Origin of the sequence: Belliella buryatensis, from assembly GCF_900188245.1 — a bacterium.
Taxonomy (GTDB): Bacteria; Bacteroidota; Bacteroidia; order Cytophagales; family Cyclobacteriaceae; genus Belliella; species Belliella buryatensis.
Genome location: NZ_FZOK01000005.1, coordinates 57,672 through 115,342, shown reverse-complemented (window position 1 = coordinate 115,342; position 57,671 = coordinate 57,672). Strand labels below are relative to the sequence as shown.

The following is a 57,671-nucleotide window of genomic DNA, read 5'->3' as shown; positions in this document are numbered from 1 at the left end:
ATCAATTAGGTAGTTTATTAAAGATTTGATTCTTGATGACAGATTAATAAGCTCCGACCTTAAATCTTCATATACCTTTTGATCTACTCTGCCTGCGGCTACTAATACGGCTAATTGACTTCTAACTTCACCAGCAGAACCTTTGGCATAGTGTAAGAATTTGATGAACATTTTATTATTGTTGTATTCAAATCCTTCGGCAATGTTATTTGAAATTGAAATTGCCGCTCCTATAAGTTGATCTCTTGACTTGTAATCATTCTTCAATGGAGGCAAGTCTGCAATACGATAAATTTCGACGGCAATTTTTAGTGCCTCATTCCAAATATCTAAATCTTCAAATGCTCTGACCTTTGCCATTTCATCAAACAATTAAACCCAATAAACACATATAGACCACATTATTAATAAGACATTATAGAAACGATGAACATTTCAACATGCTAACTTTATACCATTCAACTTTTTCTAAATAACCTCTGCGGCTTTGAGAGCGACTCGGAGGGCTTCGAGTTTATTGGAAACTTCCTGGAGTTCGGACTGAATCGAAGACTTGGCAACCACGCCTGCGCCTGCTTGGAACCTCAGTTGGTTATTTTCTGAGACAAAGGATCGGATCAAAATGGCATGGTTGAAATCACCATTGAATCCAAGAAATCCGATAGCTCCCCCATAAAACTTTCGGGAAGTATTCTCCAATTCATCTATAAGCTCCATAGCCCTGAACTTTGGCGCACCTGATAGTGTACCAGCAGGAAAAGTGTCTGCCACTAGCTGTAACGGATTGGAATTTTCGGGGAGTACACCTGTGACTTTGGACACCAAATGGATGACATGGGAATAATATTGAATCTCTTTGAATACTTCAACTTCGACCTTTTCAGAAGACCTACTCAGATCATTTCTAGCTAGATCCACAAGCATCACATGCTCTGAGTTTTCTTTAGGATCATCATAGAGTTTGATAGCCAATGCAGCATCAGCTTGGTCATTACCTGTTCGCTTGAAAGTACCTGCTATGGGGTAGATTGTTGCCTTGTTATTTTTGACCACTATCTGAGCTTCTGGAGAACTTCCAAAAACCTTATAAGATCCATAATCAAAATAGAAAAGATAAGGTGAAGGGTTAACTGATCGCAAAGCTCTGTAGACATTGAACTCATCTCCTTTGAACTTGGTGGTAAAGTTTCGAGAAAGTACGATTTGGAATACATCTCCTCTAAAGCAATGTTCTTGGCCTTTTTTGAGTATATCCAAAAACTCTTCATCGGTATAATTGGATTGCTCCTCACCTATCAACTTGAAGTTATATGCTGGGATATTCTTATTATTCAATAGCATCTCAAGCTGAGGAAGAATTGCTGATTTCTCCTCTCCTTCCACCTGATGCTCTAGTAGGTGCATTTCATTTTTGAAATGATCCACCACAATGATATTTTGATACACGGCATAGTGCATCATTGGAATCGAAGAAGGTTTAGTGTTTTCTAGATGGATATCTTCAAATCTAGCAACAGTGTCATATTGCATATAGCCAAATATGCCATTGGTTATAAACTTCTGCTCCAAGGAAGGCGCATCGAACTTGGCGGAAAAACCTCTTAGTTGGTCAATCAACTTATCCTTTGCACCTAATTTGTATGTTTGAACTTCATTGTCAGGTAATTGCTCCTTTACAAATTGTCCATCAAACGAGAAAAAGGCCAAAGGATTGAAACAAATATAAGAGTAACTATTCTCTTGACCGTGGTAATCAGAACTCTCCAGAAGGATAGGATTTGCATACCTATCCCTGATCTGAAGGTAGATGCTCACAGGTGTGATTGTATCTGCTAAAAGCTTTTTATATTGGGTTTTCAGTTTGACTTGATTCATCATTGATTGTTATTCGGTTATTTTTTTGGAATAAAAAAAGGCTTACTGGGGAAAACCAGCAAGCCTAAATATATCATTTCATCTTAGATATTAGACAACAGCAATTGGTTCTTCCCCGAGAAAAGAAGTCAAATGCCACCACCAATATTTTGCTTGAATACTATTCATTATCTTTTTATTGCTTCAAATATAGAGAAGCGTGATCGATTGACAAAAATGATTCTGAAAAAGTTTCAAAAATTTTCACTAAAGATACTTTTTGAATTTAAACGGCAAGATAGGCGTAGATTATTTTGTTTATGAGACGTCAATGATTAATCCAAAAATGAATTGGCTAAAACAATGATCGATTCTAAATATGCATTTATCTTTGATTCCCAAACAAGACTTTATACTGTATGCCTACTCTATTTAAATATTTCAAAAGGACTTTTGATGATTACAAAGTTCTGGTAAGAGTCAATACGGAAGATTTTACAGGAACAGAATTGATCATCCACCCTGATGGGAAAATCGAAAAAACGGAGATGGAGTTTGACGAGGAAATATTTGACGACTTAGCAGTAGACGAGTTTGAAGAAGCTGGAGCTATGGAATTCAATCTTTACCTTATTGGGAACACATAAAAAAACCGGAGGTTTTTCCTCCGGCTTATGTTATTCTTCATTTTCTGATGGCTGAGCTGGCATCCATGCTGGAGAGATTTCACGCTCCTCAATTTTAACCAATTCTTTGTTTTCAAAAGTCGCTAATATATAAAAGCGTTCTCCCCTATTCACCCTGTAAGTAATAAAAGGTCCCTCCATGTTACTCATGACAGCATCTTTGTTTTGTCTCAAAAATTTCCTCTCTGTCATACCTTGTTGAAACTCTTGTCTGGGAGTAAATACAGCACAAGAACCCAATAAAAACACTGTGAAAATAAAAACGATAGATTTTTTCATATGATTATAATTTGTTTTTGAATTTTATAGATAAAACCACTTCAGATTTTTATATTTCTATTAATGGTTATATCCCAAAAACTCTGCCACACTTTTTAATACTGAATGTGAAACACTTAAGCTGCTATTTTAGCAAATTCAAGTTTCAGCTTTTGGAATCGCTAATTTTTGACTTACCTTTGTTTTGGCGGTACGACCAGCTCCTGCTGAATCCCCCAGGTCCGGAAGGAAGCAAGGGTAGGCGGTCGTAGCGGTGCGATACCGCCTCTTTTTTTTAAACTCAGCCTTTCTTATCTTTTACATATATCAGCTTGAATCTTCCTTTTTGATTTTCTCTTTGCTCTATTTCAAATCGATCTATAGATGCAATCATTGGTGTCAATTTCTGAAAACCATAGTTTCTTGAATCAAAGTTCGGTTGTTTTTTCTGAATCAGATTCCCAATATCACCCATAAATGCCCATCCTTCTTCATCAGCTAAATCTGAAACTGTAGCAGCAATCAGGCGAATCAATTTTGGATTTATCTTGTCTACTTGAGGTCTGTTTTTTGGCTTTCCTTTATCTTCTGCTTCTTCTTCATCTTTTTGTAAAATTTCAAGGTAAATAAACTTATCACAGGCTACTATAAAAGGCTCTGGTGTCTTTTTTTCTCCCAGACCTATGACCGTCATTCCTGCTTCCCGTAGTCTTGTAGCTAGTTTGGTAAAATCACTATCGCTTGATACGATACAAAAGCCATCTACTTTACTTGAATATAGGATATCCATGGCATCAATGATCATCGCAGAGTCTGTTGCGTTCTTTCCTGTAGTATATCCATATTGCTGAATGGGATTGATGGCATTTTCTAAAAGGACATTCTTCCATTTTGAGAGTTGAGGCTTGGTCCAATCACCATAGATACGCTTAATGGTGGGATTACCATATTTAGCGATTTCTTCCATCATTTCCTTGACCTGCGCAGAAGGCACATTGTCTGCATCAATCAGGACTGCAAGTTTGTTATCTGTCTGCATGATATTATTTAGCTAATTATTTTGATTCTAAAATTATTTATATGTTATGATTCTTTGATATTAATATCAAATCAATGGTTTTATCGCTCACTATTAGTCAACATCAATAAGTATCTTATCCGCCGTGGTGGATCGAATATCAACCAATATCAGAGCGAAGTTAATTTGTTTTTTTTCTTTAGGTCATGCCAAAGTTCTGTATATCTATACTAAATATACCGAAATTTCACCGAAAGATTTATTGATTCTAAACGGTACTGCTTTATTTGCGTCTGTAATTTTATTCATCTTTTAAAAATCAACAGAACATGATCGTATCTACCACACCAACCCTTGAAGGTTATGAAATCAAAGAATATTTAGGAATCGTCACAGGAGAAACCATCATAGGAGCTAATCTTTTTAAAGACTTCTTCGCCAGCATCACTGATATCGTCGGTGGAAGATCTAGCGCTTATGAAAGGGTACTCAGAGAAGCAAAGTCCACAGCCATGACCGAAATGCAAATGCAAGCCAATGCATTTGGAGGCAATGCTGTAGTGGGTATAGACCTAGACTATGAAACCATCAGGGATGGTATGCTCATGGTCACCGCTAGCGGCACTGCTGTCAGGGTAGTGAAAAAAGAGGTCTAATTTACATGCCATTATGTACCCACTGAAGTAGGTAGCCGCAGAGTAAAGCACCATATGTCCCTACGGCATAACCCAATACAGCCATCAAAACTCCCACAGGGGCCAAGGCTGGGTTAAAAGCTGACGCAACTATTGGTGCAGATGCGGCTCCTCCTACATTGGCTTGAGAGCCTACTGCTACAAAGAAGAAAGGCGCTTTGATTAAATAAGCGACGAGCAACATAAACAATACATGGAAAAACATCCAAATAATTCCTATCAAAAAGTAAAGTGGATTATCAAAGATCGCCATCAAATCCATCTGCATACCAATGGTCGCCACCAAAATATAGAGCATCACTGATCCCAATCTCGAAGCTCCTGCTCCTTCCATTTCTCTGGCTTTGGTAAAAGACAAAACCAATCCACCAGTAGTTGCAATCACCACTATCCAAAAGAAAGTAGAATCCAAAGAGTAATCACTCAGCTGTGGATAATTTGCTCCAATAAATGGAGCTACATTGTCAGCTATCAAATGCGCCAGAGCTGTAATCCCAAACCCAACCCCAAGAATCTTCATCGTATCAGCCATACTTGGAATTTTCAGAATGCTTTCCCTATACTTTTCTACCTTATCCTGTAATTCATGTATGGCAGAACTGTCTGCCTTGAATAATTTATCAATTCTACCTGGCTTGGCAGCCCAGTAAAGCAAAACAGCCATCCAGACATTGGCTACCAAAACATCTACGGCAATCATCTGAGAAAATAAGGTCGGACTTGCGCCAAAAATCTCTAGCATTGCCGTCTGATTAGCTCCTCCACCTATCCAGCTACCCGCTATGGTAGACAACCCCCTCCATATTTCATCTGGCCCAACACCACCCAATATTTCAGGATAAATAATAGAAATAACAAAAAGTGCCATAGGGCCTCCCAATACAATCCCTAATGTGCCTGCTAGAAACATTATCAAAGCTTTGGGACCTAGTTTCAAGATTCCTTTGAAGTCTATACTTAAGGTTAATAGCACAAGAGAAGTCGGTAACAAATACCTGGAGGCCATAAAATACAAATTGGAAAACTCACCTGAAATCAAACCAAAAGAATTAAGAACTGCTGGAATGAAATAGCATAATAATATTGAGGGAATAACTCGGTAGAATTTTTTCCAAAAACTATTGCTACTGGATGAAGTAGCGAATACTAAAGCTAAAATTCCAACTAAAATTCCAAAAACTACTGCATCATTGGTCAGCAAGGGCGTATATTCTTCCATCATATTCGGGTTAAATGAAGTACATAAATACATCAAAAGCCCGAAAAATCAAACTTAGGAATTTTCCCAGAGGTACATGAATTCACCCAGCATCATGGCCGTAGCCCCCCAGACCATTTCATTTTCAATATCAAAATAAGGTGCCTTCAATTGGTATTGTTCTCTCACTGTGATCTTTCCTTCTTTTCGAATACTCACATCAGTCAGTTGATTTACAGGGCAATTGATAATTCTATCGACTTCGTAAGGATCAGGCTTGAACAAGGGCGTTTCCTCCATAAACCCTATGAATGGAGATACCAAAAAATTACTTGGTGGAATAAATAAATCCGAAAGCTTTCCAACGAGCCTAACTTTCTTTGGATCAATTCCAATTTCTTCCTCAGCCTCTCTCAAAGCAGTCATACTTAAATCCACATCTTGTTCTTCCCACTTTCCTCCGGGAAAAGCTATTTGTCCACTATGAACTCCATCATAGCTTGGTCTTTTAATAAATGGAACTAATGTTTGATTATCTTCAGGGTAAAAAAGCATCAAAACAGCACCCTTGCGCGGATTTTTCAAAGCACCTTCCGCAAAGCGGGTTTCATCCACTGGCTGAGGTGACATCATCATTTGACCAACCCTGCCAGGAAGCGGCTGAGTCAGCATTTTTTCTAGTTTTTGGATAATTTCTTGAAACTCCATTTTGATTTAGGGAACCTCTACAGTAAATCTTTTGGTCAAAAAACTCTCTCTCCCATAAGATTGTGAATGAAGTGGATTATCATATTGAGAAATCAATCCGGGCTCTGGATAAATCACCCAAGCCTTAGGAGATACTCCTTGTTCGTCCTCAAAGTGTCCAACGACCAACAATGCTTCATTGTTTAACCAAACAGCGTCTTCAAAAGCACCCGAAGGACCAATAAATAAAAGTCTCTCCCTCATGCCATCAGCCCGAAAATAGGTAACTTCCGAGTCAGGGTTGAAATATGGTCTCCCCTGCTCTGGGTAGACAATCTTGTAACTGTAGATATCTACCGTTCCTTCACCTTCTGGATGCTCCAGCAGATAAGGGTAGAAAGGATTGCCTTTCGTAATGAAATTTTCTTCAGGTCGTTCGATTCGATCTATGGAATCCCTTCGTGAAAGTTGAAAATCCTTTAGATTAAAACTACCCTCTGCTGCTTTCCAATGAGCAGACCATTGCTGGAGTTGCTGAAATCCTATCTCTAGTAATTGTTCCTCTTCAATTGGAATATGAACCTTGGATACAGCTTCATTTTCACCTTCTTTTTGATCACCTCCACAAGCATAAATTAAAATCATGACTATTGAGAAAATAGAAAAGCGGAGCAAAGGAGAAAGCATCATATCAAAATTGATTTAGGAGATACGAAAAAAGTGTAAAATCTCCAGAAATCAAAAAAGGTTCGAACATTGTCCGAACCTTTTTTATCTCTCAAACCTATTAAACCTATTGTAGATATTCAGTGTATGAATAACATGGCAGAAAGGTAGAAAATGTTTTTTTATTGTCCAAACAATCGATTGCGAAAATTTTATTTTGTGCGATTAATCGGATTGTTTTCTTATCTTTTTTACTGCTAATCACCTGAATAAAAAGTAAATCCATCTAAGAATCGATTGTTATGAATAAGCTTTTCAAACTTGTTAAATTTGAGCTTATAAATACCAAATAGATTCGTTAATTTCATTTTTTTGTAATAGAAAAATCTAGCAAATAGCGTGAAAAACATTATAGAATTTACCACAAAGAATATCCTTGAAGGTTTTGGACTTTACCTAGAAGAATTCAATGAACTAACGGCACTTGCACCTGAGTTTTTCAAAAATCGTCAATGGACAGCGATGCAAGCCAATCATAAAAAGCGACTGAGACTCTACAAAGACTTTATAGCGAAATGTAGAGTGAAAATCATCCAAGAGATTGGTGAATTTAAAAATAAAAGCACTTTTTGGCTGGAAGTGAAGCAGCACTTTTCGATGATAATCAGTAATAGAAAAGACAAGGAGCTTGCTGAGACTTTTTATAATTCCATCATCAGGAAAACTTTCGCTGACTTAGCTGTAGACGATAGTCTTATGTATGTCCATGAAGGGTACAATACCTGTGACCTTCACCCTAATAAAAACCTCTATCACACCTATCCATCTGCTTGGGGATTACAAAAAATCATCAGACAAATTATGGATGATTTTGATTTTGGAGTCAAATACTTTAACAAAGAAGAGGACATTCAACTACTTGTGAGGGCAGTAAGGGAAGTCATCCTCACCCGATACGAACCTACCAAAGACACCGTCACGCAAGTGCTCAAAAGTGTCTTCTACAGAAACAAAGCTGCCTATCTGATAGGAAGAACAAGAGTTGGAGGAAAGTGGATGCCTTTTATCATTCCATTTTTGCATAACGAAAATGGGATCTACGTAGACACTATGATATTTGATCCTAGGGTAATGGCACATATGTTCAGCTTCAGTAGGTCCTACTTTATGGTCGAAACAGATATCCCATCACAAATGGTCTCTTTTCTCAACGCCGTGATCAGTCACAAGCAGATACACGAACTCTATAATGCCATAGGATTCAATAAACATGGCAAGACCGAGTTCTATAGAGACTTCTTGATCCACCTTGAAAATAGTCAAGATCAATTCGAAATAGCAGAAGGTATCAAAGGAATGGTGATGACGGTATTTACTTTACCAAGCTATAACATTGTCTTTAAATTGATCAAGGACCATTTTGAACCACCTAAAGACATGACGCGGCAGCAAGTCAAGGATAAATATAAACTCGTATCTCTCCATGACAGAGTCGGAAGAATGGCCGACACACATGAATTTGAATACTTTTCAATTCCACTTGATCGGGTCAGCCCTACATTGATGCAGGAGTTGAAAAACACCGTCAATTCACTTTTAATATTCACAGAAAAAACACTGATCATCAAACACCTATATACAGAGAGGAAAATGATTCCTTTAAATCTTTATTTAGAAAGTTGTGATTTAGAAGATGCTAAACTTGCAGTGGAAGAGTATGGCAATAGTATTCTTCAGCTTGCACAAGCCAATATTTTCCCAGGTGATATGATGACAAAAAACTTTGGCGTAACAAGACAAAAGCGGGTTATCTTCTATGATTATGATGAAATTGAATTCCTGACAGATATGAACTTCAGATGGAAACCTCAAGCAGAAACCTACGAGCAAATCTATGCTCCCACTCCTTGGTATAATATTGCTAAGAATGATGTTTTTCCTGAGGATTTCAAAAGATTCATGATTGGAAGAGTAGATGTGAAGCCCTATTTTCTGAGTTACCACGAGGAGTTATTCAATCCGGATTATTGGTCACAAATTCAGGAAAGCATCAGAAAAGGGGAGCTCCTTCACGCTTTTCCTTACCCAAAAGAAATCAGGTTTAGACCTGAGCAACCTGCTTAGAATGGATATCCGATTGCAAAATTGAAAATCAACCTTTCTCGTCTCCATGTTCTACTTCTCACATCTAGGCTATTCCCCCAGCGCTGATCCTGTGGCAAGTATGGAATTCGCATCGGTGTAGCAAAATCAAAGCGTAGTACAAAGAATTCAATATCAAAACGAAGTCCAACGCCTGCTCCTACTGCCAATTCATTCCACCAATCAGATGTAAACTTCCCCCCAGGTAAGGCTTCATTTTCGTTCATCAACCAGACATTACCTGCATCCATAAATACCGCTCCCTTGAGTATGGAGACCAAAGGGAACCTATATTCAATATTGCCTTCAAAACGAATATCACCAGCTTGATCAAAAAATGCTGCTACCCCTGTAGACTCTGGCCTATATGTCCCTGGCCCCACAGACCTAATTCGAAATGCACGAATGCTATTGGGTCCTCCAGCAAAGAACTGCTTTACGAAAGGTAAAGATTCTGAGTTTCCATAAGGTAGTCCAACCCCTCCAAAGAACCTTGTTGCGATCGTATGATTTTCATTGATTCTAAGATAATATCTCAAATCCAAATCACCTCTTGCATATTGAGCATAATTAAGTCCCAAAAAAGTACCCTCTTCTCCTCCAGTAACCCTATTAGCTAAACTCAGTCCATTGCCTGCAATATCTAAAGTAGTCCCTACAAATAATCCATGTCTTCTAAATCTCCCTGAGAGCTTATCGTAATTGAAAGTATAATTGACACCTGCAATAAATTGCTGCTCAAAACTTCTTCTAAGAAATGGATTATTATCCAAAATCTCCTCGAATTCCGGGGAAGTCCTAGAGAGATTTACCACATTCAAACTAATAGGATTAATCTCATGGAAGACAAAACGGTTTGCATTCCAAAAATAACCATAGTTTGCTGAAAAGGTATTTAGTCTATACAAGCCACCTCTGCTTTGATATTCTGTCCCTAGGCTCATTTTGGTCTTTGGAACTGAGTAAGAAAAGCGTTCTTTTATTGGGATGAAAAAAACCACTCTTGGGTATACCAAGTCCGCCTTCAGTCCGAGCTCTACAGAATTTAAGCCAGAGAGATCTCCACCTGCAATTTGAGTCTCATAGGCAAACTTACCTGTTAGGCTAAAAGTCTCTCCACCTTTATATAGATTTCTGTTCCTGTATACCAAATTCAAAGCAGGCCCTGCAAAATTATTTGATTTAGACACACCTTGAAGTTCCGCTCTAATAGAACGCTTGGTCAAAGGAGAAAGAAAAATATTTGCATCCAAATTACCATGTGTTACACTATCTTCCGCTTCTTCGTATCTCAAATTAACAAACCTGTAAGTCCCAATAGAGCTTAACCTATTGCTTGTCAATCTGGATTTTTGCGGACTAAAGCGCTCGTCTTTCTCTAGCAAAATATACTGTTCCAAAAGCTCTGGTCTAAAAACCTCAACACCCTGAATAAAATCCTTTCCATCTATACTTACTGTATCTAGTCTTTCTTCCTCTTCCATGACAGAATAATTAGGAAAAATTCGAATATTTCTGACTTTGTAAGGAATGATGCCTGTTTGAGGCACATTAGACCTAAATCTTAGAAAAAGATCAAATTCCCGGTTATCAGAGACATTTGTATCCGCTTCAAAAATCAGGTAATTAGGATTAAAATTATAATATCCCATTGATTTGAGCTCTTCATCAATCCGTTCTTTTTCATCCTGCATTTTGGAAAGGCTAAACCTTATTCCTGATTTCAAAGGAGAGTCTTCCATCAATTTGATGATTTCACGATCCACTTCTAAAGAATCACGATCAACAGAAAGTGAACGGAGCAGGTAGGGCTCAGAAAGCTTTACCTTGTAGGATACTGAAGTGAATTTTTCACCCCTATTGACTTCTGAGGAGGTTTCTGAGTAGAAAAAACCATTGTTTTCTAATCTATTGAACATCAACTCTTCCGTGTTTTGAGGATTAACCTTACTAAAATAAACAGGCTCTTCTCCAAATCGCTTTTTGAGGAATTTATTGATAAAACCTGGTCTCTCTTTACTTCCTTTAAAATGCGTCCAAAGTCCAAAATACATGCCCAGAATTTTACTATTTGGTTCTGGCCTTATCAAACCCTCCAACTCTGACCTTATCGTTTTGATATCATTAATCCTCTCCTCTGAGTCGACCTCAAGTTTTGACCCAATATAAAGCGTCTCATTATCAGGAATAAATTTTTTGACACTGCAACCGTACATGCAGATCAGTGACAAATTGAATGCAATTAAAAATGACCTAATTTTCATTTTCCTCCTTTTTCAAGATATCAAGTTCTTTCTTTTCTTGAGAGTTTCTATCTTGGCCTTCCTGCTTCCCATTTCCGTTTTGAAGTTCATCAATTGGGTTGGTTCCATTTTCAGAAAGATCTACGCCTCTCCATAACTCATAAAATCTATTGAATTCCCTATTGAAAATTAGTCCAAATCCAGTCACAATCAGCTGACCATCAATGATGCTTTCGAATTGATTTTTTCTAAAAGCACGAACTCTATATCGCCCATTTTCAGTCAAGACGTATTCCAAACTAATATTTCCAAGTACTGCATTAGCCTGCTCGGGATTTTGAGAACTTCCCTCTACATCCATCTGGCTTCCTACTTGGACTATCAGTCTATCATCAAAAAATCGTTTACGGGCATTGACATTCAGTTGGGTTCTATCTTGGGCAGATCCACTTTGATAATCAGTAAAACTATCCAAATCAAAATCCAATTCTAAGCCAGTATTCCCAAATACACTACTCGAAAGGGCATTGAGTTGGCCTGAGAGCACTTGGCTAACACTATTTCTCGCAATTGCCGCAGTTCCTCCTCCGGACCCATCACTTCCTGTAGATGGGAAGAACCTGTTCAAAACTAGCAATGAAAATACCTGCTTGTTCAATTCATCCTCTTGTTCGTTGATTTGTGAAACTCTACTATAGACATTCCCTCCCAAGGCTCCACGCTGATCCTCTGGCATATCCAAGCGGAAAGAAATTTCAGGCTTGAGGATTTCACCACCGACGTTCAAAAACACTTGAAAAGGTAATTCTTGTTGATATTGAAGTCTAGCATCAGCACTGGTGCCACTCAGCTGGGAAGCCATCAGTTCAGCAGAAGGTGTTCTCACATTATAAATCGCTGATATATTCATATTTGCATCCATTGGATCACCATTCCAAGCAATGGTACTTCCAGGAGCTATCTCAAATCTTCTGCTGACCAAATTATACAATGACATCTCGTAATGCCCCTTGGTCAGCTCATAAGTTCCGCTCAGTGTAATTCGACCATTCGGATTGATTTCCAAATTGAGATTGGCTTCTCCCGAAACGGATAAATTATCTCCTGATCTTTCATCTACAATGATTTTAAATACTGCGTTGGGATCTACTCTTAATACCGACCTGATATCATACCCAGTAAAAGTATTGAGTATTTCATCAGTCTGTCTCGTCAATATATCATAGGGGTCTTGTCTATTCACAAAAATGACCGTCCCATCCCTTTTGACAAGATCAAGTTGAGTTTCTGGAATGATGACATTGAAATTGGTACCGTCCTTCACTCTAAGATCAGCAGTCACTCTAGGCAAATTCAAATCTCCTCTAATCGTTACATCTGCATCTATAGTTGCTGTCCCATAAAATAAATCATTGTCCTCTCTACTTGAATTGACCGCTCTAAACCCATCTGCTTTTAGCTTGAGATCAAATTTAGGGTTAGTGAAATCTTCAGTGAAGACCTTTCCATCTATGATGAATTTTTGTCCATTGTCATCCTGAAATGTGAATTGATTCAAGCTCAATCCTTCATTATCAACCTTCAAAATCTCCTTTGGAAGATAATATTTTGCATTGAGTTGAGAAACCACAAATCCTGCTTCATTAAAAACTAATTCACCATTGTAATTTGGTTCAATTGTATTTCCACTGGCATTGACTTTTCCCGAGATATATCCATCAGCATTTTTAATCTCTCCCTTTGAAAGTTCTGCTAGGAGTTTCATTTCTATGCGATTGATAGCTATGTCAAGATCAAATTCTCCTCCAGCTTCATCTGCCACAAAATCCCCCGCTAAATCTAAATCTATCCCTCCATCTTTCAATGCAAGTGTAAGTTGATATTCTCCCAAATTAGCTGCCACAGCTTCCATACTGAGATTTCCGAGACCAACATCTAAAGCCTTTAGATCCTGAACTTTCAAATTAGCCAGCATACCTATGGCTCCAAAGGGATTTTCGACCACAAGCTTACCATTCAATAAGCCACCTGCAATCAATTCGTCTGGATTGAATAAACTCGTAAAGGTCTCTAATCTAAAATCTCTAAACTCCAATGCTAAATGTTCTTCCGCAGCATCATCCAAATCATCTCTGATAAGGAATTCTTGGTTATTTCTGAAAAACCTCAAATTTTTAAAATGAAGGTAGTTTTCGGCTATCAAGACCTCGTTATCCTGAGGTATTCCCCATTCCCGTTTATTCAATAACAAATCTTCGGAATCTATATGGATACTTAATGTATCCCCCTTCAGTCCAATATCCGAGGCCACATGGACCATCCGCTGATCTCCATTGAAAGCATTGAAGTCAAAAAACAACCTAGAATCTTCCAATTCTCCTGTAAAATATGTCCTATCCATCGACAATGGCCCGGATTCGAGTTTTAAAAATCCAAAAGCAAGATTCAAATCATCACTATCTGCATTGACTCGCACACCAAGACTATCGATCTCTATTTCACCATACTTCATGTAGGGAAAGTCAAGATTTACCAAAAGCTTAGCATTGGAAACATCAAAATCTACTACCAACCTCGCTGTATCAAGCTTTTCTAGACTCGGTAGCAAGACCTGATTCAAAATAGGTGCTTGATTGAGCTTAAAATCAAGCTTCATTATTACTTCTTGATCTGAAAGGTCTTCTATCAATTCCACCTTATCAATATAGGTTTTCAAATAGGAAGTCAAGGAAGTTATCAAGTTTTCTGGTGATGTATTCGCCGACATTTCCCCATTCAATAGCAAACTCTTCAATTCGAAGTTGGTCTCCTCCTCCCTCACTTTGGCTTGAATATCAAAGCTTCCTAGAGGATAATTTCTCTGATTAAAAACAACAATCGCATCTTTCAAGCTGGTACTTAGATCAAAAGCCTCTAGATTACCATCAAATAATGCATTGAACACCAACCTTCCTCTTACCTGCTGTGGTGTAAGACCCAGCGCATAAAAATCTGCACCTTTCAGATCTAGTAATAAATCCAAATGATAATCCGCAGAATCCAAGGTCAATTTGGTGAGCAATTCGAAATCCAGATATTCAGACTCTAGGCCCATCATCAACTCTCCAGCTCCTTCCGATATCTCTCCCTCAAGTTGCAGACCTGAATAGTCATTGCCATAGATTTTCAATCGCTGAAAATCTGATGTTAACGTTGCATTCAACTTATCTAAAGAAATACCTGATCCCTCAACATTTATTGTAAAAGATAAAGTATCCATTCCTGGGTCTTTTAAAAATGTACCCAATTGAAAATCATTCACTCCAAGCACTACCCCAAAGTCTAAGTCGTCAATATCTCTATACTCCCCGCTTAAGTCTATTTCACCCAAGTCTGACACCAAATTCACTGAAACTTGAAGATCATTCAGTTTCCCTTTTGCATTGCCTTTGATATTAAATTGCTCTGGCAGCTGATAATCCGCAACCAATTCTTGATCTATGAATTTTTCAATTGTACTAGCATAACTTGATACTTCTAGCATTGGAAAATCGAAAAATAATTGATCGGTATCAATAACGTTTTTCAAATTGCCCTGCGCAACAAAATTGCTGCCACCCCAAGAGGCCCGTAGGTTTGGAATCTTCAAACTTTTCAAATCTCCTTTGATGCTAGCATTTGCTAATATTGGATAAAGCGCAAGTTTTTGAATAACTTCATCCTTTGCCAACTCAGGCTGAAAAAAATAAGCATCTCTAACATCTGCTTTTAGGCTTTTTAATCTTAAATCTAAACTTGCCGGTTCGGGCTGAGTGATGAAGTCGGCAAGAGATCTATATCCCAACTGAAAATCAATTTCCAGCTTACTTCTATTCGTTTCTAATTCAATGTTTTTTAATTTGATTTGCCTATCATCCAGTTCAAGACTTCCCAAAAGCTCCTTCAATTCAAAGCCACTAGACTCCTTAAAATTAAAAGTTTTCAAATCAAGTTTGGCTTCTTTGTTATTTAAAAGCACGTTAGAAATATTAAAATTCAACCAGTCAAATTGCAGGGCCTCAGGATTGAAGAAACCTGGAATAGCATCTATATCTTGGGTTTTGTATGAAATCTGATTGTCTTCTAAGTCTATGTAACCTATCTCAATATCCCAATCAGGCCATTCAAATGGAGTAGACGTTTTTTGATTGACGTCTCCTGATGATGCTTTTGTCCCAAAATCAGCAAAAGTTATTTTTGAATTTCTGAGGTCAAGTGATTTAAGTAAAACTTTTTGATCATGTAAATCCAGTTCTGGTAAACTCAACTCAAAAAAGTCAATAGATAGGTTAGCATACTGCCGATTTACTTGATTTTCATAATCTAATATCACCTGATCGAGCGTCAGCTTATCTATAGATAAAAGCAAGGGAATCAAACCATCTTCAGATTTTTCTTCTTCAGTTTCGATAGGTTTTAGCTGTCGATATGAAATCCGACTATCTTGAAGTTTTAACTCTCTAATATCAAACTCAAATGCAGCCAAATCAAGATGTGGAACATCTAACTTAAACTCTTTGAATCGAAAGATGGCTTCCATCCCATCTTTCGCATCCGAATAGCTTAAATCAAAATCTCGAAATCGAATTGGTGACAGCATGATTTGAAGAGGGTCTGAACTTGAAACACTACTTTCAATTTCTACCTGCTCTTGATCAGGTCTTTGGACATCTCCACCAAAAGCGTCTATCAAAAATTGATAATTAAAGTCTTCTTGGTCAACTTCTCTACTGATTTTAGCTTTCAAGCCTTCCCATTCGAGCTTATTGAGGTGAATCATACCTGTACTGATATACTTCAACAAGCCAAAGCCAAGTTCCAAATTGTCTGAATAGATTAAAGTATCACCTTGTAAATCTTCCAAATACAGTTCCTCTAGATATAGATTACCTTGAAAAGTCACATAGAGTCTTCCAATAGATATGGTTGTGTTTGTTTTATCTGTTAGATAATTTGTCGCTTTGTCAACAATAATTCCCTGTCCCCAAGGACTTCGGACAAAAAGCACCAACAAAGCAGCTATCAGGATCAATGCCAACATACTGATTCCTGTGATTTTGAAAAATTTGTAGAAAAACCGTTTGATAATTCCTAGCTGTTTTGGTGAAATTCAAATTCAAATATAAGGTTTACAAGGAGAAACTGGACAAAAATAAAGCCATTCCAAGTCAAATTACTTTTTAATTTTCTTATCATTCATTACAGTTTTAGAGGCTAATTGTTTTACTTCTCCCATTAATAGAGAAATAGGATTAAGATCAAAAATAAAGCAAGGTAAAAATCTGTCATTTTGTCGGTATTTTCTTAATTTCGCATCTTGAAATTGAAAGCTTACATGGAAAATATCATCAAAGACATCGATATCATCTCAGCGGACGAGGCGCAGGCTTGTGATTACAAGACTACTGAGGATGAAAACACCGGCAAATCCAAAAAACTTTATATAGAATCTTATGGCTGTCAGATGAATTTTTCTGACTCAGAGATAGTTGCATCCATCATGAAAGAAAATGGATTTGACACCACATCTGATTTTGAGCAAGCAGATGTGATTTTTTTGAATACTTGTTCGATTAGGGAAAAAGCTGAGCTCACAGTAAGAAAGCGACTTTCTCAATTCAATGCCATCAAAAAAAATAAGCCTGAAATGACGATTGGTGTTTTAGGGTGTATGGCCGAAAGATTGAAAGAAAAGCTACTAGAAGAAGAGCAGATTGTAGACGTAGTCGTCGGGCCAGATGCCTATAGAGACCTCCCTAACTTAGTCGCTACTGCCGAAGATGGCAACAAAGGAGTAAATACTTTCTTGTCAAGAGAAGAAACCTATGCAGATATTTCTCCAGTGAGACTCAACTCCAATGGAGTGAGTGCTTTTATCTCTATCATGCGTGGCTGTGACAATATGTGCTCTTTCTGTGTAGTACCATTTACCAGAGGAAGAGAGAGAAGTCGTGATCCACATTCTATCGTCAGAGAAGCACAAGATCTTTTTGACAAAGGATTCAAAGAGGTAACATTGCTAGGTCAAAACGTAGACTCCTACAAATGGTCTCCAGAAGAGAACAACAAAGCAAGACTCAATAAAAAAGAGGGGGAAGTAACTGAAGTTGTCAATTTTGCAAATCTCCTTGAGATGGTAGCATTGATTAGTCCACAACTCAGAGTGAGATTCTCTACTTCTCATCCAAAAGACATCACAGATGAAGTGTTGTACACCATGAAGAAGTATGATAATATCTGTAAATACATCCATCTCCCAGTTCAGAGTGGTAATTCTAGAGTTTTGGATCTAATGAATCGAACTTACGATAGAGATTGGTATTTGGAAAGAGTAGCCAAAATCAGAGAGATTCTCGGTGAGGAGTGTGGTATTTCCTCAGACATGATTGCAGGATTCTGTACTGAGACTGAGGAAGAGCATAAGGACACATTGACTATGATGGATATAGTCAAGTACGACTTTTCTTACATGTTTTATTACTCTGAAAGACCTGGAACTTTAGCTGCCAAAAAATACAAAGATGATATTCCTTTGGATGTCAAAAAACGCAGACTCAATGAAATCATCGAAAAGCAAAATAAGCTGTCAGAAGAAAGAAATAAGCTTGATGTAGGGAAAATACAACAAATCTTAATCGAAGGAGAGTCCAAAAGATCTACTGAGCAATTAAAAGGAAGAAATTCTGCCAATAAAGTAGTCATCATCGATAAAGGTAATTTTAAAAAAGGTGACTATGTTACTGTAAAAATTACTGACTGTACACCTGCTACCTTATTTGGCGAAGTCGTATCTTGAATCTAGCATCATCTATGATCACATCAGCAGAAATACAAAGTGTCAAGCAACGATTTGGAATCATAGGCAATAGCCCTTTGCTCAACCATGCCATCCAAGTGGCAATGCAGGCCTCTCCTACCGATATGACTGTATTGATCACTGGGGAAAGTGGTAGTGGAAAAGAATCTTTTTCCAAGATCATTCACTCTTTAAGTGTGAGAAAACACGGGAAATTCATTGCGATCAACTGTGGAGCCATTCCTGAGGGAACTATTGATTCTGAGCTCTTTGGTCATGAAAAAGGCTCATTTACAGGTGCTCACGAAGCTAGAAAAGGCTACTTTGAAGTAACTGATGGTGGCTCAATCTTCCTAGATGAGATAGGGGAGATGCCATTAGGTACCCAAGCTAGATTGCTGAGAGTTCTTGAAAATGGTGAATTTATCAAAGTAGGTTCCTCTAAAGTTCAGAAAACTAATGTTAGGGTCATTGCAGCCACCAATGTCAACCTAATCAAAGCTGTAGAAAAAGGCAAGTTCAGAGAAGACCTTTACTATAGATTAAATACAGTTCCAATTTTCGTCCCTCCTTTGAGGGAGCGTGGTGAAGATATTGTTTTGCTATTTAGAAAATTTACAACTGACTTTTCTGAAAAATATAAAGTAAAACCTGTGTCCTTAGATGAAGACGCTAAGGCACTTCTTATGAAATTTCCTTTCCCAGGAAATATTAGGCAGCTTAAAAATTTAGCAGAACAAATTTCGCTTTTAGAGCAGGAAAGAGAAATCGACGCTGCCACATTAGGAAGATATTTACCTACTGGCCAAACTAGATTACCTGCGGCGTACACGGGGGCTGGTTCAAGCAAAGACTCGAGCACTGATTTTTCTGAAAGAGATATCTTGTACAAGGTGCTTTTTGATATGAAAAAAGACATGCACGAACTCAAAAAGCTCGTACTAGAATCTTATCAATCAGGTGGGCTCAATGCTAATATTATCAATAAGCATCAAAATTTGTTTGAAGATTTGGAAAGTCCAGTCACTTTTGAGGAAAATAATTCTTCTTCAAATGTGCCTGCTGTCAACATGCCACTGGTCATAGATCCACATAAAAACAATGAGGAATTAGATGATTACGAGGACGAATCCATAGAAGATATCATTCATGAAGAAGACGATAATTCACTTTCTTTGGAAAAGAAAGAAAAAGAAATGATCATCAGAGCACTTCTTAAGCACAACAACAAAAGAAAATACGCAGCTAGTGACCTTGGAATCTCTGAGCGGACGTTATATAGGAAAATCAAGCAGTATGATATCGATTAGTAGGTTCCTAAGTTTTTCTCTCGTTTTCATCAGCTTAGCCCTTTTGGTTCAGGCATGCTCCGTCAGGTACAGTTTTACGGGTACTAATATTAATTATGACCTCACTAAGACCTTTTCAGTAGAAAACTTCTTCAACGATTCTGGCGGAGGACCTGCCAATATGGGGCAGCTATTCACAGAAACACTGAAAGAATTCTATCAAAGAAACACGCAGCTAGAATTAGTAAGAAGCAATGGTGACCTTCAATTCTCAGGCGCAATCTCAAGATACACCATCTCGCCTCAGGCTACTGTAACTAGCACAGATCCAAATGCTCCAGATAGAGCTGGTCAAATGCGTCTTACGATTGTAGTAGAAGTAGAATATATCAATATGGCCAATGAAGAGGAAAATCTAAAGCGTAGCTTTTCATTCTTCCAAGATTATGACCCTCGTAACACTTCTATTCTACAAGTGGAAAGTGTCTTGATTGAAGAAATCTTCGAAAACATCATTCAGGATATTTTTACTGCAACGGTAGCCAATTGGTAAAAATGATTATATTCGAAATTCATTAACTGAAAGACAGTGAACGCAGAACAATTTTTGGATATCATCAAGCACGGAGATCAACTCAGCAAAGAGCAAGTTAATCAACTTGTAAAACTGCATGAAAATTTCCCCTATTTTCAGATTCCGAATGTTTTGTTGGCAAAATATGAGCATCAAAAATCTAAAGGTCAATCCAAAGATTTCCTTGCATGGGCGGCAATCAGTAGTCCCAATAGGGCTTGGTTGAAAAAGTTACTTGAAGAAAGATTAATACTTCCAGATTCAAGACCGAACAATCCCTCTTCTGACAAAAAAACACTTTCAGAAAAAGAAGAAGTTGAGGAAGATGCAGAACTGATCCCCAAACCAAGTCCAGAAGAAAACCCAACACAGAGAGCTGGCTTATTGAAAAAACTCGGAGAGGAGCTGACTTCCAAACAGAAGGAAGAATCTGAAGAGACAGAAAAAACCAAAAAGCCAAAACGTAAAAAAAGAGCAGGTGCAGCAGATGACCTGATAGAAACGATCAAAAGAAAAGAGAAAAAAGAGATCGTAGATGTCAAAAAGAAAGAACAAATAGATATTATCAAAGCATTTAGCAAAAAGGAAATCAAACTTGCAACTATCAAAGAAATCGAAAGCGTACAAAAGCAAGAAGACCTTTCCGAAAAAAGCACACAACTCAATCCAAATATTCTCTCAGAGTCTTTTGCTAAATTACTGATTAAGCAAGGTAAGAAAGGAAAAGCCAAAGAAATTTATCAAAAATTGATGGTGAAATTTCCAAATAAAAGCACTTACTTTGCGGACTTGATAAAAGAATTAGAAGATTAAAATTTAAAATATGTTTACCGTACTTATCAGCATTATAATTGTATTGGCAGTTTTATTGGTTTTGGTCATCCTTTCACAAAACTCAAAAGGTGGTGTAGGCGCTGCTTTTGGTGGAAGTGCTTCCCAGATTATGGGTGTTACCAAAACAGGAAATATCCTTGAGAAATCAACTTGGGTATTAGCTATTGCTATCTTGGTTTTATCCTTGGTTTCTTCTGCATTTTACACTTCATCAAGTGTGGACTCTTTCAGCTCTCCAAATATTGAGAATGCAAAAAGACAAATCATTACTCCTCAGTTTGATAATAGCGAGAGCGGTGAATCCCTTCTTCCTACCACTCCTACCGAAGTAGAGGGTGTCCAGCTTCCAGTAGAAGGTGAAGGTTCTGAAGAAAATTAAATGATAAAAATTTAAATTTATAGAGCTCTCCTGAAAAGGAGAGCTTTTTTTATTCTACATTTTTCAATAAGAGCCTTTTACTGATGGGAATCATACTTTCTTGCAAAGGAATCTGATATTTGGAATGAATTCTATAAGTAGCAGGATTAGGCAGGTCTTGGTATTCCTTGATCAAATTCAACTTGATCTGCTCCACAGTATTGACCAGAGAACTTCTGACATTCTTAATAAATTGTAGCATTACACCTTTGAATCGATCTATACTGTTTTGGAAGAGGCTGATTTTATATTTATAAACTGCTATGTCCTTCACATTCTCTTGGGTAAGCATCAAATATCCTTCTTTTTGGTATAGCGGAGAAATCCCCACTGGTTCTAGCGACATTTCACTCTCAAGAAAATCATAAATACTCTTCCCTTCTTCAATATGATTTTTGAATCGAGGCAATGCATAAGCTACAATTTCCTCAAGTTGTTTCATAGTCTCATCATCAAAGAAAATGGGCTTATAATTGAATTTCATCTCCTTGAGATCAGCACTTTCCAGAAGTTTAGGAAAAGAGGATCTGAGCTGATCCTTATTCTCAGCAAATGATTTCAATTTGCTGTAATGGTGAATCAAGTCGGCTAATGGAGGATACAATTTTACTTGCTGGAAATTGACACCTACATCTTGAAGGTAAGCTAGGAGCAAATATCTCTTGTATTCAAAATCAATCCATCCTTCTGTGATCCAATTTTCAGATAGTGTTTTCATACAGTTCAGATTTGTTTAAAATTTAAGAAAAAACTGACATTCAAAAAAGAATAGATTGAAAATTTGACAGTTCATAGTTATCTAATATCCATTACTGACAGGTGATCTCGACTGAATTTAAGACTTTATGTCATACTTATTATAGCTAAAATGATTGGCATAAAAACTGAGTATTGGAGCACGTAAGAATTTTGAAATAACCTTAATTAAAACTAATAATTATGTCACAAGTCAACATCAAGCCTCTTGCAGATAGAGTTCTGGTAGAGCCTGCTGCAGCTGAAGAAAAAACCGCTTCAGGATTGTACATTCCGGATACAGCAAAAGAAAAACCTCAAAAAGGTACAGTTGTAGCCGTGGGCAGTGGTAAAAAAGATGAACCATTGACTGTCAAAGTAGGTGATACTGTATTGTATGGTAAGTATGCTGGTACTGAGCTTTCAGTAGAGGGCAAAGACTTCTTGATTATGAGAGAAGCCGACATCTTTGCTATTCTTTAATCATCTATTTCAAACAATCAAAAACCTTAAAAGAATCTAAAAAATGTCAAAGCAACTATTTTTCAACACAGATGCCAGAGACCAACTCAAAAAAGGAGTGGATGCCCTGGCTAACGCAGTGAAAGTAACCCTTGGGCCAAAGGGGAGAAATGTCATCATAGACAAAAAATTTGGAGCGCCTACGATTACTAAAGATGGTGTATCTGTAGCTAAAGAAATCGAGTTGGCTGAGCCAATCGAAAACATGGGTGCTCAGCTTGTCAAAGAAGTAGCTTCTAAAACTGCTGACAATGCAGGTGATGGTACTACTACTGCTACTGTATTGACTCAAGCGATCTTCAATGCTGGTATCAAAAATGTAGCAGCCGGTGCTAACCCAATGGATTTAAAAAGAGGAATTGACAAGGCAGTACAGTCTGTGGTCGCTTCATTGAAAGCTAGCTCCAAAGTAATCTCTACCTCTAAGGAAATCCAACAAGTAGCTACGATCTCAGCTAATAGTGATGACGAAATCGGCAAAATGATCGCTGACGCTATGGAGAAAGTGGGTAAGGATGGTGTAATCACCGTAGAAGAAGCAAAAGGTACTGAAACTGAAGTGAGAACTGTAGAAGGTATGCAGTTTGACAGAGGATACCTTTCTCCATATTTCACTACCAACACAGAGAAAATGGAAGCAGAACTGGAGAGACCTTACATCTTGATCTATGACAAGAAGATCTCTTCAATGAAAGAATTGCTTCCAGTACTCGAGCCAGTAGCCCAAGCGGGAAGACCTTTGGTAATCATCGCTGAGGATGTAGATGGTGAAGCATTGGCTACATTGGTTGTGAACAAAATCAGAGGTGCACTCAAAGTAGCTGCTGTAAAAGCTCCAGGATTCGGTGATAGAAGAAAAGCAATGCTTGAAGATATCGCAATCTTGACGGGTGGTACAGTAATCTCCGAAGAAAGAGGCTATAAACTAGAAAATGCTACTATAGACTACCTTGGTACTGCCGAGAAAGTAAATATTGATAAAGACAATACTACCATCGTAAATGGTTCTGGCGATCCTGATGCGATCAAAGCTAGAATTTCTGAGATCAAATCTCAAATCGAAAAAACAACTTCAGACTACGACAAAGAAAAACTTCAAGAAAGACTTGCTAAGCTTTCAGGAGGTGTAGCGATCCTATATATAGGTGCTGCTACGGAAGTAGAAATGAAAGAAAAGAAAGACAGAGTAGATGATGCATTACATGCCACTAGAGCTGCTGTTCAGGAAGGTATCGTCGTAGGTGGTGGTGTTGCTTTGGTAAGAGCTGCTGCCTCTTTGGATTCATTGAAAGGTGAAAATGAAGACCAAGACACTGGTATCAATATCATCAGAATGGCAATTGAAGCTCCTTTGAGAACAATTGTAGAAAATGCTGGCGGTGAAGGTTCTGTAGTAGTAAACAGAATTAAAGAAAACACTGGTCACTTCGGTTATAACGCAAGAACAGATGTCTATGAAGACTTGTTCGAAGCAGGTGTCATTGATCCAACTAAAGTAACAAGATTGGCGTTGGAAAACGCTGCTTCTATAGCTGCATTGTTGTTGACCACTGAATGTGTGGTAGCTGATGTAAAAGAAGAAGGTCCTGCAATGCCTCCAATGGGCGGTGGAGGAATGGGTGGTATGATGTAATATCATCCGTTCATGTAAATTTTATAAAAGAGGAATCACATGATTCCTCTTTTTATTTTGATTTTCAAGCAGTTTGTATCTAAAACTTAAATTATTGAAGGAAAAACACAAACATTCTATTTTTATCATAAGATTATAATTGTAATTTAGGACACGTATATCCAATGATTAAATAACTTTTATCAGCGATAAATTAATGCATCAGTTTTATTCCATTATTTTAGTAGATGATGATCCGATTAACAATTTGATCAACAAGCGATTGATTTCGAAATTGGAAGTCGCAGAACAAGTAGAAGAATTTTTAGAAGCTGAAAAAGCACTCGAACGAATAGACCAACTCAATTCTGATGAAAAAACACTCATTTTGTTAGACATCAATATGCCAGTCATGAATGGTTGGGATTTTCTTAACCATTACAGTCAGAAATTCGAAAGCAGAGGTGACAGAATTATCATGTTATCCAGCTCAATTGATTTTCAGGATAGGCAAAAAGCAAAGCAATATAACTGTGTTGAAGGCTTTATAGAAAAGCCACTCACCCCAGATAAGTTTAAAAATATTCTTTAAGAACATGAGCTCCAACTCTTCCACATCTCATAGAAGTCTCGAGCTTTATACTTTTTCAGAAAATCATTTTGAAAAACATCATCTCAAAAACCTAGACGAGCTTGAGTCTATTTTAGGAAGTGATAAGAAATATTGGTTAAATGTCCACAAGAGTAATCAAGAAGGTGTTTTTCTAGATGTTTGTGCCTATTTTGATCTTCATCCAGTAGCATTAGATGACATTGATAATACTGAGCAAAGGCCTAAATTAGAGGATTTTGATAATTTTATCCTGATTGTTTCCAAGATGCTGTATACCAAAAGCAATATTGATCAACTTGAAATAGAACAAATCAGCATCGCTTTTAATAAAAATGTGGTCATAACTTTCCAAGAAAATGAATATGACATCTTTGATCCAATCCGCACAAGACTCGAAAACCCTAATGGGAAAATGAGAAAGTATGGCACGGACTATTTTGTCTATACTTTACTCGATGCAATTCTTGATCAGTATTATGTGATTCTCGAGTTGATCAGTGACCAAACAGAAAAACTGGAAGATGACATCATCAATGATTTAAAAAAAGTACATTTAGCAGATATATACAAACAAAGAAAAAGTCTTCAGGAGATCAAAAAAATAATCTGGCCGACACGAGAATTAGTTTCCGCATGGAGAAAGTCAGACAGTCCTTTTATTACCAAGCGCTCAGCACCCTTTATCAATGATGTCTATGAAAGTGCTGTAGAAATCATTGAAAACTTAGAAATGCAAAGGGAGTCTATCACTACACTAGTGGAGATTTTTATGACCAACATCAGCCTCAAGCAAAATGAGGTCATGAAAACATTGACCATCATTGCCACGATTTTTATTCCCCTTACTTTCATAGCAGGGGTCTATGGTATGAACTTCGAATACATGCCTGAACTCAATTGGAAGTATGGATATCTCAGTAGCTGGATATTCTTTTTAGTAGTTTCTTTGATGATGATGTATTATTTCAAAAGAAAACGCTGGTTTTAATCATCTTTTTATAGAAAATAGTTTTTTGCTCTATATTCAATAATCAAATATCTAATATTGTGATGATTCACAATATTAAGATGAAACCTATCAAATTCTGCATAATCAAAATCGGTTCAAATGTCTTGACTGCAAATGATGGTAATCCTGACTTTGCTAGAATGAAACAATTGGCAGCTGAAATAGCACTTCTTAGAAGTTCAGGAGTCAAAGTCATTCTGGTCAGCTCAGGTGCGGTCGCCTTTGGACGTAAAGAAATTAATTTGCCGGAAAAAATAAATCCAGTGATCAAAAAACAAATCTGGGCGTCTACTGGACAGATTGAATTGATCAAGACTTATAAATCTATATTCCAAAAATACTCACTTCAAGTCGCTCAAATACTTGTAACAAAGGAGGATTTCAGAGATCGAAAGCATTTTCTCAATATGAAAAATTGTCTTCTTGGACTTTTGGATCAAGGTGTCATTCCTATTGTCAATGAAAATGATACAGTAGCTATTACAGAGCTAATGTTCACAGACAATGACGAACTTGCCAGTCTAACCGCTGCAATGGTTGATGCTGATACTTTGATTTTGCTTACCAATGTGAATGGAATTTACACTGGACATCCTGATGATGAAGGTTCTGAAATACTTCGAATCGTTCATCATCATGACAAAAATCTCAGCAATTTTATTACGGCCTCCAAATCTTCATTCGGTAGAGGTGGTATGCTCACCAAACTCAATATGGCATCAAAAGCTGCAAATCTGGGAATTCAGGTCTTTATAGCGAATGGAAAAACTAAAAAAATCATCAGTCAAATCCAAAATGGAACTGCTAAATGTACTTACTTTCAGCCACAAAAAGCCAAGCAGAGTTCTAAAAAGTGGTTGGCCCATGGTATTAATTACTATAAGGGAGCCGTCAAAATAAATGAAGGTGCAAGACTCGCATTGACACAACAAAAAATCAGCAGTTTACTCCCTGTAGGTATCATTGAGATATCTGGAAATTTTGACAAAGGTGACATCCTTAGGATTTCAGATGATACAGGCAGAACCATTGGGTTAGGAAGAGCTGAATATTCCTCTAAAGTGGCTGTAGAAAAAGTAGGTCTTAAAAATCAGAAGCCATTAATACATTACAATTACCTTTACATTTTTGGTAATGAATAATTTACAAACACATTTTAAAGAACTAAAGCGCTCAGCTAAAAAGCTAGCGTTATTAGACGCTACGTTGGTAAAGCATGTATTAGAAAAACTTGCTGAAAACACGCTGAAGGCCTCAAAGGAAATACTTGCAGCTAACCAAAAAGATTTACTTAAAATGGATCCTACTGATCCAAAGTATGATAGATTGCTCTTGACTAATGATCGAATTTTATCGATTACAAAGGAAATCATCCAAGTAGCCGCTCTACCCTCCCCTTTGGGAAAAATAATAGAAGAGAAAGTCCTTGACAATGGTTTACATTTAAAAAAAGTAAGTGTGCCTCTTGGCGTGCTTGGAGTAATCTACGAGGCTCGACCAAACGTGACTTTTGATGTGTTCTGTATTGCTTTGAAATCTGGGAATGGCTTAGTGCTCAAAGGAAGTTCTGATGCTTCAGAATCGAACAAAGCCATTATGAATATCATCCAGGAGACTTTAAAGGAGTTTGATTTACCAGCTGAGGCCTTTCTACTATTACCTCCAGACAGGGTATCAACAATTGCTTTACTAGAAGCTGTCGGTTATGTAGACATTATCATTCCAAGAGGCAGTCAAGGCTTGATAAATTATGTAAGAACACACTCAAAAGTACCTGTGATTGAAACTGGAGCTGGCATAGTGCACACTTATTTTGATGAAACTGCCGACTTGCACAAAGGAAAATCCATTATTACCAATGCTAAAACCAGAAGACCAAGTGTATGTAATAGTTTAGACTGTCTGATTATTCATCATAGTAGATTGAATGATTTGAGGTCCTTATTAACTGATATATTCGCGTCCAATGTTGAGGTCTTTGCAGATGATTTTTCTTATAAGGTCATCGGCGATCATCCTTTAGTTTCGAAAGCTGAAGCCCATCATTTTGGAACTGAATTTCTTTCCTTAAAAATGGCCATCAAGACAGTTTCAAATATAGAAGAGGCAATCGCTCACATTGATCTATTCAGCTCCAAGCATAGTGAGGCCATCATTAGCGAATCTTCCGAAAACATTGATTATTTCCTGCAAATGGTAGATGCAGCGGCAGTTTATGCCAATGCATCCACGGCATTTACAGATGGGAATCAATTTGGTATGGGCGCTGAGATCGGAATCAGTACCCAAAAGCTGCACGCTAGAGGGCCAATGGCCTTAGCTGAACTCACCAGTTATAAATGGATCATAAGAGGAGAAGGCCAAATCAGGTAATCAGCCTTTTTGATTCCAATGTGGATCAAAGGACAACTTACCTACTCCATACAAGTAAAGTACTTTAGAGTATCGCTGCATGGCTGGTAGCAGAATAATATTGGATACCAAAACCGTAACAGCATAAACCCAAAGATCGGGGTCATCAAAGAAATAATTGAGAATAATCAGAACATTGACAACCAAAGCAACTGAAAACGCATAGCTGATGTACATGGCTCCATAAAAAAAATCAGGTTCAGGAGTAAGTACTGCTTTGCAGTTTGGACACTGCTGATGTACATCAGACAGCTTTCGGTAACTCAACATAGATGTTGGAAAAATATTCCCTTCTCTGCATCTTGGACAATTCCCTTGAAGCATTGCTGCTCCCAAACTCTTTTGACTCATAATCCTTGAAATTTGATCAAAGATACGATATTATAATATTTGGCAAGTGATTTAAATCACATTGAATCCATAACTCAGGATAATGGGATGTTTTGAAATCAATACTTATATTTGCACCATGTTATTGAGTATCAAGAAACATTTTATCACAAAGTCAATCACTTATTTGCTGTTATTGAATTTCATCAATTTAACAGCAAATTTTTACCAAGCTTCTGTTATCGATACCAATCTACTGATCAATCAAGATCCAATTGATACGCTTGCCGAAGTGTTTTTAGAGTACTTTTTAGATATGGATGAAGAAACTATACCTGATACAGAAGTTCCTCATGAAAAAAGACAGCTTGGTGATATCAAGTTGGCATTTTTTCCAACTGAAGTTAACTTTGAAAAACAACACACCATAGAAGTTCTAAAATTAAATTGCTTCTATTTAGATTCTCTTTTAAATACTGAAGGAGAACCAACTTCTCCTCCTCCCAAATTTTTTTGATCAATATCGCTTTTTTCAATAAACTTAAGGAAATACTAAGTAGGCATTATTTACTTAGGATTTTCATTTATCATCTAATTGATCAAAATAAAGACTCATGAAAACGCCTATGCTTATTGTGGGCATAGTGGTTACATTTTTAACCACTAGCTTTAATTATGCACAAGACTCAGACACAACAAATACTAATAATAAATTAATAGAAGAGCTAAAATATATTAAACAACCAGGTCTCGCTAATGCTGCTTCCAAGATTTACCATGCCGATAGAAGATATTCCATCAGCGGGTTCACTGAAATCAATACGGTAGGTTATTTGGGAGAAAAAAATAGATCAGAAGATTTAGAGCTTTATTACAGCAACCTTTACCGACTTGGTGTATATTTCGGATACAAAATTACAGATAAGCTAATCTTTAACTCTGAAATTCAAGCTGAATTTCTCCACGATGGATTTAGAGAATATGGGACTGAATTCAATTTCGAGTGGATCGTAGATTACTTGTTCGCAAGAGAATTTAATGTTAGAGTAGGTAACTATCCAATTCCAATCGGCTATACCAACATTAATGAAGAGCCCATCGCTTTTTATTCAGTTAATAGACCTGAAGTGGAGAGAATTATCATTCCGACTCAATGGTTAGAGACAGGAATAATGTTTTATGGGAACATCCTAAAAAATCAAATTGAATACAACATTGGTCTTACTAAAGGACTAGATGCTTCTAATATGAATGAAGGTACTTGGATTCGAAGAGGTAGGTACCATCAAGTTGCGATACCAGAATCTTGGGCAAGTAATTTTAAGTTGGAATTTGTGGGAAATGAACAAACGAAACTTGGAATTTCTGGATATTATGGGAATGCAGGTAGAGGACAGAGCACGCCCACAGGAGACGCTTTCAATCCAATTATAAAAATGATTTCAGGATTTGCTGGTTATGACTTAGGGAATTTCTCTCTGTTTGCTTTGGCTATAAGAGGTAACACCACGCAGACAGATAAAATTTTTCTTTTTGATAATCAAATCATCGGTTCAGAAACATTTGGATACTATACTGAAGCTAGATGGGATTTATTTTCACTGGTCAATACCAACTCATCTTGGAAACTACCCTTATGGCTAAGATATGAAAGACTAGACACACATGCCTCAATTGTCAGCAGTTTTGAAAACCGAAATTTCAACAGACAAAACCTAGAAATAATAAGTATAGGGGCCAATCTACGCCCTCGAAAAAATCTCGTAATCAAGGGTAATTATCAGTTCAGAAAAAATCTAAGTAAAACCATGTTTGATGAAGCTGATAGAGTTGAATTTGGACTTGGGTTTATATTCTAATTTGAATTAACAAAAATTAATAATAGCACTTCTAATTTGATTTTTCTTTATGTGAGAAAAATATTCAACTTTGTAATCAGTTTTATAGAACCAATGAAAAAATTAGCCACACTATTATTAATATTTAATTTATTGTACGCTGTCTCACTCGCTCAAGAAGTAGAGGTAGAAGTCGACAGCATTAAGCAAGAGAGAATTTTGCTAGACAGTATCTTCTTAGCAGAGTTTGAAGAGGTCAAACCTAGTCAAAAACCAAAGGTACTTCACGCTGAACCGCTGTATATAGATCTCATCCGTGATCTTGGAGCCCGAAAAGGGGAAAAAGAATGGAACCTTGGCTTCGGTATGACTGATAAAAGAGGGTTTGACGAATACGAAGCTCTGGTGGAATATGAATGGGCTCCTATTGATCGTTTAGGTTTTGAGATAGAGGTGCCTGTTACTATGTATTCAGCCCGAGGGGAATTATCAACAGATCTCGAAAGGCCATCCAATCGGGTAGAATCATTAAAACTGGCAACACAATGGTCCTTCTTAGTATCCGAAAAAGCAAAAACTTCACTGGCATTAGGTTATATCCACGAATTTGAATTCGTAGATCTCAATAGAATTGGAAATGGGGATATTTTTAAAGGAAATATCTACAATCCATTTTTTATAGCTGCCAAAAGGTGGGGGAGCAATTACCATACGCTAGTCTACACAGGACCTAGGGTAGAAAAAGTGTTTAACCAAAAAGCTGAACTCACCTACGAAGTGCATACCAACTTCCACTACATGATCTCTGGAACTAGAAATTTCATAGGCGTAGAGTTCAATAAAGAATTTCACAACAACGAGTTTATTGGAGTCTTAAGGCCTCAGATGCGTGTAGGGTTGGCTGAAAACTTGATGGTAGGTATTGTCACAGGAATTCCTGTAAGTGGCGCGGATAGAAGTATGAGCTCTTTTGTTAGGATTATTTACGAACCAGGGTTCAAGACATTCCATTAAACAAAACAGCCCTTGAAAATTCAAGGGCTGTTTTGTTTTAAAATCGCTTCGGAACGATTCCTTTACCAGTCTCTAGGCATTCATCTAGCTCGTAATCTTGACCTCTACCCCATCTAAGTAATTCTTCCGTGGTGTAGAATTCTGTAGTATCCAAATCTTTTACTCTGAAATTGGCGCCAGATAATCTGGCAATGACTTCCAACTTCCTAACTTCACCCATATTCCTAAATTCATATACCCTCCCTACACGAAGGTTATCCAGTGCAATAGCCATATTTTTAATCCAATTTCAATAAGTTGATTCTTTTGACTGGACCCGGGCAATAACTCGTATGACAAGCTAAGCAGGTACTTACTACAGATTTATAATTATCTAGGAGCGCTTCTTCACTACTTTCCTCCAAAGCCCGAAGATTAGCAAGATATGCCATCCCCATAGTATTGAACTGTTCTGTTTTTACTTTAGGATCAGTAGGCTTTGCTGTTAACAGCTCTTGATGCTTTTTAAGATAAGATTTGATTTTATTTCCATCTGTGATTTCCTCTTTTATTTGCTCCAAATCTAAGAACATGTCACGCATCAAAAGTGCCAATGGAGCATCTTGATTTGGATATTGAATTGTCTCTACTGCATTTTCCTGCTTTTGGCAAGAAATTAACACAACTGAAACAAAAATAAATTGAGAGAAATACTTAAGCATTGTCCTTGATAATCACTCCTACAGCTTCAAATGCATATTCTTCTTTCGGAGCTATGATGGCATCAATCTCTTCTTGAGATTTGCCAGCATCTTCTGCATAATGCTTTAAAGTGGCTACGTCAGTGACTGATCTTGTAGCTACTCCTTCTATAATCACTGGATAACCTTGAGAATTAAGTGGTACAAAAAAGCCGTAATCTTTGAAAGTTACACGCATAGTCTCACCATTGGGAAGATCTAAAGTCATCCAGCAGCCTTTTTTTGTACAGACCTCTTTGATTTCACCTACAACCTTCCCTTCAAACTCCCCCTCTGCCAATAAGCTTTCATACATCTGGGATAAAGTAAGAATCTCCACTTCATCAACTTGAGCACCAAAATTTCCAACTATCGGAGAAGTTACTTCTTCTTCAATTTCATCTTTAGATTCATTTCCAGAATTGCAAGAGAACAAAAATGGCATCAACGCCAATACAAGAATTGATATTTTCTTCATGAGTTTAGGTTTTTTTATAAGACTCTAAAATTAAGTAGAATATATGAATCTCTCAGATTCCTTAAAAAGATATTTTTATTTACTTTTTGAGTTTATCAGCAAATACTTGCTTGAACTTCTCGACCTTTGGCTTGATTACAAATTGACAATAAGGTTGCGTACCATTGTCATTGTAATAATTCTGATGGTAATCTTCCGCAACATAAAAATTCGTGAACGGAGTTATTTCTGTAACAATAGGCCTTGGAAAAGCTCCTGATTCATCTAATTTCTTCATGTAGTAAGTAGCAACGTCTTTTTGTTCCTCTGAATGATAAAATATAGCTGAGCGATATTGAGGCCCCACATCAGCACCTTGACGGTTGAGGGTAGTAGGATCATGTGTAGCCCAGAAGATCTCTAAAATCTCTTCAAAAGATATAATTTTGGGATCATAAGCAAACTGTATCACTTCTGCATGCCCTGTGGTTCCCGATGTTACTTGTCTGTAGCTTGGCCTATCAACATGCCCACCGCTATAGCCAGACTGTACTCCTTCTACACCTTCAAGATCCAAATAGATGGCTTCAATACACCAAAAGCAACCCGATCCTAATGTAGCTAATTCCATGCCTTCGGGGGCTTCGGCTTGTGTACTGGGTAGATTTTTCATGGATTTTGAATTTTGCTGTTGTGCTATTGAGAAATTGAAAAAAGAGCAGATACTCCAAATGCTTAATAATATGATTCGATTCATATGGGCTTACTTTTTCTAAGTAACCACAAATCGATCAGCTAAGTTTGATTTTTCAGCATAATTCTAACAGGACCTTTGGGTTTTAGTAAAGGATCAACAGGAATTCCGCTCTGAGTGACAATGATTTTACCCTCTTGATACAGCCGCATCATTTCTTCATTGACTTCATCCATAAAGTAACTCCAAGCTTCGGGAAAAATCCATCTAACAACCTCTGAAGGACAAAAGGTTTTTCCTCTCTGCAATCTTCCCATCTCCAAAATCGCCAATTCTAGAATCGGTATGTCAGTAGGATATCTCAAAACATCAATTACAAATCATGATGAAAACAGGCGGAAAATTTTTAAGTGTAAATGTAGTCTTGATGTTAGGGAAATAATCTGCAAACTGATATTTAAGCATATAGGAATAACAGATCTGTATGAATTTTCCTGATTCCGCTACAGAGTTTTTACTTTTTTGATAGATCTGATTTCTAACTACCTTCGGTATCAAGCTAAATGGCAAGGAAGATAGAATCAAATCAGCTTTTTCTCCATGAAGATATCGATCTATATGTTCTGCCGAGTCATTGATGATGATGACATTTTCTTGAGGGAATAACTTTTCTAGATTCTTACAAAACTTCGCGGAGATTTCAAATACTAAAAGCTTCGCATCAGAGTCCATCCGAGCTACTATACCTTGTGTTATACTCCCATCTCCTCCACCTAATTCTACGATTACCTTGGCTCCATTAAAATTCGCATAAGAAAGCATTTTATCTACCAAAGGTTTGGAACTGAATGTCACTGCTCCAGTGGTTGAGATATTTGTGAAAAGCTCTTTTATTAATTTTAAATTGGCCATTATTTACTATTTCAAATCAAAAATCTTTTTATTCTTAACACCAGCTCACTTGGATTGAAAGGTTTAGAAATAAAATCATCAGCTCCTAAACTAAAAGCTTTATCAACCGCACTCTCTTCATCTCCAAGAGAAGACAAAATCAAAATTGGAATATTTGGAAACTCTTTTTTTGACAAGTGGGTAACCTCAAGACCTGATTTGTAAGGCAGCATGATATCTGTAATCACTAGATCAGGCTTATACATTCGTATAGCCTTTATCCCACTGTCTCCATCTTTAGCAATATAAATTTTAAATCCCTCTTGCTTGAGCTTGTATTCCGTCATCTTCAGAATCAACTCATCATCTTCAATCAATACAATTTTATATTTACTCAACTCTTCCATTTTTCTAGCTTTAAAATCTGTATTGAAGGTTCAATGTGCCTTCAAATTCACTTTGGGTGACACCAGGAGAAAATTCTTGATAATTGTACATAAACTGTAAGCCAAACAACACCTTTTTTCCGAAGGTCTTATAGTAGCCTGCGCCAGCTCGATAGGAATCGAGGGCAACTCTGTTCTCAAACTGACCAAGCGTAGTACGCTCGTCAGGGGAAGTACCATAGCCAGCAATAAAGGTGAAATAATCGAACCTCCCACCAAAGAAATAGCGAGTTGTCAATGTAAATGCAGGGTAAATACTGCTTTCTTCATTTTGAATAAAGGTCCTCAAGTTAATCCAATAAGATCCTACATATTTACCAATTCCAATGATTCCGGATCTGAAAACCCTGTCACCTTCGGGTGGAGTTACCTTAGTATACCTCAAGCCCAATTCACCTTCCCATCCATTGATGAAGTTCTTGTAATACGAATAGCCTAATCTCCAATTAGGAAATACGATAGCATCACTGTAAGCTACACCTACATAAGAATAAGACATTTTTCCAGTAAAAAAGTAAGACTCTAATTCATATTGAAAACCATTGGTAATCGATTCTCCACTACTCAATCGATCTGCATAGTTTACCCTACCGATAAGACTTCCCCACTCTCTCTCTCTGATGTACTGGGCTCCTGCTAAATGCCAAGGGCCTACCCCATCTCTATCAAAACCAGTCAAACTGTAAGTCAGCCCAACTCTATCTGAGTTGAAACGTGAATCGAGCAGATTAAATCTTTGTCTGAAAGTAGATTGATCAGGATACTGCTCCAAGAGATTTTTCAGAAAATCATACTCTACTCTCTGATCTCCTCGCTCAATCAAGATCTGATGTTCAAATCCGAGTAAAGGGCCTAAAGGTAGACCTGATGATTTGGCATCATCTATCCAAAACTTAGCCTTTTCAAAATCCTGTCTTGAAATTTCAATTGGAATGATATACCCATAAACCTCTTCATATGCTTTATTGCGTTCCAAAACATAATTGAAGTAAAAGCTCGCACTATCCAAATCTGAAGCTCGCTGATGTATCCTACCCAAAAGCACATGAAAATCTAGATAATCTGGAGCAATAGCAATTGCCTGCCAGGCTAACTTTTTGGCCTGATTAGAATTATTTTTTTCATTGAACTCTTTGTAAGCTTGAACCAATAAGCTATCAGTATCAATCTTTTGAGCGGTAGCTTCAAATGATGCTAAAATTAATAAGAGACAAAAATAGACCTTGATATTTGTTTTCATATTACTTCTTTTTCGTCTGGAATCCAGTTCTCTGCATATTTCCCCATTTTTGTTCTTTATTGGTAAAGAAATGCCAATAGCCTTTCAATGCTGCAAATACCACAAATGGATGATAAGTAAATGGCTCTATGACACCTTTTAACACCAATTTAAATAAATCCATTCTTGACCTATAGTACTTATTGAACCATTCATCAAGTAGCACAGAAATGATAGTTATTGTCAAATAAAACAAATAAACAGCCAAGATCAATTTTAAAATAACTATTGTATTTACATTTAAGAATATGATACTCAATATAATGGTAATCAATCCCAAAATCTCTAAAATAGGAACAATAAACTCGAAGAAAAAGAAATAGGGCATAGCTATAAAGCCAGTTTTACCATATTTAGGGTTGAAAAACATTTTTCTATGAATAGTCAAAGTTTGGATCAATCCACGCGCCCACCGTACTCTTTGTCTTAATAATACTGCTCTGGTAGATGGCACTTCAGTCCAGCACAATGTTTCTGGTATGTATAGAATTTTAAATTTCTCCTTTTGCTCGTGCATATATTGTCTCATACGAGATATCAAATCCATGTCCTCGCCAAGAGACTTATGCCAGTACCCTCCTACTTTGATCACTATTTCCCGATCAAACATCCCCAAGCCTCCTGATACTAAGAGCAAGGAATTGATTTGACCCCAAGCCATTCTTCCAAAAAGAAAAGCTCTGATGTATTCTAATTCTTGAAAGCTCGCCCACCAATTGTCTGGAAACTGTACATCTACTAAGAAACCATCTTTTACAGTACAAGAATTTGATGGTCTCAAGGCTGCTCCAGTTGCAATGATTCTATGGTCAGACTCCATAAAAGGTTTTGCAAGTTTCATGATGGTGTCATTTCTCAAAATACAATCTACATCCGTACAGATAAAAAGTGGATATTTTGCCGAGTTGATTCCTGCATTAGAAGCATCTGCCTTACTTTTACCATTTTCCTTATCGACAACCAATAAATGCGAGTAGACTGGGTTAGAAGATTTATAATGACCCCTGACAGGTTTAGTTTCAATTTTAGCTTCGTAAAAAAAGTCAACTTTAACCAATTCAAACTCATCAATTAATTTTTGTAATGTATCATCTGTACTCCCATCATTGATTATAACAACTTCGAATTTGGGGTAATTCAGATTCATCAAAGACCGCACATTGTGGACAATACTCAATGCTTCATTGAAGGCTGGTGCCACTATAGAAACCCCAACAACATGATTGGACTTCACTAAAATATCATCCTTAAAAAAATACTTATTGTTGTTGTAATCTTTTATAGCTAAGAAGGCCAAAAAGGCCAATACAACGTAGAGAGACAAATAAGAGGTCGAGTAAAACAAAATAAATGCCTCGTAATACTCCATCAAAATTTTAAAATAATCAAGTAGCATATCAAATATGGGGATCAAGTACATGTTTTTTTACTGCAGCCAAAACAGAATCGGTGGCATATTCCATTTGGAAATAGTCAGAATCTAATTTCTTCAATCCTTCCATAGCTGCCAATAAAATCTCAGACCTACTTTGAGATTTTACTATTTCATACAAAAAGGCTTCTGATTCTGAAGACCCAATATCAGAAAGTGCCTCTATCATACTGATTTTAATCTCTTCACTTTCATTATCATACAATTTGATAAGTATACTTTCAGCCTCAGATATATACAGTTTTTTTACTACATCCAAAGCACTTTTCCTAATGTGTTCATTTTCGCTTTCTAGTAGCTCTAATACCTTATCCTTATACTCAAGGGCATTATAATGAGATACCAATTTCAAAACAAACCCCACATGAGTCGGGATATCAAAATCTAACCATTGCTCTAGTTGAGATGGCTTTTTGATTTTTTTTCTTTGTATGATATCTATCAATTTCAATTCGTCTATAGGACTTATAAAATCAGCATAATCCTCCAAAATCTTCAAGGGATCTTCTTCTGACAAGGAAATGTAGGCTAAAAGTGCTGCAGTCCTGATTTGCATGTTTTTATGCTTAACAAACGGGTATATTGCCTTTGCACTAGGCGCGTAGCCCAATTCTCTCCAATAATATAGGGCTTTGCTAATGTAATACCACCTACCCGTTTCTAAAAGGCTTTTCATATAAGTAAACAGACCAAACTGTAAATAAGCTTTGATCAAAATTTCTTTTTGATTGCCTTTAAGATTTTTGTCTAGATCTATGATGTTCTCAATCAGAAGTTCTTTACACCACCTTTTTTTGAATGGAATTTTCTTTTTGAATTTTTCTACTTGTCGATTAAAATCCTCTTCTGATAGCGATTCTTCAAATAAAATAGATGAGAAAAATCCATAGATTTTATATTGAGTTACTTTTTCTTGATCCTCTAGGATCAGTCTTTTTCGCTTCAAACGAAAAAGAAACAATAAAACAAATGCAAATAAGCCTAAAAGAAATAACAGTAATAAATCAATGGATGAATCAAACCATAAATAATCGTTCAAGGCAAAAAGCGGTATTTTAACTCCGAAAACTGGGTGAATAAGATAAAGGTTCATAAGTCGAAATATAAACATAAAGTCTATGGTCAAACAAAACCACAGACTTTATTTTAAGATTTATATTTCAATTATAAGAATTTTTTAACCATTTCTTCACTCTGAAAGAAAGTTCATTCGGTTTGAATGGCTTAGGAATAAAATCAGAAGCTCCATTTGTAAATGCTTCCAAAACGGTACTCTCCTCTTCACCTAAAGAGCTTAAAACTATTACTGGAATGCCTGGTTTAACTCTTTTGGCATGATTAATAATTTCAAGACCATTCATGAATGGAATCATGACATCAGTAATAATTAAATCAGGAAACTGATTATCAATTGCGTCTATGCCAGCCAACCCATCTTCGACACTGGTTACTTGATAGCCATCCTTCTTCAATCTAAACTGAACCAAACTAGATATTAGCTTATCATCTTCAATAATCAATACATTTTTCATGGTGTTTTTCTATAGGTGATATCGAAATATACGAGGTTTTTGGCTTAAAAAAATCACAATCAATACTCCTAAATAATGCAATTTTTATTGGAAAAATTATACAGGTATGAATATGATTTACAAGTTCAGATATTTGCCGTTCCTAACATATTTATGCTGAAAAAAAAATAAAAATTTTTCTAAAAAAAATCTTTTGCTAGCTTACAAGATTGAAAAAATCAACTAATCATCAATCTATAGAATGAAAATCAGTACAAAAATCAAGTTACTGAGTAGTGTTATTGTAGCCGCATTTTTCATTGCTAATTCACAGGTTCAGGCTCAAAGTGATCCTAGTGGAAATAGGAGAGTCACTAGCTCCTATGCAATCAAAAATGCAACGATTACAACTGCTCCTGGCAACACCATAAAGGGTGCCACTATCTTATTCAAAGACGGGCTTATCCAAGCTGTCGGAACAAATGTCAACATTCCAGTAGGGACAGATGTCATCAATGGGGATTCCCTGTTCATCTACCCTGGATTTATCGATGGTGCGAGTACCTCAGGAGTCAGCAGACCGGCTGAGCCAGAAAGACCATCTAACTTTGATTCTTCTAACCCTACCGACGAACAGGCAGGAATTACACCATGGAGATCAGTATTGGATTACCTTGATATGGGTAACAATGCCATATCGGACTGGAGAAAAGTCGGATTTACAGTAGCACAATCTATTCCTGATGGAGGAATGATCTCTGGAAAATCAGCCATCGTAGTCTTCGGTAGTGGTGAATCTACTAATGTTTTGGCTCAAAACACTGCGCTAAGTGCAAGATTCAGAGGTTCTAGAGGTATGTATCCTGGAACACCTCTTGGTGTGATGGCTAAATTTAGAGATGTTTATAAAAATGCTGAATTGTCATCTACACATACGAGACTCTTCGCCTCAAATACTGGTTTGAACAGACCTGAAATAAATAAAACTTATCAGGCTATGTTCCCAGTTTTGGATAAAAATATCCCAGTCATATTCGATGTTTCCAATGACCTTGAGCTTAGAAGAGCCTTGAGATTGCAAAAAGAACTAGGTTTCAAAATTATCTTATCTGGAGTCACAGAAGTAGAAAATGTAATTAATGAAATCAAAGCTGCCAATGCGACTATCTTGCTTGCACTCACACTACCTGAAGACAAAACAAAAGCAAAAGATGATGCAACTGACGAGTATATCGCCAGAACAGCACGAGTGAAAGAAGCCTATGAAAAAGCACTAAAACAAGCAGCTATACTAGAAAAAGAAGGTATCAAGTTTGGCTTTACTACTACAGGAGCCAAGGCAGGAGATATGATGAAAAACATCAAAATCATGATGGATAATGGCTTGAGCGAAAATGCCGCTTTAGCTGCCTTGACAGTAAATAATGCACAAAATCTAGGCATTCAGAAGTTTGCTGGTACTTTAGAGAAAGGCAAATTGGCAAATATGGTCGTGATGACAGCTCCAATTTTCACGGAAGATGCACAAGTGAAGCATGTGATTGCGGATGGCTATGTATATGATTATGAAGTAAAGCCTAAAAGAGCAGCAAATGGCAATGGTAACAGAAATGGTGGCAATCCATCTGGAGCATCTGCATTGGCTGGTACTTGGGAGTATGTATCAGACACCCCAGCTGGAAGCTCTGGAGGCTTGATGAAGATAGAAGGAAGTGGATCAAATTTGAAAGGGACGATAACTTTTGATGATCCCACAGGTAATGGTACTGCCCAAGCAGACATGAAAGACATCAAGCTTGTAGATGGCAATCTAAGCTTCACTTTTGATGTGTCTGCTGGTGGAATGGACCTCAACGTAGATGTCAAAGGTGATATCACAGATGATAAGTTTACAGGAAGAATGTCTCTTGGCAACTTCGGTAGCTTTCCACTCAATGCCACTAAAAAACCAAATAATTCAAACTTCTAAACCTATCTCAAAATGAAAAAGCTGAATAGTATTATAGCCGCATTTTTGATCATGGTTTGGATGCCAACCATGGGTCAAACTCAAAAAGGATCTGTTTTAATTAAAAATGCTACCGTTCTTACAGTAACTCAAGGAACGCTTGAGGATACTGATGTTTTGGTAGAAAATGGAATCATCAAAAAAATTGGCAAAGGACTCTCTGCTAATAATGTGACCATCATAGATGCCAAAGGTAAATATGTGATGCCTGGTATCATCGATGCTCACTCCCATGTAGCTCTGGATGCGGTCAATGAAGCAACTGCTCCGATCACATCAGAAGTCCAAATGGCAGACGTAGTAGATCCTTACGACATTGGGCTCTATAGATCTTTGGCCGGCGGTGTTACAATCTCACACGCCATGCATGGTTCCGCTAATGCTATTGGAGGTCAAAATATCACGCTCAAACACAGATACGGAACATTCAATCCTGAGGATCTTTTCATGAAAGATGCTCCTAGAACTATCAAGTTTGCCCTAGGAGAAAACCCAACAAGAGTTCACGGTAGAGGTAAAAATATCCAACCAAGAACAAGAATGGGCGTGGAAGCAGTCATCAGAAATGGCTTCAATGAAGCCCTACAATACAAAAAAGTATGGGAGACATATAATAATGCATTGAAGCAAAAAGATGCTACACCTATTCCACCAAAGTATGACGAAAGACTTCAGACCCTAGTAGACATCCTTGACGGAAAAGTCATCATCCACTGTCACTCCTACAGAGCTGATGAAATCTATGCGTTGATCAACACTTGTAGAGATTTTGGAATCACCAATATTGTATTCTCACACGTGAACGAAGGATTCAAAGTGGCTCCTGAATTAGCGGAATATACCATGGGCGCTTCTGTATTTGCGGATTGGTGGGCTTATAAGTTTGAAGTGTATTATTCTACTGCTTACAATGCTGCGATTTTGACTGAAAACAATGTGATCACTTCTATCAATTCTGATTCAGGTGAATTGATTCGCCACTTGTACCATGAAGCTGCCAAAACGCAACGTTATGGTCAGCTTAGTGATGATCAAGCATTGGCATTGATCACGATCAATCCTGCTAAGCAGCTGGGAATCGCTGACAAGGTGGGATCTATTGAAGAAGGTAAGCAAGCCGACTTGGTAATCTTCGAAGGACACCCATTATCAGTCTATGCAATTCCACAAATGACATTTGTAGATGGTGTGAAGTATTTTGACATCAATGATGATCAGGATGATATGAGACTTCGTGTTAGTGCCAATGAAACTGTAGAACCTATTTTCCTCAAAGAACATGATCACAACTGTATGCATGGGGTGGATTTCTTCTTCAATAACTTTGGAAGAAGCCTTTTCCAGCACTCACATTAATCAGTAGAGGGACATTTCAAAATTTTAGAAATCATGAAGAAATTCAAATCAATTATATACCTAATGGCCTTGCTACTTTTCCCTATGATTGCTCAAGCGCAATTTGACGGGGAGTTTATCAAGCCTAGAAATGGTAAATTCTTATTACAAAACGCTACTTTAGTAACTGTAACAAAGGGAACTATCCAAAATGGTAGCGTCTTGATCGCCAATGGTAAAATCGAAGCTGTAGGCCAAAGTATTCCTGCAGGTGATGCAGAGGTGATCGACTGTACCGGACAATTTATCTACCCCGGCATGTTTGATGGTGGTAGTAGATTGGGTTTGGTGGAAGTAAATTCCTTGCCTGAAACACAAGATTTTGCTGAGATTGGGCAAGTCACGCCAAACATGAGAGCTTTGGTAGCTGTAAACCCGAACTCCGTGGCTATTCCAGTAACAAGAGTGAGTGGCGTGACTACTACGCTTGCGACTCCTTCTGGTGGGCTTTTTCCAGGAACTGCTGCCCTGATCAATCTCAATGGCTACACAGCTGATCAGATGTCAGCTGGCTTTGAAGGAGTGATTCTCAACTTCCCTACTTCTGCTCGTAGAAGCACTTGGGATAGAAGAAGCGAAGAAGACGTAAAAAGAGATGCTGATAGAGCTCAGAAAAACCTGAATGATATTTGGGAAAGAGCGACTAAGTATCATGAAATGAAGACTGCAAAAGCGGAACTTCAGTTCTACCCAGAAATGGATCAACTCGCGAAAGTAATAGCTGGTGAATTGCCTCTTTTGGTTGAAGTGAATGCTGCTGGAGATATCGAAGTAGCTATCAAATGGATCAAAGAAAAAGGTGTAAAAGCCATATTGACCGGAGTAGCAGAAGGCTGGAGAGTGGCAGATAAGATCGCTGAGTCTGGTCTTCCTGTGATCACAGGACCAATGTTGTCTATCCCAACGCGTCAATCAGATCGATTTGATGCTGCTTACACTAATCCAGGCAAGATGGCCAAGGCAGGTGTAAAGGTTGTCATCAGATCTAATGATGCAGAAAACACCAGAAACCTTCCTTTTAATGCTGGATTTGCTGCTGCATATGGTATGGGCAAAGAAGAAGCGCTAAAAGCTGTCACGATCAATGCCGCTGAGGTATTTGGTGTGGCAGATAGAATGGGTTCTATAGAGGCTGGCAAAGATGCTACGCTTTTCGTCTCTTCTGGCGATCCATTCGAAACAAAAACACAAATCGCACATGTATTCATCGATGGCTATAGAGTACCGATGAGCAACAGACATATCAAGTTGTATCAGGAATTCTTAGAAAGATCGCCTGGATTGGAAAAGTAAAAGCTTCCATTCATCTAAAAAATGCGGACTTGTTTGACAAGCCCGCATTTTTTTTTCTTCTTTTGTAAAAAGAATCCTAATTATGAAAAATTACACTTTAGCTAGCTTTATGCTTTTGCTGATCTTGTTCAGCATTTCTTCCTGCCAAAGTCCATCAGAGGACAAGATACAAGAAGCTATTGATACTTTTCGTATCGGGTATGCTCCAGATAAGCGAGTTGCTCTTTGGGATATTCACTGGGATGGTAAAATACTCAGTGGTGAAACTAACCTTGACCATGCGCTAGTTCCTTTTTTGGAGCATATCGATACACTTGGAGTCAAATATGAAAATCAAATCAAGCTCCTACCTGACCCTGCACTTGAAGGAAAGCATTATGGGCTTGTGACGATTTCAGTAGCCAATATCCGTAGTGACGCCAAGCATTCAGCAGAAATGGCAACACAAGCAATTATGGGCACACCACTCAAAGTTTTAAAGAAAAAAGACTCCTGGTACTTGATACAAACTCCAGAAGGTTATATCTCTTGGGTAGATGCAGCAGGTATTGTTTTGAAAACTGAGCAAGAGATGCTTGCATGGCAAAAGTCTGACAAAGTGATTTTCACTGAACTGACTGGCCATATTTTCTTGGATGAAAATGAAACAGCATTTGTCAGCGACTTGGTAGCGGGAAATATCGTAGCAATTGATGAGGAGACAAGATATCACGTAAGGGTCGCTTTACCAGATGGAAGAGTAGGGCTGGTCAGGAAAAATCAAGTAATGTCATATGAAGCTTGGCTCAATAGTAGAAAAACAAGTCCTGAAAACCTCATAAACACTGCCAAATCCATGATGGGCTCACCCTACCTTTGGGGAGGAACGTCTATCAAGGGAGTAGACTGCAGCGGATTTACCAAGACAATTTTTTTCCTTAACGGAGCCATCATCCCCAGAGATGCATCGCAACAAATTCACGAAGGTGAAGAAGTAGATATAGATAAAAACTGGGACAACTTGCAGGTTGGTGACCTCTTATTTTTCGGAGAAAAAGCGACTGCTGATAAGAAAGAACGCGTGGTCCATGTCGGCATGTGGATTGGTGACAATTCTTTTATTCATTCTAGGGGGAGAGTACGTATCAGTAGTTTTGATCCAGCTAATCCTGATTATGATGAATATGAACTTAATCGATATCTCAGAACGAAAAGAATTATTGGTAAAGAGAGTAAAAACATTAAAAATGTAGAGGGCCTTTTTGAATCAGTCCCCAACTAATCATGATCTCTAAAACTCCTATTCCACCTTATTACGCAGTGATTTTCACCAATATACTCAACGAAGAGTATCAGGGATACAACGAAATGTCAGATATAATCGAGCAACTTGTTATCAATCAGGATGGTTATTTGGGACATGAGTCTGTCAGAAATGGATTGGGTATTACCGTCAGCTACTGGGAAAGTTTAGCAGCAATCAAAGCATGGAAATCTAATTCAGATCATCAAATCGCCCAGAAATTAGGAAAGAAAGACTGGTATAAGCATTTTAAAGTAAGGATCTGTAAAGTAGAGCATGATTATGAGTTTTTAACTAATGAAAAGTGAAAAACAAGTGACCTTATCTCTTTATAGCTTGGTACATCATACTTGGTACGATTTAACCTATTCCTCAAAGTCCAGCCAAAGTTGTTTGCCAAAGTAATCCTTTTCCTCAGTCAAGTTTAGATTAGATAAGCCAATCCCAAATAAGCGAACTGGTTGCATCAAGACTTCTTGATCCAAAAGCTCTTGTACTGTCTCCCAAATTTTGGGCAATTCAACATACTGCTCAAAGCTTTTAGAGCGTGTATGGATAGAGAAGTCCTTATATTTTATTTTCAAGGTAACAGTCCTTCCTTTGATCCCCGTACGTTCTATCCTGCGGCATAATTCCTGATAAATCTCATTTAGAGCATTCTCCCATTCCATCAAAGTCGCTAAATCTTTGTCAAAAGTGTTTTCAGCACTCAAGGATTTCCTAGTGCGGTTAGGTTGCACCTCACTGAGATGGATTCCTCTCACAATATTATAAAAATGCAAACCAGATTTACCAAACTTCTTTGTCAGAAACTGCAAACTATATTCCTTCAAGTCTTTACCCTGATGTATACCAAACTGCTTCATCTTCTCGGCAGTGACTTTGCCTATTCCAAAGAATCGCTCAATGGGCAATCTATCGAGAAAGGCTTCTGCCTCCTCTGGTAAAATCACTGCTTGCCCATTGGGTTTGTTGATATCTGAGGCAGTTTTGGCCAAGAACTTATTGTAGGAAATACCAGCAGAGGCATTGAGTCCTGTTTGTGTTTTGATCTTGGCTCTAATTTCTTTGGCTAGCAAGGTGGCCGAAGGGTTGCCAACTTTATTCTCAGTCACATCAAGAAAAGCCTCATCTAACGAGAGAGGCTCGACCAAATCAGTGTATTCATAAAAAATCTCACGGATTTGATTTGATATTTCTTTGTATCGATCAAATCTGGGTTTCACAAAAATCAATTGAGGACATTTCAAAGCTGCCATCTTTCCTGACATGGCAGACCGCACCCCATACTTTCTTGCCTCATAGGACGCTGCAGCCACTACTCCACGCTCCCTATTCCCTCCTACTGCGAGTGGCTTGCCTCTGAGTTCAGGATAATCCAACTGCTCCACAGATGCATAAAATGCATCCATGTCGACATGTATGATTTTCCTGATTTTATCCATTACATTTTAGAACTACTTTCACTTTGGAGTGTTTCTAGGATTGCTGAGGCCTTGAGAAAGCATTCCTCATATTCGTAAGCTGCATCTGCATCATAAGTAATGGCGCTGCCTACGGCAAAATAGCCTTTCTGAGCACGCTGATCATAGATGATGCTTCGAATTATTACATTCATGTCTAAATCTCCATTGGGATGAATATAACCTACAGTCCCTGAAAACCAGCCTCTTTTAAAATTCTCGTAGCAATCTATTAATTCCATGCACTTGATCTTCGGTGCACCCGTCATGCTTCCCATAGGGAATGTAGCATGAATCATTTCTTTCAGGTTCAAGCTAGCTTTAAGTTCTGCTGATACTGTCGAAATCATTTGAAATACCTTTGGAAATGCATAAACTCCAAATAACTCCTCCACCTGCACAGAGCCAGTTTCGGCAATTTTAGATAAATCGTTGCGCATCAGGTCTACAATCATCAAATTCTCAGCTCTTTCCTTTTCGCTATGCAGCAATTCTTTAGAAAGCGCCAAGTCTTCATTTCCGTCTTTACCTCTTCGAATAGTCCCTTTGATCGGCTGAGCGATGATTTTAGAATCAGCAACCTTTAAAAATCGCTCAGGAGAGGCACAAACTAAATAACTTGATTCTGCCTTAAATAAAGCAGAAAATGGCATAGCAGATCTTTTGGTCAAATCGAAAAATCCTTGAACAGGATTCCAGTCTGCTTTGAAATCAAAAGCCATACAATAATTCAACTCATAAATATCACCTTCCAAAATATGGTTCTGAATGGCTTTGACAGCTTCTATATAAGCTTCTTTGGAGGTCAATTGTCGAACCTGGATTGATGGATTTATTTGAGCAGTACATTGGAAAGCCACTATTTGCCAAAAAATATTTTCTGGTTCGTTGGACTCTATTTCAATACTATTTTCATGAAACAGCACTTTCACATCAGGAAGGAAAAACAAAGTATCTGGTAGATCCACTAAGGATCGATTATCGCTAGCAAGTTTTTCAATTTGATTTTTGAAATCATAGGATAAGATTCCAACCATTTCAGATTTTTTGTAATAAACAGATGCTTGATCTAAATTAAAACAAGAAGAGCCTGCAAAAAAAGACTTTTTGAATCCATCATAAGGATAATTGACTTGGTGATTTTCGAAAAAAGCAAAATAAGGATATTGGTTAGAAGCCCAGCTCAATAGGTTTTTAATCCAATCTGCATGTTCTCTTGTAGGTAAATTAAAAGTTTGAATCATATCACAAAATTACAGCATATAAAACAAAAAAGGGAAACCTTTCGATTTCCCTTATTCTAATTTTTATAATTGACTTAGTTTGCTTTGATATCAAATTTAACACTTACTGTGTTGTAGATGAATTGATCTTTTGCTTTGTCTACGGCAGTACTTTCGTCTCCGTACATCAATCCCCAGTTGGTTCTATCGATATTGAAACCAGCTTGTGCTGATACAGTACCATCAGCCATAGATACTATAGCAGGGAATTTGATATTTTTCGAAGTGCCTCTCATGGTCAAATTACCAGAGATCCAATGTGTAGGAGTACCATCGATCAACTCAGAATCTTTCTTTGGAGTGAAATCTGTCTTGAATTCTTCTTTGTCTTCGATTTCGTCAGAAGAACCATAAACTTCGATTGAAGTCACTTCAAACATTGCTTCTGGATGATTACCTGCGTCGAAGAAATCAGCAGACTGAAGGTGTCCCCAAAGTTTGCCATAGTTTTCGTTAGACTCTTCCATGTCTTCGATTTTCAATCCCGTGATGTCAAATACGAATTTTCCACCTGTGATAGTTTCGCCGTCTACCATCAATTCACCCGTAGTTACTGGAATGAATCCCCAGTGCTGACCAGCTGGCTTATAACCTCTCCAGTCTACTTTAGAAGTAGCAGCGTCGATGGTCAATGTTGTACCAGAAGCTTCACCTACTTCTACAGCGTCAGTAGCCTCTACTGTATCGCCAGGGTTTCCACATGATACTGCGATGAAAGCCGCAGCGATAAATAAACCTGTCTTTTGAACTAGTTTCATAATAATTGTTTAATTTAAGTCTGATTTTAAATGTATATACACGAAAACCATTGTTGGCTAAAAAAGTTCAACAATAGGTAAAATAAATTTTAATAAGAGGAAGAAAATTGTGTACAAGAGGGTTGAAAATGTAGTAATCCTTGATAGTTGATTGGTTATCTGGGATAAGGAAATAAGTAACTGTTTGATTAGATACCAGCAGATTAACAAATTTAACATCTGTTAATTTCATGAATAGAATTTGTTTTATAGCAGCTACAATTAAACTACTATATTTGTTAACATAAATAATCAATCAAAAACCAATGCCATTAATCAAAACTATCAGAGGAAAAAGTCCCCAAATGGGCGAAAACTGCTGGCTAGCAGATAATGCAACTGTGGTTGGAGATGTCATCATGGGCAAAAACTGTACGGTATGGTTCAATGCTGTCGTCCGTGGAGATGTGCATGAAATCAGAATCGGGGATGATACCAATATTCAAGATGGCGCAGTGATTCACTGCACTTATCAGAAAGCTGGTACCTACATAGGCAATAAAGTTTCTATCGCCCACAATGCAATTGTACATGGCTGTACCATTCATGACAATGTTCTGATCGGTATGGGAGCAATAGTGATGGATGATGCCGTGATACATTCAGGGGCAGTAATAGCCGCAGGAGCCATCGTCCTTGCAGGCACAATCGTGGAAGCCAACAGCATCTACGCTGGGATGCCCGCCAAAAAAGTCAAGACTACTGGTCCTGAAATGCTAGAAGTCATTGAAAGAACAGCCAAAAACTACCCGATGTATGCGGAGTGGTTTAAAGAATAAAATTTCAAGATTAATTACTGATTCACTTTTTTCATTCAAAAAATAAAGTTTTTTCAAACCATTCTAACAAAAATCACTTTTTTATCTTATTCTTTTTGATAGTTTTAAGAAATGAAAGTATTCACTTTCATTCAATCACTTTAACGCTAATTACCAATATCAAATGAAGGTAGGTATTTTAAAAGAGCCAAAGGATGAAGCCCGTGTGGCTATGCTCCCAGAGGCTGTCAAAACATTGATTTCTTGGGGCACAGAAGTCTGTGTAGAATCCGGAGCAGGTCAATCTGCTTATGCAGATGATGACGCTTATAGATCCACAGGAGCTGAAATCAAACAGAGAGCTGAAGTCCTGACTGAATCAGACATGATTTGTGGCATCCAAGCTCTCCCTTTAGAAGAAATCTCAAAAATGAAACCTGATGCGGTTCTTCTTGGTCAAATGGGGGCACTATTCAATCCTGAGCTTACCAAATTTCTCCTCGAACAAAAGAGAACTGCTTTTAGCATGGAGTTGGTACCACGAACCACCAGAGCTCAAAGCATGGATGTCCTTTCTTCCATGGCTACTGTATTGGGATATAAAGCTACACTTCTGGCAGCCAATAGTCTTCCACGCTTTTTTCCAATGTTTATGACAGCTGCTGGCAGTATCACACCAGCTAGAGTTTTGGTGATAGGAGCTGGAGTGGCTGGATTACAAGCCATCGCTACAGCAAAGCGACTTGGAGCTACTGTTTTTGCCTTTGACGTACGACAAGCAGCCAAAGAAGAAGTACTCTCCATTGGCGCCAAATTCATCGATGTAGCAGGAGCTACTGAGGATAAAGCTGCTGGAGGCTACGCAGTAGAACAGTCCGCAGATTTTATCCAAAGACAAAAAGATACCATACACGAGCACGCGCAAAAAGCTGATATCATCATCACAACTGCTCAAATCCCAGGGCGAAAAGCACCACTTTTGGTAGAAGAGCGCACAGTGCATGCCATGAAAGCTGGATCTGTGATTGTGGATTTGGCAGCTTCATCAGGTGGCAACTGCGCACTGACACAAGCTGATCAGACCATAAATATCAATGGCGTACGCATCATCGGTGTTGGCAACCTTGCCGCTGAGCTTCCTCAGGATGCTAGCAAGATGTATGGAAAAAACTACCTTAATTTCCTCAAACTCATCATCAAGGATGGAGCGATCAATCTAAATTTCGAAGATGACATTGTACTCGGCACCTGTGTTTGCCATGCAGGAGAGCCCAAAAATTCCAGAATTGCTGAAATGATAAAACAATAAACATGGAACAATTACTCAACTATATAGGAGAAAACATGGAAATGATCTATTTCCTAATTCTCGCAATTTTATTGGGAGTGGAAGTGATTTCGAATGTCCCTGCCATCCTACATACCCCTTTGATGTCTGGTGCCAATGCCATTCATGGTGTGGTAGTCGTTGGAGCCATCATCGTGATGCTTCATGCTTCCCCTGACAATTATGCCTCGCTTATCGTAGGCTTTTTAGCTGTGGTAATGGGAACTTTGAATGTAGTCGGTGGCTTTGTCGTGACAGACAGAATGTTGGAGATGTTCAAGAAAAAACCTAAGAAATCATGAGTCTAAATATACTGGAAATCACCTATCTGATCGCATCATTGACTTTTGTGATCGGTCTAAAAATGCTTAGCCATCCAGAAAGCGCAAGAAAAGGAAATCTTATCGCGGCGGCGGGAATGCTGATCGCAGTAGTAGCAACCATTACCATCTATCAGCCTTTTGACAGCAGTAAAAGTCTCAATTACGGATTGATTGCACTTGGCTTGATCGTTGGGACGGTAATTGGAACCATGATGGCCAAGCAAGTAAAAATGACTGCTATGCCCCAAATGGTATCTTTCTTCAATGGAATGGGAGGTGCCTGTGCAGCCTTGATCGCTGTAATAGAATATCAAAATCACAACATTGGCCTAGCAAGTGGATTTGATGGAGAGCTTTTGGTTATGTTACTGGGCTTGATCATCGGTTCAGTATCTTTCTCGGGCTCGATGATCGCTTATGGTAAGCTAGAAGGAAAAATTAAAGATCGCGTACTACCTATGAATCAATTGATCAATATGCTCATGCTTGCGATCATACTTGGACTTACTGTATACAAAATGCTAGGATATGGAGATAGCATGGTTTTCTACGGTTTATTGGTGATCGCATTGATCTATGGAATCCTATTTGTGATGCCTATTGGAGGTGCTGATATGCCTGTTGTAATTTCACTTCTCAACTCCTTTACTGGTGTAGCTGCTGCTTTTGGTGGCTTTCTTTACGGTAATAAAGCCATGCTTACAGGAGGTATATTGGTGGGCTCAGCGGGGACTATCCTCACCATATTGATGTGTAATGCCATGAACCGTTCTCTGACCAATGTACTATTGGGAGCTTTTGGAGGAAACAAAGCCGGTGGAGCAAAAGGGGAAGCAGGAGATCAGACCGTGAGAGAGATCAGCATATCAGATACGGCTGTTTTGCTTTCCTATTCTCAAAATGTCGTGATCGTTCCAGGTTATGGCTTAGCTGTAGCTCAAGCACAGCATATATGTCATGAATTGGAGAAATTACTGGAAGAAAAAGGCGTCAATGTAAACTACGCCATTCACCCAGTCGCAGGGAGAATGCCAGGGCACATGAATGTCTTACTGGCGGAAGCAGACGTGCCTTACGAAAGGCTCCAAGAGATGGAAGAGATCAATCCCAAAATGAGCAATACAGATGTGGTAGTAGTCATTGGAGCAAATGACGTAGTCAACCCTGCTGCCAAAAATGACCCCACCTCTCCAATTTATGGGATGCCTATCCTAGAAGTAGATCAAGCAAAAAATGTCATCATACTCAAAAGAGGCATGAGTGCAGGATATGCCGGCATTGAAAACGAATTGTTCTTCTATCCAAAAACACGAATGCTATTTGGAGATGCCAAAGATTCGCTTCAGAAACTCACTACTGAGGTCAAAGAAGTGTAAATTCAATTCTTACTAAAAAAATCAAGGAAGGCTTTTATCAAGTCTTCCTTTTTTTTACATACTTTTACTGATAGCGTATAGATACAATGCTAGAAACTTAAACAACCTTTTTATGAAAAAACAGCTTTCAACATTAGCGATTTTCATGGGAATAACAGCCTTTGCAGCGGCTCAGACACCATTCATAGGAATCCAAAATAGCTCTAGAAAAAGCATGATCTCAGCGACAATGAACCCCGCTGAAATTAATAATTTGAACAAAAAAGTAGAAGTGAATTTCTTCTCTATCAATGGCTCAGTAAGCAACAATATCATTTCTTTCGGAGATATTTTTGAATTTGGAGGAGATGTGGTAGATGTTGCTTTTGAAAGAGCCAATGGCCCTGTCAATATGAGAACAGAAGCATCAGTACTGGGTCCATCATTTGGTATCCGATCTGGTAAGTGGTCTTTCGGTATGACTACTCAGGCATTTGCCAAGGCAGATATTGTAGACCTTGACCCTACTCTCGGCCAGTCCATTTTAGATATTCAATTTGACAGCAGAAATAGCTCAACTGCCATTGCCAGCGAATACAATCAGAGGGTCAATGCCACAGGTTGGGCTGAATTGGGGTTCATTGTAGGAAGGGAGATTTTGAATACAGACAAGCATAAATTCTCAGTGGGTGCTACAGGAAAACTGATGTTTCCCGGAACTTATGCAAATTTTGGTTTAGATAGGCTGAGAGCCGTGATTGATCAAAATGATTTTGAAGTGAGCTTGACTAGGGCAACTGGGAGTTTAAATATTTCCTACTCTGAATCAGATTTTGACGGTAGTACTTTTGGTATAGGTACTAACGGTTTCAATTTTGGATCCATCAATGGTTTTGGACTCGATCTAGGTGGTAGCTATCAAATGAAAGATGCCAATGGACGTACAAAATTGAATGCAGGCTTGGCTGTTAGGAATCTAGGTAGCATGACCTTCGGTGAAGGTCAAGTCAATAACACTTACACAATGAATATTCCTGAAGGACAAGCTTTCAGATTAGATCAACTAGAAGGTAATCTCAGTGATATTGAAGATCAACTGTTAGAAAGTGGTTTTTTCACCAAGACAACTGAAACTGGTGGCGTAAAAACCAGCCTGCCATCCATGATATCGGCTTATGCTGAGATGAGAGTAATCGGAAAGCTTCAAGCCAGTGCATACATTCAGCAGCGCTTTGGAGATGACAATGCCAATGAGCAGCTTACTGCTCAAAATATGATTGTAATCACGCCAAGGTTAGTTTTGGGCAACTTCGAAATCTATTCTCCATGGGCCAGTACAGAAATCGCTGGTATCACAGGTGGTCTTGGTTTGAGATATGGTGGTTTCTTTATTGGAAGCAATTCAATACTAACTGGTTTCACAGCTGATAGCAAACAAGCTGATTTCCACGTGGGTTTAAGTTGGGGCTTTGGAAGGCTATAAATTTTAACATTCAAAATAGCTAACCATAGCTTCTTAAAACAAAAAAAATAAGCCTCGGTAACCTACCGGGGCTTATTTGTTATCAAACCTTGAAACCACTTTATTCCATAGAATTATTTTCTTTTAATTTTTGCCCGTCTATATGATCAAATCCTGTATCCAATGATGACACCCACTTAATTAGTATAGGAATAATAGAACCTACTAACAGTATTCCTCCAATCAAGAATACATGGGTTGGATTGGTAAAGTAAGTACCTGAGGAAAAAACACCTAAAATCAAAAGCGTACTAAAAGGCATAGACAAAGCCAGTAGATTGATACCTAACTCCAAATTAAAAGTGGGATTAGACTTCAATTCAGCTTGACTTATTTCCATAGATCTGATAGCAGACATATGTGCAAATGGCCAGAAACTTACTGCGCTTTGTGGAAATACCACCGCAAGCAGCATCAGCTCTGTAGACATGGGAACGAGTAAAATAAAAACCCCACTAATCAGAAAAATAATCCCTGCTCTAAACAACAGTATACCCGCCAGCATTCTCATTTGCTCCCATTTGAACACTACAGCAATACCAATAAAAAGTAATACCAATGGTGTCATCATATCCTTCATCATTAAAATGGATTGTGACAAAAACACTGGTAACCTTTCCATATTAATTCCTATAGACAACAATAAAATTGCCGTCAAAATTACTGCATTGATAGGCTCTTTGACCATAGCCAGGAGCAATTGCTTCACTCGCTGAATAGATGATACTGACTTGAGCTGATGGTGTTTGTAATACCAAGAGATAGCCAATAAATAGGCGAGAATTAACACAAACACCTTGTTACCAATATCAGACAATGCAGCCAATGCTAACAAATCCTCTCCTAAATATTCCACCACAAAAGGGAAACACGTCAGTCCAGGAGCCAAGGAAGGTAATAGCAATAGCAACGTTCTCATTGACGAAGAGTTCCCCTCTACACCGAAAAAGGGTAATGCATATTTAGCGATCACCAAAATCAGCACATTGAAAATCAAAGCAAAAACAGGCAACATCAACAGGTCAGGATTGATTTCGATTTTCAATAAAGCCACAAAAATCATCGCTGGTAGCGCCACATCCAATATGATCATTTTCAGACCCTTATTTTGATCTGGGTTTGTGAACTTCCGCTTTAAGATCAGTCCTAAAACAATCAATAAAATCAAGGAGAGTGTTTTTTGTAAAGCTATACTCATAACCTAAGCAGTAACTTTTTTAAATACCTCTACGAAATACTCCATCTCCTCCATGGTACCTATACTGACTCTACAGAAGGGCTGGTCTTCTATGCTAAATACACGAATACTTACACCTTCTTCATACATCCCTTTCATAAAAGCTTGTCCATTCATAGCAATAGGAAATAGCACAAAGCTGGTATAGGAAGGTATCACTTCATAACCTAAGCTTGTGATCTCTTCTACCAGATATTTTCTACATGAACTATTGAGAGATTTGCATTCATGCAAAAAAGCTTCATCCATAAAGCTAGCTAGTGCACCTTTCAGTGAAGTTGAGCACAAGCCCATGGTACTTCTAACTTTGTCTGTGATAGAGGCAATTCGTTCTGGCTGAGCAACGATGTATCCTATTCTCAATCCCGCCATTCCATGAATCTTACTAAAAGTTCGTGCAACAATCACATCTGCTCCATCAGCTACAAGGTTAACCATCGAATGGCTTTGACTATCATCCAAAAATTCCAAATAAGCTTCATCTACAAATACCGGAACTTTGGAAGATGCATCGGAACAAAATTGATGCAATTGATCAGAATTGGTAATAGACCCAGTTGGATTATTTGGGTTACATACATAGATTAACTTAGTATCAGCATCAATAGCTTCTTTCATCCCATTCAAGTCATGAGCGTAATCAGCAGTAAGTTTGACTGGCTTCCAAATGGCACCCAAAGCTCTAGCAGTACTGATGATAGACATATAAGCAGGATCTGCTGAAACGATATTCCCTCCTGCCGGAAAAGAAACAAAGGCTACTTTCTCCAATAAATCCGAAGATCCTGGCCCTAACATGATGTGCTTGGTGCTCACTCCCTCTTTCTCCGCTATCAATTCGATCAATTCTGCTGCATCTCTATGAGCATACCTGTTACCCAAAGAGATTGCATCTTTGATCGCAGTGCGGACAGTTGGAGAAGGACCATAAGGGTTTTCATTAGCGGACAACCTTGCCAACATCCTCGGTTCATCTAAATTGAAAGTCGGTGTTATTTCATAAAAGGTTGATTTTACTGTTGGCTGCCACACGTTGCCAATAAATGCTTTAGCTAATTGAGGCGCAGTGGTTAAAGCTCCAAAGCCCAATAGAGATTTTTTGATCCAACCTCTTCTGTTAAGATTTCTATTCATGGTTATAAATAATTAGTGATTAATAAATGAAGTCAAGCATCTTAAAAAGACACTTATAAAAATGGTTATATTGGGCGGAACCATTGATCATATTAAAACTGTATTTGATCAATTTTTTGTCAATTTAATTTTTTTTGGTTTAATTATAAACTATAAATAGAATTTTTTATTCAATAAAATATAAAACTGGTTCAATTTTTAACCATATACGAATTATATTGAAAAAGATTATTTTTTTCAATCAATCCTATATTCTAAAATTGAAAGCCTAATTTTACACTAGAATGGAACCCAAATAGTACGATTTGAATTAATCAGACATGATTATACCTATTAGCATCACAGAAAAAGCTCAAATTGAAATCAAAAACATCATGGATAATAAAAATATCCCTGCTGACTATCATCTCAGAGTGGGAGTCAAAGGTGGAGGATGTGGTGGAATGTCCTATGCTTTGGGTTTTGACAAGGCCAAAGAAGGTGATGAGCAGTTTGTACTAAATCACATCCCCGTTTTGATTGAGAAAAAGCACTATATGTTTTTGATGGGGATGCAGATAGATTTTTATGAAGGAAATGAAGCCAGAGGCTTTACCTTTATCAATCCTGAAATCCCAAAAAGGCATGATGCAGGTGAATAACTAGTACTGGGAGTATCAATACCTTTGGTTTATTTTTAAGAGGAGTGGAAATTGCCCACTTTTTGAGTATTTCTTATAATTCTTCTATGCTTTCCATTTGAATAACCCACCCATTGAAATAAATTACTTGGAAAGATTGATGAATAGGCATATTTTCGATTTCTAATCTACATGCTATGTTGCGTTTCCTAACTGGATTTATCTTTTTGATTTCGATCTTCCTTTTTTTCAGTGTTTATATATCACCTGAATTTTTTCCCTATGCTGGATTATTGACACTATTGATTCCTCCATTGATTGTGGTCAATGCAATCATCTTGGTATTACTCGTGCTTGCAGGTAGAAAATTAGCGCTAATTCCATTGATAGCGATCATCATTGGCTGGAAGTTTATTGGGATCACATTTCAGTTGAATGCAATTCCAGAGAATACGAATGGCCTTTCTGTATTGAGTTATAATGTACATTTACTCAATTACGCCAAAGATGGTCAAGACCGGAAAACTGTCACCCAAAACATCACCAAATGGCTCCAAGACAATCCTTCAGACATCAAATGTTTTCAAGAGTTCTATCAGGATTATACCACTCCATCTCGAAATGCCATCAAAGCTTTGGCAAACGATCAAGGGTATGAATATTCTTACCAAGTAATCGATGGTAATATCAAAAAACGATCGTATGGAATGGCTATTTTCAGCCGCTATCCAATCATCAATGAGGGAAGAGTATTCGATACAAGAAAAAATAATGGAGTCATCTTTGCAGACATTAAAGTAGACAGAGATACTATCCGGATCTACAATGCCCACCTCGAATCCATGTCCATTCCTTCTGAGGGACTTTCTGACTTAGATGGCATCAAAGAGAACTACAAAGAAACTCTTAAGAAATTAAAAAACGGACAAGTGGTGCGGGCTTCTCAGCTTGGCGTATTGATGGAACACATGCGCAATAGTCCTT

56 protein-coding genes and 1 other RNA gene (2 of these 57 cut by a window edge) are annotated in these 57,671 nt (G+C 37.8%); 30 read left to right on the top strand and 27 right to left on the bottom strand.

Going from position 1 to position 57,671, the window contains the following annotated elements:
- Together CHB66_RS06565 and CHB66_RS06560 are read right to left on the bottom strand one after the other, a co-directional pair.
- Nucleotides 1-360, bottom strand: partial view of a four helix bundle protein gene (locus CHB66_RS06565; protein ID WP_089239209.1) — the 5' portion only. Its footprint begins 36 nt before the window's first position; only the first 360 of its 396 coding nucleotides appear in the window; its start codon is at nt 358-360; the stop codon falls past the left edge of the window.
- Between the two features lie 108 nt (nt 361-468).
- Nucleotides 469-1,875: an anthranilate synthase component I family protein gene (locus CHB66_RS06560; protein ID WP_089239477.1), complete on the bottom strand. Its 1,407-nt coding sequence runs from the start codon at nt 1,873-1,875 to the stop codon at nt 469-471.
- Between the two features lie 398 nt (nt 1,876-2,273).
- Here CHB66_RS06560 and CHB66_RS06555 point away from each other — a divergent pair, with 398 nt between their 5' ends.
- A complete protein-coding gene (locus tag CHB66_RS06555) occupies nt 2,274-2,501 on the top strand; it encodes a hypothetical protein (RefSeq protein WP_089239207.1) in 228 nt (75 codons plus the stop codon).
- Between the two features lie 30 nt (nt 2,502-2,531).
- On the opposite strand, the gene CHB66_RS06550 is transcribed toward CHB66_RS06555, so the two are convergent.
- The gene (locus CHB66_RS06550) at nt 2,532-2,819 is read right to left on the bottom strand and encodes a hypothetical protein (RefSeq protein ID WP_089239205.1); all 288 of its coding nucleotides are present in this window, start codon (nt 2,817-2,819) and stop codon (nt 2,532-2,534) included.
- A gap of 183 nt (nt 2,820-3,002) precedes the next feature.
- On the opposite strand from CHB66_RS06550, the gene ffs reads away from it, so the two are divergent.
- Nucleotides 3,003-3,091, top strand: an RNA gene (ffs, locus tag CHB66_RS06545) — signal recognition particle sRNA small type.
- Between the two features lie 8 nt (nt 3,092-3,099).
- Here ffs and CHB66_RS06540 read toward each other — a convergent pair.
- Nucleotides 3,100-3,837: an NYN domain-containing protein gene (locus CHB66_RS06540; protein ID WP_089239203.1), complete on the bottom strand. Its 738-nt coding sequence runs from the start codon at nt 3,835-3,837 to the stop codon at nt 3,100-3,102.
- Nucleotides 3,838-4,145: 308 nt separating this feature from the next.
- Between CHB66_RS06540 and CHB66_RS06535 the strand changes: the two genes are divergently transcribed.
- Complete coding sequence (locus CHB66_RS06535; RefSeq protein WP_089239201.1) at nt 4,146-4,472, top strand: YbjQ family protein; 327 nt, start codon at nt 4,146-4,148, stop codon at nt 4,470-4,472.
- Between the two features lies 1 nt (nt 4,473).
- Here CHB66_RS06535 and CHB66_RS06530 read toward each other — a convergent pair whose 3' ends face one another.
- The 3 genes from CHB66_RS06530 to CHB66_RS06520 are packed head-to-tail and all read right to left on the bottom strand — an operon-like array spanning nt 4,474 to nt 7,086.
- Nucleotides 4,474-5,730 (bottom strand): DUF819 family protein, encoded by a 1,257-nt coding sequence (locus CHB66_RS06530; RefSeq protein WP_089239475.1) that lies wholly within the window; start codon nt 5,728-5,730, stop codon nt 4,474-4,476.
- 54 nt (nt 5,731-5,784) lie between these two features.
- Nucleotides 5,785-6,417 carry an NUDIX hydrolase gene (locus CHB66_RS06525; RefSeq protein ID WP_089239200.1) on the bottom strand — a complete coding sequence of 211 codons (633 nt, stop codon included), beginning with the start codon at nt 6,415-6,417 and terminating at the stop codon, nt 5,785-5,787.
- Between the two features lie 6 nt (nt 6,418-6,423).
- On the bottom strand, nt 6,424-7,086 hold the full coding sequence (locus CHB66_RS06520) for a bifunctional isocitrate dehydrogenase kinase/phosphatase (RefSeq protein ID WP_141107377.1): 663 nt from the start codon (nt 7,084-7,086) through the stop codon (nt 6,424-6,426).
- A 375-nt stretch (nt 7,087-7,461) separates the two neighbouring features.
- On the opposite strand from CHB66_RS06520, the gene aceK reads away from it, so the two are divergent.
- The gene (gene aceK / locus CHB66_RS06515) at nt 7,462-9,186 is read left to right on the top strand and encodes a bifunctional isocitrate dehydrogenase kinase/phosphatase (protein ID WP_089239197.1); all 1,725 of its coding nucleotides are present in this window, start codon (nt 7,462-7,464) and stop codon (nt 9,184-9,186) included.
- Here the strand turns inward: aceK and tamL are convergent.
- Together tamL and CHB66_RS06505 are read right to left on the bottom strand one after the other, a co-directional pair.
- Nucleotides 9,183-11,468: a translocation and assembly module lipoprotein TamL gene (gene tamL / locus CHB66_RS06510; RefSeq protein WP_089239195.1), complete on the bottom strand. Its 2,286-nt coding sequence runs from the start codon at nt 11,466-11,468 to the stop codon at nt 9,183-9,185. The genes aceK and tamL overlap by 4 nt on opposite strands.
- The gene (locus CHB66_RS06505) at nt 11,458-16,506 is read right to left on the bottom strand and encodes a translocation/assembly module TamB domain-containing protein (protein WP_089239193.1); all 5,049 of its coding nucleotides are present in this window, start codon (nt 16,504-16,506) and stop codon (nt 11,458-11,460) included. The genes tamL and CHB66_RS06505 overlap by 11 nt, the downstream gene beginning before the upstream one ends.
- Nucleotides 16,507-16,800: 294 nt before the next feature.
- Between CHB66_RS06505 and miaB the strand changes: the two genes are divergently transcribed.
- Genes miaB through secG form a run of 5 tightly spaced genes read left to right on the top strand, consistent with a single transcriptional unit; the run spans nt 16,801 to nt 21,337 of the window.
- Nucleotides 16,801-18,261, top strand: coding sequence for a tRNA (N6-isopentenyl adenosine(37)-C2)-methylthiotransferase MiaB (miaB, locus tag CHB66_RS06500; protein ID WP_089239191.1), 1,461 nt, complete (start codon nt 16,801-16,803; stop codon nt 18,259-18,261).
- A gap of 14 nt (nt 18,262-18,275) precedes the next feature.
- On the top strand, nt 18,276-19,571 hold the full coding sequence (locus CHB66_RS06495; RefSeq protein ID WP_089239189.1) for a sigma-54 interaction domain-containing protein: 1,296 nt from the start codon (nt 18,276-18,278) through the stop codon (nt 19,569-19,571).
- Nucleotides 19,558-20,103, top strand: coding sequence for an LPS assembly lipoprotein LptE (gene lptE / locus CHB66_RS06490; protein WP_089239187.1), 546 nt, complete (start codon nt 19,558-19,560; stop codon nt 20,101-20,103). The genes CHB66_RS06495 and lptE overlap by 14 nt, the downstream gene beginning before the upstream one ends.
- 36 nt (nt 20,104-20,139) lie before the next feature.
- Nucleotides 20,140-20,937: a hypothetical protein gene (locus CHB66_RS06485; RefSeq protein ID WP_089239185.1), complete on the top strand. Its 798-nt coding sequence runs from the start codon at nt 20,140-20,142 to the stop codon at nt 20,935-20,937.
- A 10-nt stretch (nt 20,938-20,947) separates the two neighbouring features.
- A complete protein-coding gene (gene secG / locus CHB66_RS06480; protein WP_089239183.1) occupies nt 20,948-21,337 on the top strand; it encodes a preprotein translocase subunit SecG in 390 nt (129 codons plus the stop codon).
- Nucleotides 21,338-21,386: 49 nt separating this feature from the next.
- Here the strand turns inward: secG and CHB66_RS06475 are convergent, their stop codons facing one another.
- A complete protein-coding gene (locus tag CHB66_RS06475) occupies nt 21,387-22,094 on the bottom strand; it encodes a hypothetical protein (RefSeq protein WP_089239181.1) in 708 nt (235 codons plus the stop codon).
- A 221-nt stretch (nt 22,095-22,315) separates the two neighbouring features.
- Between CHB66_RS06475 and CHB66_RS06470 the strand changes: the two genes are divergently transcribed.
- The 6 genes from CHB66_RS06470 to CHB66_RS06445 all read left to right on the top strand — a co-directional run bounded on the left by CHB66_RS06470 (nt 22,316) and on the right by CHB66_RS06445 (nt 28,240).
- Nucleotides 22,316-22,594, top strand: a complete 279-nt coding sequence (locus CHB66_RS06470; RefSeq protein ID WP_076499235.1) for a co-chaperone GroES — start codon at nt 22,316-22,318, stop codon at nt 22,592-22,594.
- Nucleotides 22,595-22,637: 43 nt separating this feature from the next.
- Nucleotides 22,638-24,266, top strand: coding sequence for a chaperonin GroEL (gene groL, locus CHB66_RS06465; protein ID WP_089239179.1), 1,629 nt, complete (start codon nt 22,638-22,640; stop codon nt 24,264-24,266).
- A 196-nt stretch (nt 24,267-24,462) separates the two neighbouring features.
- Complete coding sequence (locus tag CHB66_RS06460) at nt 24,463-24,837, top strand: response regulator (RefSeq protein WP_089239177.1); 375 nt, start codon at nt 24,463-24,465, stop codon at nt 24,835-24,837.
- Between the two features lie 4 nt (nt 24,838-24,841).
- A complete protein-coding gene (gene corA / locus CHB66_RS06455; RefSeq protein WP_089239175.1) occupies nt 24,842-25,846 on the top strand; it encodes a magnesium/cobalt transporter CorA in 1,005 nt (334 codons plus the stop codon).
- A gap of 62 nt (nt 25,847-25,908) precedes the next feature.
- Nucleotides 25,909-27,009: a glutamate 5-kinase gene (proB, locus tag CHB66_RS06450; RefSeq protein WP_245812677.1), complete on the top strand. Its 1,101-nt coding sequence runs from the start codon at nt 25,909-25,911 to the stop codon at nt 27,007-27,009.
- On the top strand, nt 27,002-28,240 hold the full coding sequence (locus tag CHB66_RS06445; RefSeq protein WP_089239173.1) for a glutamate-5-semialdehyde dehydrogenase: 1,239 nt from the start codon (nt 27,002-27,004) through the stop codon (nt 28,238-28,240). The genes proB and CHB66_RS06445 overlap by 8 nt, the downstream gene beginning before the upstream one ends.
- On the opposite strand, the gene CHB66_RS06440 is transcribed toward CHB66_RS06445, so the two are convergent.
- A complete protein-coding gene (locus CHB66_RS06440) occupies nt 28,241-28,630 on the bottom strand; it encodes a DUF983 domain-containing protein (RefSeq protein WP_076499465.1) in 390 nt (129 codons plus the stop codon).
- 118 nt (nt 28,631-28,748) lie between these two features.
- On the opposite strand from CHB66_RS06440, the gene CHB66_RS06435 reads away from it, so the two are divergent.
- The 3 genes from CHB66_RS06435 to CHB66_RS06425 all read left to right on the top strand — a co-directional run bounded on the left by CHB66_RS06435 (nt 28,749) and on the right by CHB66_RS06425 (nt 31,461).
- Entirely contained in the window at nt 28,749-29,126 is a 378-nt protein-coding gene (locus CHB66_RS06435) for a hypothetical protein (RefSeq protein ID WP_212668445.1), read from the top strand.
- Between the two features lie 97 nt (nt 29,127-29,223).
- A complete protein-coding gene (locus CHB66_RS06430; RefSeq protein WP_089239171.1) occupies nt 29,224-30,468 on the top strand; it encodes a hypothetical protein in 1,245 nt (414 codons plus the stop codon).
- A 93-nt stretch (nt 30,469-30,561) separates the two neighbouring features.
- Nucleotides 30,562-31,461: an HAEPLYID family protein gene (locus CHB66_RS06425; RefSeq protein ID WP_089239169.1), complete on the top strand. Its 900-nt coding sequence runs from the start codon at nt 30,562-30,564 to the stop codon at nt 31,459-31,461.
- 37 nt (nt 31,462-31,498) lie between these two features.
- Here CHB66_RS06425 and CHB66_RS06420 read toward each other — a convergent pair whose 3' ends face one another.
- From CHB66_RS06420 to CHB66_RS06370, 11 genes are all read right to left on the bottom strand, one after another.
- Entirely contained in the window at nt 31,499-31,735 is a 237-nt protein-coding gene (locus tag CHB66_RS06420; RefSeq protein WP_089239167.1) for a hypothetical protein, read from the bottom strand.
- A gap of 4 nt (nt 31,736-31,739) precedes the next feature.
- A complete protein-coding gene (locus CHB66_RS06415) occupies nt 31,740-32,162 on the bottom strand; it encodes a hypothetical protein (protein ID WP_089239165.1) in 423 nt (140 codons plus the stop codon).
- Nucleotides 32,155-32,658 carry a DUF4920 domain-containing protein gene (locus tag CHB66_RS06410; protein ID WP_089239163.1) on the bottom strand — a complete coding sequence of 168 codons (504 nt, stop codon included), beginning with the start codon at nt 32,656-32,658 and terminating at the stop codon, nt 32,155-32,157. The genes CHB66_RS06415 and CHB66_RS06410 overlap by 8 nt, the downstream gene beginning before the upstream one ends.
- A 79-nt stretch (nt 32,659-32,737) precedes the next feature.
- Nucleotides 32,738-33,310, bottom strand: coding sequence for a peptide-methionine (S)-S-oxide reductase MsrA (msrA, locus tag CHB66_RS06405; protein ID WP_170932447.1), 573 nt, complete (start codon nt 33,308-33,310; stop codon nt 32,738-32,740).
- 122 nt (nt 33,311-33,432) lie between these two features.
- Entirely contained in the window at nt 33,433-33,696 is a 264-nt protein-coding gene (locus tag CHB66_RS06400) for a DUF3253 domain-containing protein (protein ID WP_245812676.1), read from the bottom strand.
- Between the two features lie 4 nt (nt 33,697-33,700).
- Nucleotides 33,701-34,243, bottom strand: a complete 543-nt coding sequence (locus tag CHB66_RS06395; protein ID WP_089239159.1) for a class I SAM-dependent methyltransferase — start codon at nt 34,241-34,243, stop codon at nt 33,701-33,703.
- A gap of 11 nt (nt 34,244-34,254) precedes the next feature.
- A complete protein-coding gene (locus CHB66_RS06390) occupies nt 34,255-34,629 on the bottom strand; it encodes a response regulator transcription factor (RefSeq protein ID WP_089239157.1) in 375 nt (124 codons plus the stop codon).
- A 10-nt stretch (nt 34,630-34,639) separates the two neighbouring features.
- Nucleotides 34,640-35,908: a YaiO family outer membrane beta-barrel protein gene (locus CHB66_RS06385; RefSeq protein WP_089239155.1), complete on the bottom strand. Its 1,269-nt coding sequence runs from the start codon at nt 35,906-35,908 to the stop codon at nt 34,640-34,642.
- Nucleotide 35,909: 1 nt separating this feature from the next.
- On the bottom strand, nt 35,910-37,367 hold the full coding sequence (locus tag CHB66_RS06380) for a glycosyltransferase family 2 protein (protein ID WP_245812675.1): 1,458 nt from the start codon (nt 37,365-37,367) through the stop codon (nt 35,910-35,912).
- The gene (locus tag CHB66_RS06375; protein ID WP_141107376.1) at nt 37,345-38,325 is read right to left on the bottom strand and encodes a HEAT repeat domain-containing protein; all 981 of its coding nucleotides are present in this window, start codon (nt 38,323-38,325) and stop codon (nt 37,345-37,347) included. The genes CHB66_RS06380 and CHB66_RS06375 overlap by 23 nt, the downstream gene beginning before the upstream one ends.
- A 214-nt stretch (nt 38,326-38,539) precedes the next feature.
- Complete coding sequence (locus CHB66_RS06370; RefSeq protein WP_089239151.1) at nt 38,540-38,911, bottom strand: response regulator transcription factor; 372 nt, start codon at nt 38,909-38,911, stop codon at nt 38,540-38,542.
- A 241-nt stretch (nt 38,912-39,152) separates the two neighbouring features.
- Between CHB66_RS06370 and CHB66_RS06365 the strand changes: the two genes are divergently transcribed.
- From CHB66_RS06365 to CHB66_RS06345, 5 genes are all read left to right on the top strand, one after another.
- Nucleotides 39,153-40,859: an amidohydrolase family protein gene (locus CHB66_RS06365; RefSeq protein ID WP_089239149.1), complete on the top strand. Its 1,707-nt coding sequence runs from the start codon at nt 39,153-39,155 to the stop codon at nt 40,857-40,859.
- A gap of 12 nt (nt 40,860-40,871) precedes the next feature.
- On the top strand, nt 40,872-42,254 hold the full coding sequence (locus tag CHB66_RS06360) for an amidohydrolase family protein (protein WP_089239147.1): 1,383 nt from the start codon (nt 40,872-40,874) through the stop codon (nt 42,252-42,254).
- Between the two features lie 33 nt (nt 42,255-42,287).
- Entirely contained in the window at nt 42,288-43,586 is a 1,299-nt protein-coding gene (locus CHB66_RS06355) for an amidohydrolase family protein (RefSeq protein ID WP_089239145.1), read from the top strand.
- An 82-nt stretch (nt 43,587-43,668) separates the two neighbouring features.
- On the top strand, nt 43,669-44,847 hold the full coding sequence (locus CHB66_RS06350) for a C40 family peptidase (RefSeq protein WP_089239143.1): 1,179 nt from the start codon (nt 43,669-43,671) through the stop codon (nt 44,845-44,847).
- A 2-nt stretch (nt 44,848-44,849) separates the two neighbouring features.
- A complete protein-coding gene (locus tag CHB66_RS06345; RefSeq protein WP_089239141.1) occupies nt 44,850-45,176 on the top strand; it encodes an antibiotic biosynthesis monooxygenase family protein in 327 nt (108 codons plus the stop codon).
- A gap of 57 nt (nt 45,177-45,233) precedes the next feature.
- Here the strand turns inward: CHB66_RS06345 and dinB are convergent, their stop codons facing one another.
- The 3 genes from dinB to CHB66_RS06330 all read right to left on the bottom strand — a co-directional run bounded on the left by dinB (nt 45,234) and on the right by CHB66_RS06330 (nt 48,372).
- On the bottom strand, nt 45,234-46,313 hold the full coding sequence (gene dinB / locus CHB66_RS06340; RefSeq protein WP_089239139.1) for a DNA polymerase IV: 1,080 nt from the start codon (nt 46,311-46,313) through the stop codon (nt 45,234-45,236).
- Entirely contained in the window at nt 46,313-47,575 is a 1,263-nt protein-coding gene (locus CHB66_RS06335) for an anthranilate synthase component I family protein (RefSeq protein ID WP_089239137.1), read from the bottom strand. Before CHB66_RS06335 ends, dinB begins: the two co-directional genes overlap by 1 nt.
- 74 nt (nt 47,576-47,649) lie before the next feature.
- Nucleotides 47,650-48,372 (bottom strand): YceI family protein, encoded by a 723-nt coding sequence (locus CHB66_RS06330; protein WP_089239135.1) that lies wholly within the window; start codon nt 48,370-48,372, stop codon nt 47,650-47,652.
- Between the two features lie 305 nt (nt 48,373-48,677).
- Here CHB66_RS06330 and CHB66_RS06325 point away from each other — a divergent pair, with 305 nt between their 5' ends.
- The 5 genes from CHB66_RS06325 (at nt 48,678) to CHB66_RS06305 (ending at nt 53,657) form a co-directional block, all read left to right on the top strand.
- Nucleotides 48,678-49,190 carry a gamma carbonic anhydrase family protein gene (locus CHB66_RS06325; RefSeq protein ID WP_089239133.1) on the top strand — a complete coding sequence of 171 codons (513 nt, stop codon included), beginning with the start codon at nt 48,678-48,680 and terminating at the stop codon, nt 49,188-49,190.
- Nucleotides 49,191-49,353: 163 nt separating this feature from the next.
- On the top strand, nt 49,354-50,478 hold the full coding sequence (locus CHB66_RS06320) for a Re/Si-specific NAD(P)(+) transhydrogenase subunit alpha (RefSeq protein ID WP_089239131.1): 1,125 nt from the start codon (nt 49,354-49,356) through the stop codon (nt 50,476-50,478).
- A 2-nt stretch (nt 50,479-50,480) separates the two neighbouring features.
- Nucleotides 50,481-50,798, top strand: a complete 318-nt coding sequence (locus tag CHB66_RS06315; RefSeq protein ID WP_076499197.1) for an NAD(P) transhydrogenase subunit alpha — start codon at nt 50,481-50,483, stop codon at nt 50,796-50,798.
- Nucleotides 50,795-52,195, top strand: a complete 1,401-nt coding sequence (locus CHB66_RS06310) for an NAD(P)(+) transhydrogenase (Re/Si-specific) subunit beta (protein WP_089239129.1) — start codon at nt 50,795-50,797, stop codon at nt 52,193-52,195. The genes CHB66_RS06315 and CHB66_RS06310 overlap by 4 nt, the downstream gene beginning before the upstream one ends.
- A gap of 112 nt (nt 52,196-52,307) precedes the next feature.
- Nucleotides 52,308-53,657 (top strand): hypothetical protein, encoded by a 1,350-nt coding sequence (locus CHB66_RS06305; RefSeq protein WP_089239127.1) that lies wholly within the window; start codon nt 52,308-52,310, stop codon nt 53,655-53,657.
- 100 nt (nt 53,658-53,757) lie between these two features.
- Here CHB66_RS06305 and CHB66_RS06300 read toward each other — a convergent pair whose 3' ends face one another.
- Complete coding sequence (locus CHB66_RS06300; protein ID WP_089239125.1) at nt 53,758-54,894, bottom strand: AEC family transporter; 1,137 nt, start codon at nt 54,892-54,894, stop codon at nt 53,758-53,760.
- 3 nt (nt 54,895-54,897) lie between these two features.
- Nucleotides 54,898-56,067: a pyridoxal phosphate-dependent aminotransferase gene (locus CHB66_RS06295; RefSeq protein WP_089239123.1), complete on the bottom strand. Its 1,170-nt coding sequence runs from the start codon at nt 56,065-56,067 to the stop codon at nt 54,898-54,900.
- A gap of 320 nt (nt 56,068-56,387) precedes the next feature.
- Between CHB66_RS06295 and CHB66_RS06290 the strand changes: the two genes are divergently transcribed.
- A complete protein-coding gene (locus CHB66_RS06290) occupies nt 56,388-56,708 on the top strand; it encodes a HesB/IscA family protein (protein WP_089239121.1) in 321 nt (106 codons plus the stop codon).
- A gap of 176 nt (nt 56,709-56,884) precedes the next feature.
- Nucleotides 56,885-57,671: the 5' portion of an endonuclease/exonuclease/phosphatase family protein gene (locus CHB66_RS06285; protein ID WP_089239119.1), read on the top strand. It continues 290 nt past the right edge of the window; only the first 787 of its 1,077 coding nucleotides appear in the window; its start codon is at nt 56,885-56,887; the stop codon falls past the right edge of the window.

Bases quoted from the DNA above. Each gene is read 5' to 3' on its own strand.
- CHB66_RS06560 (WP_089239477.1), bottom strand. From the start codon at position 1,875: ATGAATCAAGTCAAACTGAAAACCCAATATAAAAAGCTTTTAGCAGAT.
- CHB66_RS06555 (WP_089239207.1), top strand. From the start codon at position 2,274: ATGCCTACTCTATTTAAATATTTCAAAAGGACTTTTGATGATTACAAA.
- CHB66_RS06550 (WP_089239205.1), bottom strand. From the start codon at position 2,819: ATGAAAAAATCTATCGTTTTTATTTTCACAGTGTTTTTATTGGGTTCT.
- CHB66_RS06540 (WP_089239203.1), bottom strand. From the start codon at position 3,837: ATGCAGACAGATAACAAACTTGCAGTCCTGATTGATGCAGACAATGTG.
- CHB66_RS06535 (WP_089239201.1), top strand. From the start codon at position 4,146: ATGATCGTATCTACCACACCAACCCTTGAAGGTTATGAAATCAAAGAA.
- CHB66_RS06530 (WP_089239475.1), bottom strand. From the start codon at position 5,730: ATGGAAGAATATACGCCCTTGCTGACCAATGATGCAGTAGTTTTTGGA.
- CHB66_RS06525 (WP_089239200.1), bottom strand. From the start codon at position 6,417: ATGGAGTTTCAAGAAATTATCCAAAAACTAGAAAAAATGCTGACTCAG.
- CHB66_RS06520 (WP_141107377.1), bottom strand. From the start codon at position 7,086: ATGATGCTTTCTCCTTTGCTCCGCTTTTCTATTTTCTCAATAGTCATG.
- tamL (WP_089239195.1), bottom strand. From the start codon at position 11,468: ATGAAAATTAGGTCATTTTTAATTGCATTCAATTTGTCACTGATCTGC.
- CHB66_RS06505 (WP_089239193.1), bottom strand. From the start codon at position 16,506: ATGTTGGCATTGATCCTGATAGCTGCTTTGTTGGTGCTTTTTGTCCGA.
- miaB (WP_089239191.1), top strand. From the start codon at position 16,801: ATGGAAAATATCATCAAAGACATCGATATCATCTCAGCGGACGAGGCG.
- CHB66_RS06495 (WP_089239189.1), top strand. From the start codon at position 18,276: ATGATCACATCAGCAGAAATACAAAGTGTCAAGCAACGATTTGGAATC.
- lptE (WP_089239187.1), top strand. From the start codon at position 19,558: ATGATATCGATTAGTAGGTTCCTAAGTTTTTCTCTCGTTTTCATCAGC.
- secG (WP_089239183.1), top strand. From the start codon at position 20,948: ATGTTTACCGTACTTATCAGCATTATAATTGTATTGGCAGTTTTATTG.
- CHB66_RS06475 (WP_089239181.1), bottom strand. From the start codon at position 22,094: ATGAAAACACTATCTGAAAATTGGATCACAGAAGGATGGATTGATTTT.
- CHB66_RS06470 (WP_076499235.1), top strand. From the start codon at position 22,316: ATGTCACAAGTCAACATCAAGCCTCTTGCAGATAGAGTTCTGGTAGAG.
- groL (WP_089239179.1), top strand. From the start codon at position 22,638: ATGTCAAAGCAACTATTTTTCAACACAGATGCCAGAGACCAACTCAAA.
- CHB66_RS06460 (WP_089239177.1), top strand. From the start codon at position 24,463: ATGCATCAGTTTTATTCCATTATTTTAGTAGATGATGATCCGATTAAC.
- corA (WP_089239175.1), top strand. From the start codon at position 24,842: ATGAGCTCCAACTCTTCCACATCTCATAGAAGTCTCGAGCTTTATACT.
- proB (WP_245812677.1), top strand. From the start codon at position 25,909: ATGATTCACAATATTAAGATGAAACCTATCAAATTCTGCATAATCAAA.
- CHB66_RS06445 (WP_089239173.1), top strand. From the start codon at position 27,002: ATGAATAATTTACAAACACATTTTAAAGAACTAAAGCGCTCAGCTAAA.
- CHB66_RS06440 (WP_076499465.1), bottom strand. From the start codon at position 28,630: ATGAGTCAAAAGAGTTTGGGAGCAGCAATGCTTCAAGGGAATTGTCCA.
- CHB66_RS06435 (WP_212668445.1), top strand. From the start codon at position 28,749: ATGTTATTGAGTATCAAGAAACATTTTATCACAAAGTCAATCACTTAT.
- CHB66_RS06430 (WP_089239171.1), top strand. From the start codon at position 29,224: ATGAAAACGCCTATGCTTATTGTGGGCATAGTGGTTACATTTTTAACC.
- CHB66_RS06425 (WP_089239169.1), top strand. From the start codon at position 30,562: ATGAAAAAATTAGCCACACTATTATTAATATTTAATTTATTGTACGCT.
- CHB66_RS06420 (WP_089239167.1), bottom strand. From the start codon at position 31,735: ATGGCTATTGCACTGGATAACCTTCGTGTAGGGAGGGTATATGAATTT.
- CHB66_RS06415 (WP_089239165.1), bottom strand. From the start codon at position 32,162: ATGCTTAAGTATTTCTCTCAATTTATTTTTGTTTCAGTTGTGTTAATT.
- CHB66_RS06410 (WP_089239163.1), bottom strand. From the start codon at position 32,658: ATGAAGAAAATATCAATTCTTGTATTGGCGTTGATGCCATTTTTGTTC.
- msrA (WP_170932447.1), bottom strand. From the start codon at position 33,310: ATGAAAAATCTACCCAGTACACAAGCCGAAGCCCCCGAAGGCATGGAA.
- CHB66_RS06395 (WP_089239159.1), bottom strand. From the start codon at position 34,243: ATGGCCAATTTAAAATTAATAAAAGAGCTTTTCACAAATATCTCAACC.
- CHB66_RS06390 (WP_089239157.1), bottom strand. From the start codon at position 34,629: ATGGAAGAGTTGAGTAAATATAAAATTGTATTGATTGAAGATGATGAG.
- CHB66_RS06385 (WP_089239155.1), bottom strand. From the start codon at position 35,908: ATGAAAACAAATATCAAGGTCTATTTTTGTCTCTTATTAATTTTAGCA.
- CHB66_RS06380 (WP_245812675.1), bottom strand. From the start codon at position 37,367: ATGTACTTGATCCCCATATTTGATATGCTACTTGATTATTTTAAAATT.
- CHB66_RS06370 (WP_089239151.1), bottom strand. From the start codon at position 38,911: ATGAAAAATGTATTGATTATTGAAGATGATAAGCTAATATCTAGTTTG.
- CHB66_RS06365 (WP_089239149.1), top strand. From the start codon at position 39,153: ATGAAAATCAGTACAAAAATCAAGTTACTGAGTAGTGTTATTGTAGCC.
- CHB66_RS06360 (WP_089239147.1), top strand. From the start codon at position 40,872: ATGAAAAAGCTGAATAGTATTATAGCCGCATTTTTGATCATGGTTTGG.
- CHB66_RS06355 (WP_089239145.1), top strand. From the start codon at position 42,288: ATGAAGAAATTCAAATCAATTATATACCTAATGGCCTTGCTACTTTTC.
- CHB66_RS06350 (WP_089239143.1), top strand. From the start codon at position 43,669: ATGAAAAATTACACTTTAGCTAGCTTTATGCTTTTGCTGATCTTGTTC.
- CHB66_RS06345 (WP_089239141.1), top strand. From the start codon at position 44,850: ATGATCTCTAAAACTCCTATTCCACCTTATTACGCAGTGATTTTCACC.
- dinB (WP_089239139.1), bottom strand. From the start codon at position 46,313: ATGGATAAAATCAGGAAAATCATACATGTCGACATGGATGCATTTTAT.
- CHB66_RS06335 (WP_089239137.1), bottom strand. From the start codon at position 47,575: ATGATTCAAACTTTTAATTTACCTACAAGAGAACATGCAGATTGGATT.
- CHB66_RS06330 (WP_089239135.1), bottom strand. From the start codon at position 48,372: ATGAAACTAGTTCAAAAGACAGGTTTATTTATCGCTGCGGCTTTCATC.
- CHB66_RS06325 (WP_089239133.1), top strand. From the start codon at position 48,678: ATGCCATTAATCAAAACTATCAGAGGAAAAAGTCCCCAAATGGGCGAA.
- CHB66_RS06320 (WP_089239131.1), top strand. From the start codon at position 49,354: ATGAAGGTAGGTATTTTAAAAGAGCCAAAGGATGAAGCCCGTGTGGCT.
- CHB66_RS06315 (WP_076499197.1), top strand. From the start codon at position 50,481: ATGGAACAATTACTCAACTATATAGGAGAAAACATGGAAATGATCTAT.
- CHB66_RS06310 (WP_089239129.1), top strand. From the start codon at position 50,795: ATGAGTCTAAATATACTGGAAATCACCTATCTGATCGCATCATTGACT.
- CHB66_RS06305 (WP_089239127.1), top strand. From the start codon at position 52,308: ATGAAAAAACAGCTTTCAACATTAGCGATTTTCATGGGAATAACAGCC.
- CHB66_RS06300 (WP_089239125.1), bottom strand. From the start codon at position 54,894: ATGAGTATAGCTTTACAAAAAACACTCTCCTTGATTTTATTGATTGTT.
- CHB66_RS06295 (WP_089239123.1), bottom strand. From the start codon at position 56,067: ATGAATAGAAATCTTAACAGAAGAGGTTGGATCAAAAAATCTCTATTG.
- CHB66_RS06290 (WP_089239121.1), top strand. From the start codon at position 56,388: ATGATTATACCTATTAGCATCACAGAAAAAGCTCAAATTGAAATCAAA.